Genomic DNA, 49,059 nt, shown 5'->3' with positions numbered 1-49,059 from the left:
TTCTGCGAAATTATTTGGAACTTCCCAATGGGATTCCCTCCCATGATACAATCCAGAGGGTATTTGCGATGGTGCCGTCGGAATTTTTGGAGCAATTCCAGAAAAAATGGAACGAAATGTTGAATCGTGAGGAAGGAGAAAAAATCAGGAAACTGCTTGCCATTGATGGAAAAACCCAAAGGGGAAATGGAAATAAAAACCAGAAAGGGAACCATATTGTCAGTGCTGTGGATGAGAACGGCTTTTGCCTGGGTCAAAAACGGGTAGAGGAAAAGACAAATGAAATCATGGCCATCCCCGAACTGCTGGACAGTCTAACGATAAAAGGATGTATCATTACAACGGACGCCATGGGGACGCAGACGGAAATCGCGAAGAAAATTCGACAGAAACGGGCGGACTATGTACTGGCGTTAAAAGGGAATCAGGGGAGCTTATATGAAGATGTGAGGCTTTATTTCTCAGACCCGGAGCTGCGGGAAAAATGCGCCTATAAAAAGACAGTGGAAAAAGCAAGAGGGAAAGTAGAAAAGAGGGAGTACTGGCAGACAGAAGATATCGGTTGGTTAAGCCAGAAAAAGGCATGGCCCGGACTGAAAAGCATTCTATTGACGCGGAACACGATAAAGGGAGCAGACGGGAAGGAGCAAATAGAGGAAAGATATTTTATAAGCAGCCTGTCAACAGAGATAGAAGACGCCGCGCGAGTCGTAAGGGGTCATTGGAAAGTAGAAAGTTATCATTGGCATTTGGATGTGACGTTCCGAGAGGATGGGAACCATACGCTGGAAAAGCAGGCATCGTATAATCTAAATATCATGAGGAAGTTATCAATAAGTATCTTAAAAATGATAGAGGTAGGGAATAAACCATTAAGCATGAAAAAGAAACGGTATGCAATCGGAACAAACCCCGAAAAACATTTGGAGCAGATCATAAATCTGTAAAATTGGGGATGAAAACGGGGTTTAGTTGAAGAACACATTCATGCGTTTGTCGTGTTTTGTGGTACGTTTTGTCTTGAAAGCCCGAAAAGGATATGGTAATATAGAAAGGATAAAATGGAGCCGCCAGAAGGAGGCGGCCCGGAAACGAAAATCATGAGAGAAAAGAGGAGGACGCCATGATCAACCGTCTGATAAAGAAGATCCAGGAGACGAAGGCGCCGGTGTGCGTGGGCCTGGATCCCATGCTGAGCTACATCCCGGAGCACGTGGTAAAGAAAGCATTTGAGGAGTACGGGGAGACCCTGGAGGGAGCTGCCGAGGCCATCTGGCAGTTCAACAAGGAGATCGTGGACCACACCTGGGATCTGATCCCGGCGGTAAAGCCCCAGATCGCCATGTACGAGCAGTTTGGAATTGAAGGCCTGAAGGTCTACCAGAAAACGGTGGACTACTGCCAGGAGAAAGGCTTGATCGTCATCGGAGACGCCAAGAGAGGGGACATCGGTTCCACCTCCGCCGCCTACGCCACCGCCCACCTGGGAACGGTTCAGGTAGGCACAAAGACCCTGTCCGGATTCCACACCGACATGGTGACGGTGAACCCCTATCTGGGAACGGACGGCGTAAAGCCCTTCGTGGACGTCTGCAAGCAGGAGGACAAGGGCATTTTCGTGCTGGTAAAGACCTCCAATCCCTCCAGCGGCGAGTTCCAGGATCAGCTGGTAAACGGCCGCCCCGTCTATGAGCTGGTGGCGGAGAAGGTTGTGGAGTGGGGCGAAGGCTGCATGGACGGAACCTACAGCAACGTAGGCGCCGTAGTGGGAGCTACCTACCCGGAGATGAGCAAAATTTTAAGAAAGCTTATGCCCAACACCTACTTCCTGGTACCGGGCTACGGCGCTCAGGGCGGCACGGCAGAGGACTTAAAGCACTGCTTTAACGAGGACGGCTTAGGAGCTATTGTAAACTCCTCCAGAGGCATTATCGCCGCTTACAAGAAGGCCCCCTACGACAAGTTCGGAGCGGAGCACTTCGGCGAGGCGTCCAGACAGGCCGTAGTGGACATGGTAGCCGACATCAACCGGGTACTGTGATCAGGAGGCGGAAGATGGCACAGGTAAAGATCGAAGCAGTAGTAAAAAGCCAGGAAATGCTGGCGGACGGCGTGTACAGCATGGTGCTCTCCGCCCCGGAGATCGCCAGACAGGCGAAGGCCGGCCAGTTTGTGTCTGTCTACACCAAGGACAGCTCCAGACTCCTGCCGAGGCCCATCAGCCTCTGCGGCATCGACAAAGAGAAAGGCGAGCTGCGCCTGGTATACCGGGTAGCGGGGGCCGGCACGGAGGAATTTTCCCGCTATGAGGCCGGGGAGAAGGTCCAGGTGATGGGACCTCTGGGAAACGGATTTCCCTTAAAAGAGAAAAAGGCCATCCTCATCGGCGGCGGCATCGGCATCCCGCCCATGCTGGGGCTGATGAAGGCTCTGGATTGTGAGCGGACGGCGGTGCTGGGATACCGGGACAGCCAGCTGTTTTTAAAGGATGAATTTGAGGCCTTCGGGCCGGTATCCGTGGCCACGGAGGACGGCAGCGCCGGCACGAAGGGAAACGTGCTGGACGCCATCCGGGCAAACGGCGTGGAGGGCGCGGTCATTTACGCCTGCGGCCCCACCCCCATGCTCCGGGCCATCAAGGCCTACGCGGCGGAGAACGGCATAGAGTGCTACATTTCCCTGGAGGAGCGGATGGCCTGCGGCATCGGCGCCTGCCTGGCCTGTGTGTGCCAGTCCAAGGAGGTGGACCACCACTCCAACGTGCACAACAAGAGAATCTGCAAGGACGGTCCCGTGTTTGCGGCTGAGGAGGTGGAGATCTGATGGATACGAGAGTGACCATAGCCGGTGTGGAGCTGAAAAACCCGGTGATGACCGCCTCCGGCACCTTTGGCTCCGGAGCGGAGTACGGGGAAATGGTGGATTTAAACCGTCTGGGCGCGGTGGTGACCAAGGGCGTGGCCAATGTGCCCTGGCCCGGCAACCCCACCCCCAGGATCGCGGAGGTGTACGGCGGGATGTTAAACGCCATCGGCCTCCAGAACCCCGGCATCGACGTGTTTGTGGAGCGGGACATCCCGTTTTTGAAACAGTATGACACAAAGATCATTGTAAACGTCTGCGGAAAGACCACGGAGGACTACGTGGAGGTGGTGGAGCGGCTGGGCGATACAGCCGCAGACCTTCTGGAAATCAATATTTCCTGCCCCAACGTGAAAGAGGGCGGCATCGCCTTCGGCCAGGACCCGAAGGCGGTGGAGGCCATCACCAGAGAGGTGAAACGCCACGCCAAACAGCCGGTGATCATGAAACTGAGCCCCAACGTGACGGACATCACCGTGATGGCGAAGGCGGCGGAGGCCGGCGGCGCCGACGCCCTGTCCCTGATCAACACCCTGACAGGCATGAAGATCGACATTCACCGCCGCACCTTTGCCCTGGCCAATAAAACCGGCGGATTTTCCGGCCCGGCGGTGAAACCGGTGGCGGTGCGCATGGTCTACCAGGCCGCGAACGCCGTCCGCCTTCCCATCATCGGCATGGGCGGCATTTCCACGGCGGAGGACGCCATCGAATTCCTGCTGGCAGGGGCCACGGCCGTCTCCGTGGGAACGGCGAACTTTTTCAACCCCTACGCCACCACAGAGATCGTGGACGGCATTGAGGCCTACATGGAGCGGTACGGCGTGGAGGATGTGAAAGAGCTGATCGGCGCGGTAAAATAGAGGAATGGATGATGTGCCCTGCGGCGGAGCCCTCCACAAAATCCAAATAAGGGGTTTTGTGCTCTAAATAAAATAGAGAAGATTAAGAAGAAAGAGACAATTCCACAGAGAGTTTAAGCTTAAAAGGCCTGAATTCTCCGGAATTGTCTCTTTTCTGCATAGAAAGGGGCAAAAATCGGTGTCAACCGCCAGCCCCAGTACCCTCATATACCAGACTGTTGTCATATCTAATAAAAACACATGAATAAATAATCCCGATCTGGTCGAATCATAATTTAAACACATCATACCATAATTTTATCACATTTTAAAACATTAAAATCCCGGATAAAATAAAGATGGAAACAGGACTATGTAGCCGTTCTTAAGATAGAAAATGAAGATGGCGCCAGAAAGCGTCTGGATGCAGAGTACGAGGTGACCGGCCGTCCGACGCGGATTTTATGGAAGAACGGAACAGAAAGGACATGGTTTCAGGACCTGCAGAAGAAACCACGCATCATTCAGATGGTGAGGAAAACTATGTAACTGGAACAAAATCTGAAAAAGGAAGGTGTGTAATATGAAGGTGATTGCATTACCTGGGACTCTGGATACAAAAGGGAAAGAGTTCCGTTATGTGAAAGATCAGATTGAGAAACTGGGAATGAAAGCGCTGGTCATCCATACCGGCGTGTTTGAGCCGACATTTGAGCCGGATGTTTCCAATGAGGATGTAGCGAAAGCTGCCGGATATGACTTAAAGCAGTTGGTGGAAAAGAAAGACCGCGCGCTTGCGACAAAAGCTCTTTCTGAGGGAATGAAGGCGCTGCTGCCGAAACTGTACAAAGAAGGGAAATTTGACGGTGTCCTGTCCTTCGGCGGATCGGGCGGAACTGCGCTGGTCACTCCTGCCATGCGGGAATTACCGTTAGGAGTTCCGAAATTAATGGTGTCCACGATGGCCGGTGGCAATGTTTCTCAGTATGTGGGAACAAGCGATATCATCATGATGCCGTCGATTGTTGATGTATCGGGAATCAACGGGCTTTCCAATATAATCTATAAAAATGCAGTGCTGGCAATGGCTGGCATGGTCGGCTTGAAGGAAACCCTTGGAGCGGAGGAAACCGATACGAAACCGCTGGTGGCGGCAACCATGTTCGGCGTGACGACGCCGTGCGTATCCCGTGCGCAGAGCTATTTGGAAGAACGGGGTTACGAGGTATTGGTATTCCATGCTACGGGAAACGGCGGGAAAACCATGGAGGCGTTAATAAAAGCAGGTTTCTTCAAGGGCGTCCTGGATCTGACGACGACGGAATGGTGCGATGAGGTCGTGGGAGGGAACCTGGCGGCTGGTCCGCACAGAAACGAGGCTGCTGCCCTGGCAGGCGTACCGCAGGTTGTCTCTGTAGGCGCTATGGATATGGTAAACTTCGGTCCCTATGATACGGTTCCGAAACAGTTTTCAGGAAGAAACCTGTACCGGCACAATCCGGATGTAACATTGATGCGGACTACGGAGGAGGAATGCAGGGAAATCGGTGAAAGACTGGCAGAAAAGCTGAATATGGTTTCCGGAAAAACCGTGCTGCTTCTGCCTCTGAAGGGCGTTTCGGAGATCGACATGGAAGGGAAACCCTTTTATGGACCGAGCGAAGACGCCGTATTGTTTGAAACGCTGAAAAAGAATGTGGATCCGTCTAAGGTTAAAATTGAAGAACTGGACTGCAATATCAATGCTCCGGCTTTCGCCGAGTATGCAGCCGCGCTTTTGATTGATCTGATGGAAGGGCGCGGATAAAAAGGAATTTTCGGTGTTTCCGGGAAAATTGCCGGGATGCGCTGAAGGAAATAGATAAAGGAGGATTTAATAATGAACAGAATGACAAGAAGTGAGATCATGGAGAAATTCCGCAGCGAAATTAAAAACGGAAAGATCCTGGTAGGCGTAGGCGCCGGAACCGGAATTACCGCGAAGTGCAGTGAAAAAGGCGGCGCGGATATGCTCATCATATACAACTCCGGACGGTTCCGTATGGCTGGCCGCGGTTCTCTGTCAGGAATCCTTTCTTACGGCGATGCCAACAAAATTGTTCAGGAAATGGGACAGGAAGTTCTTCCGATTGTGAAGAACACGCCGGTACTCGCGGGCGTATGCGGCACGGATCCGTTCCGTATTATGGATCTGTTCCTGAAACAGTTAAAGGATCAGGGGTTCAATGGCGTACAGAACTTCCCGACGGTAGGCCTGATTGACGGCGTATTCCGCGCAAACCTTGAGGAGACCGGTATGGGCTATGACCTTGAAGTGGATATGATCCGCGAAGCACACAAGTTGGATATGTTGACCTGTCCGTATGTATTTGACCCGAAACAGGCGAAAGCAATGGCGGAAGCCGGCGCGGATATTCTGGTTGCCCATATGGGACTGACTACCAAGGGAAGTATTGGTGCGGAGACGGCCCTGACGCTGGATGACTGTTGTGTCAAGATTCGCGAAATCATCAAAGCGGGGCGCGAGGTACGTCCGGACATCCTGGTTATCTGCCATGGTGGCCCAATTGCGGATCCGGAGGATGCCGCTTATGTTATCCAAAATGTGCCTGAGATCGACGGTTTCTTCGGAGCGTCCTCCATCGAGCGTCTGGCATCTGAGAGGGGTATGACTGCGCAGACACAGGCATTCAAGGCAATCACGAAATAAGCATTGCAATGAATATACATTTTGAAGGGGCTGTCATGCCTGGTTTGCAGGACAGTCCCTTTGAAAAAAGAGGAGGTTAATGTATGGGTAAACAAGAAACAGCAGCGGCATCTCTGGGAGGCAATACGAAATTACTGATCCAGTGGTTGATCGCAATCGGTGTTCCGGTTCTGATTTATTTTGGGATTCCTCAGACAGCAGCGGTTTCTCTGGAGATGAGAAAATTCTTCACAATCACGATCTGGGCCATTCTGACCTGGGCCATGAACCTGATGCCGGGATATGTTGCGGGACTTTTGCTGACAATGTTAGGTATTCTCTGGAATGTTGCTCCGTCAAGTGTGATACTAGGGCCCTGGACCGGGTCTGTGGTATGGATGTCACTGGGAGGCCTGACTCTTTCGGCGATTTTCGAAAGTAGTGGTCTGATGGAACGTATCGCTTATTTCTTCATCGTAAAATCCGGCTGCTCCTATAAGGGAATTTGTATTGGCATTGTGCTGTCCGGCATCATCGTGGCACTTATGGTTCCCAATATGACCGGACGTGTAGCGCTTTACTGTGTGCTCTGCTATGGAATTTATAATGCTCTGAAGATTCAGAAAAACAGCAATACCGGCGCAGGCATCATGTTTGCCGGATTTACAGCGGCGATTGCACCTGCATGGCTGTTTCTGTCCGCGAGCGAAAACCTACAGCTGGTAAATTCCTATCTGCAGGAACAGGGCAGTTCCGTTACTTGGATGGAATATTTCATCAGCAACTTCCCAGTCATGCTGATCTGGACGATCGTACTCATAGCTATGACGCTTTTCATGTTCAAGCAGGACATAGAAATTGATGGAAAGGAATATTTCGTTCAAAAACAAAAGGAGCTTGGTCCGTTAAAGCCAAAGGAAATCAAGTTTATGGGCGTTCTGGTGGTGCTCCTGATCGCCATTATGTTTTCGGGGATTGACGCAGGCTGGCTGTTTACCCTTGCAACGATTGTCTGTTTCCTGCCGGGGATTAACGTGGCTGAGGAAAAAGATCTGAAGAAGGTCAATTTCACAATGGTATTCTTCGTTGCGGCAACCATGTCCATAGGAAATATGTCAAATGCCGTTGGCGTTGCTGATCTGGTTGGCTCACTCCTGAAACCGTTTCTGGAGAACGTCGGAAACTTTGGGCTCCTGATTTTCGCATGGCTGGCAGGCGTGATCGCGGATAAGCTTATGACTCCTCTGGCCGGGCAGGCCGCGTTTGTCCCGCTGTTCATTGGAATTGCCCAGAACCTCGGACTGAGCCTTAAGGGCGTCAGCTTTAGTTTCCTGTGGGGTGTTGAGCAGCTTTGTTTCCCTTATGAGTGGGCACTGTTCCTGATCCTTTTCAGCTATGACGTTTTCGATATGAAGAAAGCAATTAAATGGTGCACGGCACGTACAATCCTCAGCCTGATTTTCCTTATGGCGTTGATTTATCCGTACTGGTCCATCACCGGTTTCCTGTCCGTATAACGGAAACAAATGATATAAAGAAATCGTTCGGGCCGCATTGACTGACAGGCGGATGAAAGGAGAAACCTTATGGTAAAGCATGAAATAACAAAAAGCCTGATTACCCGTCAGGCAGAAATGGAAAAAACCTTTTTAAAGCAGTTTCGCGAGGGAAATTATACGGTATCGAATCCCCTTGTTGTGGTAAACCCCTATGAAGTTGCGCCTCTTTCCGCAATGATTCTGTTTCGTACTCCTACATACCAGGAAGTGACCTTAACTGTAAAGGGAAAAGAAACGGCGGGAGACATTACCCATACATTCCCACGGGCAGTGGAGCATATACTTCCGGTTTATGGTCTCTATGCAGATTATGACAATACCGTGGAGCTGGTCTGCTCCGGCGGTGCAAGGGCAAATGTAACGATCCACACGGAGCCGCTGGCACCTGGCGTGCCGGTTCCGACAAAATGCCAGGCAAACAAGGAACACATGGGTGACAATATCATCTTTCTGACCCAGACCTCCAAGGCAAACGCGCTGGGCTGTGATTACCGCGGTGATGTGCGCTGGTATCTGACCATCAATGTGTGTTTCGATATGAAACGTCTTGCCAACGGCCATCTGCTGGTCGGTACGGATCGCCTGATCAAGCTGCCTTATTATGTAAGCGGCGTTTACGAAATGGGTGTTCACGGCAAGATTTACCGTGAATACCGTCTGCCGGGCGGATATCACCACGATACCTTCGAAATGCCGGATGGGAATATTCTCATGTTGACGCAGATCGCTGACCGTGATACGGTAGAGGATGCCCTTGTGCTGGTTGACCGCACAACCGGAGCGATTCTCCGGACCTGGGATTACAAGGAGCTGCTTCCCTATGACGTTGCGTCCACTTACTCCGGAACTGGAACGGCGCACGACTGGTTCCATAATAACGCGGTTTGGTATCATGCAGAAGATAACAGCATCACGCTTTCCGGCCGCCATGAGGATGCTGTCATCAATATTGATTTTGAGACCGGAAAATTGAATTGGATCATCGGCGATCCGCAGGGCTGGCCGCAGGAATATGTAGACAAGTATTTCTTTCAGCCGGTCGGTGAGCCCTTCGAATGGTCTTATGAGCAGCATGGAGCTGTGGTCTGCCCGGATGGCGATGTCATGATGTTCGATAACGGACATTACCGTTCCAAGATCAAGGAACATTACATGAAGGCCAAGGACAGCTATTCCAGAGGTGTCCGTTATCATATTGACAAGGAAAACCGCACCATCCGCCAGGTATGGCAGTACGGAAAGGAGCGCGGCGCAGACTTCTTCTCTCCGTACATCTGCAATGTGGAATACTACGGCGAGGGCCGCTACATGGTGCATTCCGGCGGAATTGCCTATGATAAAGGCGAACCTCTGGAGGGCCTGGGAAGCCAGAACGGCGGGCCGGATACCGTACTGAACGCGATTACCTGCGAAATCGTGGATGATCAGGTGGTTTACGAGCTTCATGTTCCGTCCAATGTATTCCGAGCGGAAAAACTGCCGATGTATTATGCAGGTGAGGATACAGAGCTTGGCGCCGGCAAAATGGTTGGAGCCATGTATCAGACACAGGAATTCGATACAGAGATCCCGGCGGAACCCTGCGGGGAAATGATGCCGGACCATTATGAGGCACTGGTTGAGGAGGAGGAAGACAGGATTCGTTTCAATGCCACCTTTGAGAAAGGCGAACTGGCTATGCTCCTTCTGGAGGATGGAGAAGGCAAGACGCACCGCTATTACATTGACACCTCCGCTCCTTCCAATTACGGGGCAATGTGTGTCGGCACCTTCTTAAAAAACGACCCGCGCAATGTCGATGTGTTTGTAAACAAAGAAGGCCTCCATGGCAATATGAAACTCCGTGTTGTGCTGGGTGATAAAATTTATGAAACAGGAATAACGGTAAATATGAGCGAAACATCCCTTGCCTGATAAGGTTTGGGAGGCGGAATCGTCCGTTTTCGGATCAGGCTGTACAGGAAACCGGCAAAGGAGGTTTTCCGTACAGCCTGGTTTTGTGTGCGCGTGCCCTTTCCACCATCACTACGGCAGCTGTCCGGGCAGAAATCCCGTCTTCCACGTTTTGCCTCTGAGGGATTTGAGTAAATTCATGATGATTATTACAACGGCTACGCCATCGGTCAAAGGCGGGTATTGTGAAACAGGATTCCGGAATGGACTTTATTTGAAAAAGATGATAAAATTTAAGAAGAAAAGGAAAGAAGAAGGCGATGAGCAATCATGGTTACAAGAAATGAGATCTTAAAGCGGCTGTGGGCACAGATCAAGGTAAACGGACATATTATCGGAACAGTTGCCGGATCGGGTATGACGGCAAAATATGCGGTGATGGGCGGCGCCGATTTTCTTTTGGCTTTAAGCGCGGGAATTTGCAGGCTCAGAGGCCGCAGTTCCTTTACCAGTTATCTGTGTTACGGAGACAGCAACGCCATGGTCATGGATATGGGAAAAAATGAATTGCTTCCGATTCTTTCGGATACTCCTGTATTTTTTGGACTGTCTGCCTCCGATCCTAAAATTCACATCTATGACTATCTGCTGGAAATCCAGGAAAACCGTTTTTCCGGCATTGTGAACTATCCGACCGTTTCCCTGATTGACGGAGACTTTGGGATGGCGTTGCGGGAAGAAGGAAATTCTTTTGAAAAAGAGGTGGAGGCAATTCATGTCGCGCACTTTCTGAACCTGTTTACGGTTGCGTTTGTGACGGACGGGGAGCAGGCCAGGCAGATGGCTGCCGCAGGAGCAGATGTGATCTGCGCGCATCTGGGTTTGACGAAAGGAGGTTTCCTTGGCGCAAAAAAGTATATTTCCATCAATGAGGCGCGAAAAATCTCAAATGAAATCTTTGAGGCCTGCGATGAAGTAAACACCCGTATTATCAAGATGATCTATGCGGGCCCCGCAAACACGCCCATTGATATGCAGTATATGTATCAGAATACCAAGTGTCAGGGATATATCGGCGGTTCCACCTTTGACCGGATTCCCACGGAACGGGCAATCCTGAATACGACAAAGGCGTTTAAGAGTTACGGAAACTTTGACGCAGAGAATCCCATGATACACCTTCTCGGTAATAACTGGGGTCAGGGGGAATATGTGGAATTCGTCAAAAAATATATTGAGGAACACTACATGAAGGAAATACGGCTGAAGGATCTGGCAACCGTAGCGCACGTCTCGGAATCCTATTTAAGCGTAAGGTTTAAACATGAGGTCGGCTGCAGCTTTACGGAATACCTGGTCCGTTACCGTATGAACAAGGCGCAGGAGATGTTTGCAGGCCGGTTCAGCTCCTGCAAGGAGGTTGCCATGAACGTCGGATATCCAGATTACGCCCAGTTTTCCAAAATGTTTAAAAAATACACAGGAAATTCTCCAAAGGAATTTATTCAGAAAAAGAGTTGTCAGGAAGGAGACAGTTCTAAACCGGGGCAGATGTGATTCGCGGGAATCCTATCTGCCCCGGTAAAATTTCCCTGAAAAAGCAAATTCCAGTGGAAGACGGAATTTCAGCTGGCGTTCCCTGACAAAATTCCTGTAGGTTTTGCGGCAGTATGCTTTCGCCCTCCCAAACCTTGAAAATCAAATTCCAGTGTGATAATATGGACATACGCAGAAAACGGGAAATACTGACGGAGGAAGGAAGTGCGGAAATAGGACAGAAACATCAATTTTCAGAAGAAGATCTGCGGCGTTTGCGAAAATTTCGATTGATGGATGACGACTTTATGTCCAAATGCTTTGGGGATCATATTGAGTGCACGGAATTGGTTGTCCGGATTGTTCTGGAGCGGGAGGATCTGAAGGTGGAACAGGTTCACACCCAGCATCATATTAAGAATTTGCAGGGGCGTTCCGTGATCTTGGATATTTATGCCATAGACAAACAGGGAAAACGGTACAATATTGAGATTCAGAGAGCGGACAGAGGAGCGGTCGCAAAGAGAGCCAGGTATCACAGCAGCGTGATGGATGCAAACACCATGATGGCTAAGGAAGAATATGAGAAACTTCCGGAAACCTATGTAATTTTTATCACAGAACACGATGTATTAAAGAAGAATCTTCCGATTTATCACATTGACCGTGTGGTGCAGGAGACAGGAGAGTATTTCGGCGATGAATCCCATATTCTATATGTGAACGGAGCCTGTCAGAACGATACTCCGCTGGGAATTTTAATGAGGGATTTTTCCTGCAGCGATCCGGAAGATATGCACTACGCAGTGCTGGCGGAACGGGCGAGGTATTTTAAGGAGAATGAGAAAGGAGTGGCTGTCATGTGTAAGATGATGGAAGATATGCGAAACGAAGCTGCGCAGGCGGAGCGGATCCAGCTGGCGAAAAACCTCATCGACTCTCAAAAGCTGTCCTTTGACGAGATTGCCAGGTATACTACGCTGACGCTGGAAGAAGTGGAAAAACTTGCCCGCGGCGGGGAACGCTGATGGCAGCGGGCCTATACGTTCAGGCGGCGGTGAGACAGAGCTGTCTGCGGAAATCGGTTTTCGCGGGCGGCTCCGTTTTTTTGTGTAGTAGGAAATTACGTCCCCTATGCCGCAAAAGCCTCCGGCGGGAGGCACATTCCGCGCAGAAGAAGATGGCGGCTGACGCAGCCGGCCTCCAGCGCGGCTGCGCGGTGCGGCGCCCACTTTTTAACTGACAGAAAAAGAAGAACAGAAATGAGGAGCAAATGAGGAATGGCTGAGGAATGCCCCAAGGAATGCCAGCGAACCCATTGAAAACACCACCACTTTATGGTAAAATCAAAAAGAAAATCTGGGCGTCAGAGGAATGGGTGAAAGAAAGCCCGCAAGTACAGGAGGTTTTTAGGATATGGAAAGTTATAAGCAGGAATTTATTGAGTTCATGATCGACTGCGAGGTTCTGCGGTTCGGCGATTTCGTGACCAAGAGCGGCAGAAAGACTCCGTTTTTTGTAAACACTGGTTTTTACCGCACGGGAGCGCAGCTGCGCAAGCTGGGCGAGTATTACGCCAAGGCCATTCAGAGCACCTTCGGCACGGAGTTTGACGTGCTGTTCGGACCGGCCTACAAGGGAATCCCGCTGTCTGTGGCGGCCAGCATGGCCCTCAGTGAGCACTACGGCGCGGACATCCGCTACTGCTCCAACCGCAAAGAGGTGAAGGACCACGGCGACAAGGGCATTCTGTTAGGCGGCCCCATCCAGGACGGGGACAAGGTGGTGATCATCGAGGACGTGACCACGGCGGGAACTTCCATCCATGAGACCCTGCCGATCCTCAAAGCCCAGGGCGATGTGGACGTGCTGGGACTGGTGGTGAGCGTGGACCGTATGGAGAGAGGACAGGGCGAAAAGTCCGCTCTGAAGGAGATCGAGGAGCAGTTTGGCTTTAAGACCACCGCCATCGTGACCATGGCCGATGTGGTAGAGCATCTCTACAACCGGGAGTACAAGGGCAGAGTGGTGATTGACGACACCCTGAAGGCGGCCATCGACGCATACTATGAGCAGTACGGCGCAAAATAGGAGTGAGAGTATGGAAAAAGTCTACAAGACGATGCGGAACACGGGCGTGTTAAATATCGTGATCGGCTCCGTCATCCTCACAGCCGGCGTGGCCGTGGGCGTGATGGCGATTGTGAGCGGCGCCGTGCTCTTGAAAAGAAAGTCGGAGATCACCTTTTAGGCAGATCTCTTTTGAGAACGGGGGCGGGTGTATGGTCCGCCCCCTGTTTTGCCCTCTGGGCAGACGCGGGAGAGAAGGCGCTGGTGTTCCAGCGCCTGATTTCCCTGAAAAAAGGACAATCATGTTGGAGTGTGCATATGATTCGGAATACGACAAAAAAGCAGAAATTGGGATGGGTGCTTTTTATTGTCTACATGACCCTGGTCGTCTACTTCATGTTTTTCGCGGAATCCTTTGACCGGCCGGATGTGAGGCAGGAGTATCACTACAATCTTGTTTTATTCAGAGAAATCAAGAGGTTTATCATCTACCGGGAGCAGCTGGGGATGAAGGCGTTTCTTTTAAATATAGTAGGAAATATGGTGGGGTTCATGCCCTTTGGCTTTTTCCTGCCCATTATCAGCAGGCGGAGCCGCAAGTGGTACAACACGGTGCTCTTTGGCTTTTGTTTCAGCCTCTGCATCGAGGTGACCCAGCTGGTGATGCGGGTGGGGAGCTTTGACGTGGACGATATTCTGTTAAATACCATCGGCGGCGCCATGGGCTTTGTGACCTACCGGATCGTGCAGAAATACAGAAGGAGGAGAATGAATGGAAAAAGGACCCACTAAAATCTCCTACATCCGAAAACCCCTGGCGAGGCGGGGGAAAATGGCTCTGATCCTGGCCCTGGGAGCCACGGCTTTCGGCGGCGTAGGCGTGTACCTGGCGGTCCACGGAAATGGGACAGCGGGTTTAAATGTGGGGGCCATCGGCTTTTCCAGCCTGCTGTTTTCCCTGGTGAGCCTGTGGTATGGCTGGCTGGCATTTCTGGAGAGAAACCGGAACTATCTGATGGCCCGGGTGAGCCTGGCGGTGAGCGGGCTCTGGGCGGTGTTCTGGGTGTGCATGGTGATCATTGGGCTGAAGGGATGAAAGGCCGGAAAGGATGGAAGATATGGAACATACGGAAATCGTAAAGGAGAGGTATAGCCTCTCCATGGAGAGGATCCGGGAGATCAGAGAGGAGGAGGCTGTGGCGTCCTCCTTTGCCGGTTATTTCCGGAAAACGGCGGACTTTCTGCTGACGGTGGGGGAGGTCTATGAGGAGCTAAAGGCGGGGCGGGAGCTGTCCCTGGAGGAGTGCCGGGAGAGAAATGAGCGGCTGTACCGTGACATTTTGCCGGAGCATTACGGGGAGAGCTACGGAAATCCTGCCTATGCGGTGAAATGCCTGGGAGAGGATTATGGCCAGCTCCTATCCTTCCTCTACAGCGAGCTGCGGGGGGAGATCGTATACGCCTTTGAGGACCGTCTGGAGGACATGGCCATTCTCCAGGAAACCTTCATCGAAGTGTACAACCTCTTTACCATGGCAAACGCCGACGGGGCGGCCCTGCCTGGGGAGACGGGAGAGGACGGGGCGGAGACGGCCTACCTCCCCTTGGTGGACCAGGTGCGGGACGCGCTCTACTGGTATGTGAGCGATTACTGCGACCGGACGGTGGAGTACCGGGTGCGGGAATGCCTGGATCCGTCCCTGGCTTTCGCAAAAGACATCATCATGAAGGAAGACCTTTCAGACTTACGGTATCTGTACCAGTTCGGGGAGTACATTTCCGAAGGGGAGCTGCGCACCGCCGCCTTTTTAAACGGCCTGCCGGAGGAAACGGTGCAGCTGATGGCGGACACCTACACAGAAGGCTACCGCAAGGGCTTTGAGGTGATGCGCCGGGATCTGTCAAGAAAAAGCACGGTGGTGATCCGCTACGAGCTGGGCTTTGAGCGGATGATCCGTATGGCGGTGGAGAATTTCCGGGCCATGGGCTTAGAGCCCATTATCTACCGGGCGGCGGTTCATTCCGTGAACAAAAGCGCCGGGAGAAAAGCAGGCTATTTTGCCACAAGCCCCAACCGCCAGTACGACTACGACCACCGCTATGACAACGCCCTCTACCTGGACAAGGCCTTCAAGGACCGGAAAACGGCGGTGTTAAAGGTGGCCTACGAGAAATACAAGAAGGAAGCGGCGGCCTACGCCGGTCCGGCGGTGGTAGAGACCTTCGGCCAGGAGGGCTTTGAGCCGGAGAACAAGGCGGAATGTCCGTCCTTAACGGACAAACAGGAGAAACTGGCCAGGGAGGCGGCGGCGGAGGCCGCCCAGATCGCCCAGGCTTACGTGCCGGGGGACGAGACCAGCTTTACCATCATCGCCTTCCCGGTGCCGGAGATCGGGGAGAGGTATGAGGAGATTTTCCAGGAGACCATCCGCATCAACACCCTGGATTACGAGGAGTACAAGACCATGCAGCAGGCCCTCATCGACGTGCTGGACGAGGCGGAGTACGTGGAGGTGACGGGAGGCGAGGGAAATGACACCAGGCTGCGGATCTCCCTCCATCCCCTGAAGGACAGAGAACGGGAGACGAATTTTGAGAACTGCGTGGCGGATGTGAACATCCCCGTGGGCGAGGTGTTTACCTCCCCGGTACTGAACGGAACGGAAGGGCTGCTCCACGTGAGAAATGTATATATCGGTGATTTCCAGTTCCGGGACCTGCGGCTGCGGTTTGAGGACGGGATGGTGACAGACTATTCCTGCGCCAATTTCCCGGATCCGGAGGCGGGCAGGCGACTGGTGCGGCAGGTGATCTTAAAGAATCACGACAGCCTCCCCATGGGAGAGTTTGCCATCGGCACCAACACGGTGGCTTACCGGGCGGCGGAGAGACTGGGCATCACGGAAAAGCTGCCCATCCTCATCGCGGAGAAGATGGGCCCCCATTTCGCCGTGGGGGACACCTGCTACAGCTGGTCGGAGGACAGCCCCGTTTATAACCCCAACGGCAAGGAAATCATCGCCAGGGACAACGAGCGCTCCCTTCTGCGGAAAACGGAGATTTCCAGGGCTTATTTTAACTGCCACACGGACATCACCATCCCCTATAAGGAGCTGGGGGACATCGCGGCAGTGGCGCCGGACGGCACCAGACGGCCGGTGATCCGAGACGGCCGGTTCGCGGTGGCCGGGGCGGAAAAACTGAACGCGCCCCTGGAAGAAAGCGCCTGCTGAACGGAAAAAGCGGAAGTATTCGAAATCCGGGCTGCCGCCCTACTTTCTCATACGGCCCTGCCCGTCTGATGCCGATACATCTGTGCGTGCGAGCACGCCCATCTATATCGCCGCCATCCGGGGCTTTCATAGGAAATGTGAAAGCTCCTATTGACTTCGACGGGAAAACCTAGTATTATTTTTAATAAGTGATGATTGTTTAATTAATCATACTTATAAGAATAGCTAATGAAACAAGCAACATTTTCTGATGAATGAAAAGGAGATACGTGCGATGGCAAAAGTAGGCATTGTAATGGGCAGCGATTCGGATATGCCGGTAATGGCCCAGGCGGCAGCAGTCCTGGAGAAACTGGGAGTGGAGTTTGAGATGACCATCATTTCCGCCCACCGGGAGCCGGATGTATTTTTTGAGTATGCGAAGTCCGCGGAGGCGAGAGGCTATAAGGTGATTATCGCCGGAGCGGGAAAGGCGGCCCATCTGCCTGGGATGTGCGCGGCCCTGTTTTCCATGCCGGTGATCGGCATTCCCATGAAGACGTCGGATCTGGGCGGCGTGGATTCCCTGTATTCCATCGTGCAGATGCCCTCCGGCATCCCGGTGGCCACAGTGGCCATTAACGGCGGAGCCAACGCAGGCATTTTAGCGGCAAAGATCCTGGCTACGTCCGACGGAGAGCTTTTGGGGCGTCTGAAACAGTATTCCGAGGATTTAAAGAACGACGTGGTGAAGAAGGCGGAAAAGCTGGACGAGGTGGGCTACAAGGCGTACCTGGAGGGAATGAAGAAATAAAGAGCCCGCGTGATGCCGGCGGCCGGTTCGAAGGGACAGGCGAGATTCCGGCAGGCGGTGGAATTTTGCAGAGAAATAAGCGCCCCCGGCGACGGGCGGGCGTCTGATGAGAGTACGGAGGATTCAAAATGGATTACAAGAACGCTGGTGTGGATATTGAGGCTGGATACAAAGCAGTGGAGCTGATGAAAAAGCACGTGCAGAGCACGGCCAGGCCGGAGGTGCTTGGAGGAATCGGCGGTTTCTCCGGCGCGTTTTCCGCGAAGGCATTTAAAGATATGGAGGAGCCGGTTCTTCTCTCCGGCACCGACGGGGTGGGGACGAAACTGAAACTGGCATTCCTCATGGACCGTCACGATACGGTGGGCATCGACTGCGTGGCCATGTGTGTAAACGACGTGGCTTGTGCCGGCGGCGAGCCTCTGTTTTTCCTGGATTACATCGCCTGCGGCAAGCAGGTCCCGGAGAAGATCGCGGCCATTGTTTCCGGCGTGGCAGAAGGCTGCCGGCAGGCGGATTCCGCTCTGGTGGGCGGCGAGACGGCGGAGATGCCCGGGTTCTATCCTGTGGACGAGTACGACCTGGCGGGCTTTTCCGTGGGCGTGGTGGACCGGAAGGATCTGGTGACCGGAGAAAACTTGCAGGCCGGGGACGTGCTCATCGGCATGGCCTCCTCCGGCGTCCACAGCAACGGATTTTCCCTGGTGAGAAAGATCTTTGAGAAGGAGCTGACCAAAGAGGGCCTGGAGACCTACTACGAGGAGCTGGGCGACACTCTGGGAAATACCCTGTTAGCCCCCACGAAGATCTATGTGAAAGCCCTGAAGGCGGTGAAGGCGGCAGGGGTGCGGGTGAAGGCCTGCAGCCACATCACCGGCGGCGGATTCTATGAGAACGTGCCCAGAATGTTAAAGGACGGCATCCGGGCGGTGATCCGCAAGGACAGTTATGAAGTGCCCCCCATTTTCTCCATGATGGCGAAGAAGGGCCAGGTGGAGGAGAAGGTGATGTACAACACCTTCAACATGGGCATCGGCATGATCGTGGCCGTGGACCCGGCGGACGTGGAGAAGACCATGGAGGCCATGAAGGCGGCTGGGGAGACTCCCTATGTGATCGGCGAGGTTCAGGCAGGAGAAAAGGGAGTGACCTTATGTTAAGAGTGGGAGTGATGGTTTCCGGAGGCGGCACCAACCTCCAGGCGATTTTAGACGCCATCGACGGCGGCAGCATCACCAACGCCTCCGTCCAGGTAGTCATCAGCAACAATCCCGGCGCCTACGCCCTGGAGCGGGCGAAAAGCCACGGGATCGAGGCCGTCTGCCTTTCCCCCAAGTCCTTCCCGGACCGGGCGGCGTTTAACAAAGCTTTGTTGGAAAAGGTGAACGAGTATCAGCTGGATCTGATTGTGCTGGCGGGCTTTCTGGTGACCATCCCGCCGGAGATGATAAAGGAGTACCGGGGCCGGATCATCAATATCCATCCGTCCCTGATCCCCTCCTTCTGCGGCGTGGGCTACTACGGCCTGAAGGTGCATGAGGCGGCCCTGGCCAGGGGGGTAAAGATCACCGGCGCCACGGTTCACTACGTGGATGAGGGCGTAGATTCCGGCCCCATCCTTTTACAGAAGGCAGTGGAGGTAAAAGAGGGGGATACCCCGGAAGTCCTGCAGAGGCGGGTGATGGAGGAGGCGGAGTGGAAGATTCTGCCGGAGGCCATCAATCGGATCGCGAACGGAGAAAGGAGCGGCTCATGAAAATACTGGTAGTGGGCAGCGGCGGCAGAGAGCACGCCATCGTGTGGAAGATCGCCCAGAGCCCGAAGGTGGATAAAATTTACTGCGCCCCCGGAAACGGCGGCATCGGGGAGTGCGCGGAGTGTGTGGACATCGGCGCCATGGAGTTTGAGCGCCTGGCGGCGTTTGCAAAGGAAAAGGAGATCGACCTGACGGTGATCGGCATGGACGATCCCCTGTGCGGCGGCATTGTGGACGTGTTTGAGCGGGAAGGGCTGCGGGTGTTCGGCCCCAGGAAGAACGCGGCCATTCTGGAGGGCTCCAAGGCCTTTTCCAAAGATCTGATGAAAAAGTACGGCATCCCTACGGCGGCCTACGAGGTGTTTACGGATCCGGAGCAGGCCATGGCCTACCTGGAGACGGCCAAGTTTCCCATCGTGCTGAAGGCGGACGGCCTGGCCCTGGGAAAGGGCGTTCTCATCTGCGGCAGCCTGGAGGAGGCCAAGGCCGGGGTCAAGACCCTGATGCTGGACAAGCAGTTTGGCTCCGCTGGGGACGAGATCGTCATCGAGGAGTTTATGACCGGCAGAGAGGTGTCGGTGCTGTCTTTCGTGGACGGACAGACCATCCGCATCATGACCTCCGCCCAGGATCACAAGCGGGCCAAGGACGGGGATCAGGGCTTAAATACCGGCGGCATGGGCACATTTTCTCCCAGCCCCTTCTATACGGCTGAGGTGGACGCCTACTGCAGGGAGCACATTTATCAGAAGACCGTGGACGCCATGAGGGCAGAGGGGAGAGAATTCAAGGGAATCATCTTCTTCGGCCTGATGCTCACGGCGGACGGCCCCAAGGTGTTAGAGTACAACGCCCGTTTCGGCGATCCGGAGACCCAGGTGGTGCTGCCCAGGATGAAGAACGACATCGTGGAGGTGTTTGAGGCCTGTGTGGACGGGACTCTGGATCAGGTGGAGCTGGAGTTTGAGGACAACGCGGCGGTCTGCGTCGTTCTGGCCTCCGACGGCTATCCGGAGAAATACGAGAAGGGACTTCCCATCTCCGGCCTGGAGCGTTTCGCGGGAAAGACGGACTATTTCGTATTCCACGCCGGGACGAAACGGGACGGCGACGGCCGGATCCTTACAAACGGCGGCCGGGTGTTAGGCGTCACCGCCACGGGAGCGGACTTAAAAGAGGCCAGGAAGAAGGCGTACGAGGCCACGGAGTGGGTGGAATTCGCCAACAAGTATATGCGCCATGATATTGGAAAGGCCATTGATGAGGCGTAAGGGATGAAAAACCCAAAAAATGAGTACAGTCAGACGCCGCAGGCGATCCGGGAGACGGGTGGCCTGCGGCGTTTTTTGTGCTGCGGGAAGTGATATATTCTGCGGTTTTGGAACTCAGGTATGGAAATTGTATGGAAATCGGTTTTCGCCTGTCGGTTGACATTTTCCCGGCGGGCTGATATAGTAAAAACTGATTGTAAACCAAAAACTAAAATATGGTTTACAAATGAGAACGAAAACATCCGCAATCCGCGGAAACAGAGCGGAGGAACGCGGGAGAAACACACAAAACACTGGGAAAACGCACAGGAGGACCGCCTATGAGACAGAGACAATCAGACCCATCGGAAACCATACGGAATCTGGCCCTGGACGGGATATGGACGGCGGTGCTGGTGCTGTTGGGGATGGTGAAACTGCCGTCCCTGGTGCCGGGGGCGGAGTTTCAGCTTTCGGCCCCCTACGCGGTGTGCCTGGCGGCCACAGTGGGGTTTAAACGGTATCTGGGAATCGGCATCTGTTCCAGCGTGATCCAGCTTATGTTTGGCACCCACACCCTCTGGAACGTGGCCACGGCCATGGTGTTCCGTGTGGTGGCGGGAGGCATGGCGGCGGGGCAGGACGGCGTCTCTCCGGGACGGGGGCGGCTGCTCCTTGCAGGCCCGGCGGGAACGGCCTGCGCCAGGCTGATGCTGGCGGCGGTTTTGCAGGTTCCGGCCGCTCCTCTTTTGGCGGCAGCTGTTCCGGGGATGGTGTTTACGGCGGTCTGCGCCAGCTTTTTATATCCGGTATTTCGCCATGCAGCGGCCCAGGGAACGAGGATGGCCTGCCGGCAGCGGACGGGCGGAAAAGGGGAAAATCAGAGAGAACACAGCGGGGGAAAACCATGAGCACAGAGTTATACAGCGTGAAAATGCGGGCCAGCCAGGAGGAAGGCGGGGAGGAACGGCACATTTCCGGGGCGGAGAAGATCGTGGAGCAGGACCGGCTCCAGGCGGTCTGCGCCCAGCTTTTGGAGCGGGCCCTTCACCACTCCAAGGGAGAGGCGGATTTTATCAATATCAAGGTGGAACGGATCGCGGCGGAGGAGGTGAGCCGTCTGGACGCTCTGCCGGTGACCACCTGCCAGGTGGAAACGGCGAAGGAGGGGATTGGGAAACTGAAGGAGCTGATGGAGCGCTCCGGCATCCCCAACGGGGAGGCGATCCTGGAGCAGCTGAAGGATACCTGGGGGATGCGGGGGGCCATGCTCTTAAACGTGGATACGTTGGAGCGCCTGGAGCCGGACCGGAAACGGGGGGTGCGGGCCACCTACATGGATATGGCGGACAGCGGGGACGACCGTTCCCAGAAAAACCATTTCCGGGAGGCCCTGGTGCTGGCCACCAAAGTAGCCAGCCACAAAAACATCGTGGGAGAGCTCTGCATTTCCGATGACCCGGACTATGTCACCGGGTATTTTGCCTCCAAAGAGCTGGGGTATGTGCGGATCACCCGGCTGAAGGAGACGGGCTGTCCCGACGGCGGCCGCATTTTCCTCTTTCGAGGGGAAAACCGGGAGGCGGAGGACTGCGTCCGCTATCTGGAGAGCCAGAAAATGCTGGTGAAAATCTGAGAGGACGCTGGAAAAGGGGCTGGTGGGAGCGGAAAATGGAGAGCCGTCCGGCACCAAGGCGGAAAAATACCTTTCGGCCCCGCAGAAAGGGAAAAGGGAGGAAACGATATGGAGAAATGGGATTGGATGAGAGAGGAGCTGGAACGGCTGAACACAGAGCGCCTGTTCCGGCAGATGACGGTGTTTGACTCCCCCCAGGCGGCCCTGGTGGAGGTGGAGGGACGGAAACAGCACCTGTTTTCCTCCAACAGTTATCTGGATCTCTGCGGCCATCCGGAGATCAAAGCCTATGCCGGTCAGGTGCTTGCGGAGTACGGCGCCGGTTCCGGAGGCTCCCGGCTGACCACGGGGACCACCAGGATCCACATGGAGCTGGAGGAGACCATCGCCCGGTTTAAACACCGGGAGGCAGCTTTAGTGTTTAACACCGGCTATATGGCCAATGTGGGGATTTTACAGGCCCTGGCGGGAAAAGGGGACGTCATCTACAGCGATGAATTAAACCACGCCAGCATCATCGACGGCTGCCGTCTGTCCAGGGCGGACCTGGTGATCTACCGGCACAACGATATGGACGATTTGGAGGAGAAGATCAAGGCCCACCCCGGCCGCAGGGGCGTCATTGTCAGTGACGGGGTGTTCAGCATGGACGGGGATATTGTGAACCTGCCGCGGATGGCGGAGCTGGCGGACCGCTACGGCCTTCTGTCTATGATTGACGAAGCCCATGCCACCGGCGTCATCGGCGCCACTGGCCGGGGGACGGAGGAGTATTACGGGATGGAGGGAGCTGTGGACGTGCTCATGGGGACTCTCAGCAAGGCAGTGGGCGGAGAAGGCGGCTTTGTCTGCGGCTCCCGGGTTCTCATTGACTATCTGATCAATAAGGCCAGGAGCTTTATTTTCTCCACCGCCCTTTCGCCGGTATCCATGGCGGCGGACACTCAGGGCCTGCGGGTGATTATGAACCATCCGGAGCGGGTGAAAAACCTCCAGGAAAACATCCGCTACTGCTGCGGCGCCCTGGAGAGGCGGGGAATCCATGCCCGGTCGGAGACGGCCATCATCCCCATTATCATCGGGGACGAGGGCCGGGCCATGAAGGTGATGGAGCTTTTAAAGGAGCGGGGCTACTACATTTCCGCCATCCGCTACCCCACCGTGGCCAAGGGCAGCGCCAGGCTGCGGCTGGCTCTCATGTCCTCCCACACCCATGAGGAGCTGGACGGGCTGGCGGAAGCCCTGGCGGAGTGTATGAAACTGGCGGGAGCTACGCCGGATCTTCCAGAATCGCGTTAAGTAACGCCTGAATATGCAGTTTTACGGTGTCTAAGACGGGCACCGGCAGGCTGCGGTGTTGAAAGAGCAGAGGCAGTTCGGCGCAGCCTAAAATCAGGGTTTCCGCGCCGTCTTCCTCTGCCATTTTTTCCGCGATTTCCACAAAGCGGCGGACTGTGTCTTCTTTTACAATGCCGAACTCCAGCTCCCGGAGGATGCGGTCCGCGATGTAGATGCGGTCCGTTTCGCAGGGAATTACCACTTCGATCCCAGATTTCTGGAACGGCTCTTTAAAATAGCCGTCTTCCATGGTAGTCATGGTTCCTATCAGCCCCACTTTTTTCCGGTTCTGTCTCTTTGCGGCGGCGCAGGTGGTTTCCACAATGCTGACAAGGGGGATGGGGGAGCGTTGTTCCAGCTGGCCAAATACCATATGTCCCGTGTTGCAGGCCAGGGCGCCCACCTCTGCCCCGGCGGCAGCCAGATTGCGGATTCCTGCCAGAAGGTAGGCGGTCAGGCCCTCCCGGTCGCCCTGGGAACTCATGCGGATCACTTCAAAGGAGCTGAGGCTTTTGATCACCATCGGCGGAAATACCGGCCGGTTCAGCCGTTTCTGAACGCCGTAGACGATTCCGCGGTAATAGGGGATGGTGGATTCCGGGCCCACGCCGCCGATCAATCCTAATTTTTTCACGTTCCTTCCTCCGTTCTTCTCTCAAAAAAGATCTGATCCTCCGGGATCAGCCCCTGCAGCAGGATGGGAGCGGTTCCTGCGAGGCGAAATCCCATTTTTTCGTACAAAGCCGCAGCAGGCCGGTTGCCGGCCCAGGTGTCCAGGCGGACGGCGGTACAGCCGGATTCCCTGGCTGCTTGAAGGGCGAAACGGACCAGCTGGGTGGCCCGCCCTTTCCCGGCCTGTTCCGGGGGAATGCAGAGGGTGTGAATCACCATCACATCCTCGTCTGCGGCGGGATAACGCCAGGAGATCTGGCCGTATTCCGGCGGCTGCTTCTTGTTTAAAATCATGCTGCCGCAGAAGGTTCCGTCTTCCTCCAGGACGTATAAGGTCTGTTCTTCGATGGCGGTTTCCGCGGTGGTTTTTGTCGGGTAGACGCCCAGCACCCAATTTGAGTTTCCGCCCTGTTCTTTTTCATAGGTCAAAAGCCGAAGGTAGCTGCCGGCTACCGTTTCCAGGTCTTTGATCTCTGCTTGTCGAATCATTTTGTTTTGTCCCCTTTCTTTTCCGGTCTGCGGCCTGTGACGGCTGTGGGAGCCGCAGCGGTCTTGTGTTTTCTTTCGTTTCAGTATATACTACCTTTAAATATAAGTAAAATAAATGTTTATGATATGAATATGCAGAAAGGTTATTTTAAAAATGAACAGGTATCTCGCATTTCAAAAGGTGGTGGAGCTGGGCAGCTTTACGAAGGCGGCGGAGGTCCTAGGGTATACGCAGCCTGCCATGAGCCAGATGATCACCTCTCTGGAAAAGGAATTGTCCATAAAGCTGCTGTACCGCTCCCGGTACGGAGTGCGCCTGACGCTGGAGGGTGAGCGGCTGTTTCCCTCCATCCGGCAGATGGTTGCCCAGTATCAGTCCATGCAGGAAATTGCCGGAGAGATCCGGGGGCTGGATACGGGCACGATCCGCATCGGCACCCTTTCCAGCGTTTCCTGCCACTGGCTTCCCCGGCTGATTTTGAAGTTTCAGGAGCAGTACCCCAACGTGGAATTTATCCTGCATCAGGGGGACAATACCTCCATTCCGGAGTGGGTGAGGACGGGGGAGACGGACTTTGGCTTTGTCAATCTGGACGTTTTGTCAGGGGTGGAGGCCAGGTTTATCAAGGAGGGGGAGTACCGGGCGGTGCTGCCGGTTTCCCATCCTCTGGCCGCTGCTCCTTACGTTACGTTGGAGGAACTGGCGGCGGAACCGTTTCTGGTCATAGAGGAGGGAAATTTGAGCAAGCCTTTGGAGGCCTTTCATCAGATAGGGCTGGAGCCCAGGGTGCGTATGCGGGTGCATGACGATTATTCCATCCTTTCCATGGTGGAAACGGGCCTGGGGGTGAGCATTCTGCCGGAGCTGGTTCTGCGGAAAATGGCTTATCAGGTGGCGATCCGCCCCATCCAGCCGGCCATCACCAGAAAGCTGGGGCTGGTGGCGAAGGAGAAAAACGCCCTGCCCCTGGCCAGTAAATATTTTATTGAATTTCTGTTCGCCCACCTGGAGGAGCTGCCGTGACAAATGGGACTCTGGCTCGAGAGAGGGTAAACGGTGAGAAAATTATATAACCTGACATAGGATGTCAAGTTATGTTTGGTACACTTGCGCGCAAGGAGGTGCCGATTATGAAACTGGAATGGAGAAAACAGGAAAAGGCTTTGTACGGGGCGAAAACGCGGCCTGCGCTGATCCATGTGCCCGGGCAGAAGTTTATTATGGTGAAAGGGGTGGGAAATCCCAATCATCCGGATTTTTCTGACAGGGTGTCGGCTCTGTTTTCATTGGCCTACGCCATTAAAATGAATGTGAAAACTGCCGCTCTCCAGGAGGAAACGCCGGGGGAAATCCAGGATTATGCCGTCTATCCCCTGGAGGGAGTCTGGAGGCAAAATGGGGACGGCAAGGGACTTGTAAAGGAAAATCTGGATTATACTATTATGATCCGGCAGCCGGATTTCGTCACGGAGGAAATGGTAAAGGCCGCCCTGGAGCGGGTAAAGGTCAAGGCTCCCAACCCTCTGTATGAGGAGATTGGTTTCCGATGCCTTCAGGGCGGAACCTGCATTGAAATGCTGCATCTGGGTTCCTATGACAGCGAACCGGATTCGTTTGCCAAAATGGATCAATTCGCGAAGGAAAATGGGTGGGAGCGCGTGTCGGACTGTCACAGAGAAATCTATTTAAACAGCGCGGCAAGGACAAAGCCGGATAATCTCAAAACGATTTTGAGGTATAAGGTGAAGGAATCTCTACGCGGCGGCTTTGAGGAAAATACCGTTTTTCGGGGATAAACAGGAATGGAGGAGGGACTGCGATGCTGGATCATATACCAACTGCGGAGGAAATGGAGGCTTTGGTGGGCGCGCCGCTGTATGATGTCTGGAGCGGGCTGTGCGCGTTCATTGATGAAAGGTATGAGATGGAACGGGTGTGGAGCAGGGGAGGCAAAGCGTGGACTTACGAGTACAAGTACCGCCGGGGCGGAAAAACCCTCTGTGCCTTGTATGCCAAGGATCACGGCGTGGGTTTTATGATCATTTTTGGGAAGGATGAGAGGGCGAAGTTTGAGATAGAGCGAAATCTATATTCAAAACAGGTCCAGGCTATCTATGATGAGGCGAAAACCTACCGTGATGGGAAATGGGTGATGTTTGAGCCGGTGGATACGTCTATGTTTCCCGATTTTATAAAATTGCTGGCCATTAAAAGAAAACCTGGCAAAAAGAAAGGAGGAAGTGAAGTTTTGATGGAAAGAAACAGGTAAAATTTTTCGTGGTACAGAGGGCGGAGAGGGTCAGCAGAGGCGCTGTGGACGGAGATATATGCTCTAAGTGACTTTTGAATCGTGGTGGTTGTCATGGTTTGCGAAGGGTTGCTTAGAGCGTTTTTATTTCCGGAGGGACGGCCTGCGAGGCAAAAAGGTTCCTTCACCATGGCAGCGGTGGTTTTTTGCCGGGCTGGTATTCCTTCTTATTCCAGCGGATGGTATGTTCTTGATCTTCCTTATCAGGAATTCCTTTCATGAATGGATTAGATGTGGTATAATAACGAGAAAAATATGGATCGTGCTTGCACGGCCCCATATTTGATAAAATGGTATCATAATAAAAGCCCATCCAGGCGGCAGCCGGGATGGCAGCAGAAGTGACATCATGGAAGCAGGCATAACTGTACTCTTGCAATGAAGAATAAAACGGGCAGCATCTCCGCGCCCTGCGCAGGTCTGTCCCGCTGGCAGGCCTGCGCAGGGCGTTTTTACACGGGTTTGCCGGACAGAGATCAGATAAAAGAGAGGAATCAAAAAACGATGATCCGAGCAATGGAAAATACAGACGCCAGCCAGGCCGCGGACCTTTGGCTGGCGGCCAATACGGAGGCTCACAGCTTTATCCCTGTCAGCTACTGGAGGGAACACTATGAGGCCGTAAAGGAAATGCTCCTGCAGGCGGAGGTGTACGTTTGGGAGGAAAAGGGCCGCGTCCTGGGATTTGTGGGGTTAAACGGCTATCACATCGAAGGGATTTTTGTCGCCGGAGACGCCCGGTCCAGAGGGATTGGGAAAGGTCTGCTGGATTTTGTAAAAGAGAGGAAACGCCCCTTAAGCCTGAATGTATACCGGAAAAATCCACGGGCCATCCGCTTTTATGAGCGGGAGGGCTTTGTCACGGTGGAGGAAGGGCTGGACGAGGGGACGGGAGAACCGGATCTGTTTATGAAGTGGGAGTAAGGGCCGCGCCGGGCGCGGACCTTTTGGCTCAGACAGAGAGAGGAGGAGGGCAGTGTATACCATATATGTACAGAAGAAACGGCCTGGAAGGGGACGGGGAGGAGAGATCGCCCCGGAGGCGATTTCCCTTCCGGAGCGGCCGGAGACGGCGGGCCAGCTGATTGAGTCCCTGGTGCGCCAGCAGGTGAGGGACTATAACGCCAGAAAGGACGCCGGCCAGCTTTTAGGCTGGCTGACGAAGGAGGAGATCGGGGAAAAGGCTCAGGCCGGCAAGGTTTCCTTCGGCCTTCACGGCGGGGAGGACGCCGACGAAAGCCGGGCGGTGGAGAACGCCATCCAGTGCTTTGAGGACGGCCTCTACCACATTTTCGCGGGAAAGACGGAACTGAAGGATTTAGACAGCCAGATCCCCTGGGAGGAGGAGCCAGTGTTTACCCTGGTCCGCCTGGCCATGCTGTCCGGCTGGTAGGAAACAGGGAGGAAAGGAGAACCTATGGAGGGATTTACATACGAAACCAGAAAAAAAATGACGGACCAGTGGCTGGAGCATTTCCGGCGTCTGGGGGCGGGGCTGGAGGAAAACCAGCGAAAACTCCTGCCCTGTCGGGATGAGTATTCCATCCCGCGGGAATCCTGTCAGTGGATGGCAGAGACGGTGGAGCGGGAAAACCAGAGCTTAAGCTGGTTTTACAAAACGAGGTTAGACAAGCTGGTGACCTTATGCACCGGGGAGTATGAGGAAGAATTTTACTACGCCTTAGACCAGATGAACCAGTATCAGATGACCGCCGGGTGGTACCGGAGAAGTGTGAGAGGGAAAAGCTACGCCCCCTTTGCCAGAGCCAGCGTGGCCCTGCTGTGGGGCTATTCCAGGCTGCAGTTTTACGGCTGCGGGCTGGACGAGATTCTCACCGGGAAGGCGGAGGCGGAACTCTACGACCACGCCAGGACGGTCCGGTGGAGGTACTCGGAGATCCTGGCCGCCCAGATCGACCGGGGAAAGGAGGCCACCATCCAGGCGGTGAAAGACATCCTCCTGGGGGAGGGAAACACCGCCATGATCAGCTACGAGCTGATCCGCGGCATTGTGATGAGCCAGAGCCGGGAGCTCTATGAGCTGCTGGGGAAATTTCTGCTGGCGGCCAGACTCCAGGAAGGGGCCAGGCAGGCGGTGTGCGAGACCATGGACGCCGGGCGGCCGGAGGCCTTTCTTCACCTGTTTCAGGTGATTGAGGAAAACAATCTGGTGCGCTATTCGTCGGTGAAACGGGCAGTGAGCACCTGGATCGGGATTTTTGATGAAAACAGCGTGGACCGGATCACGGAAAAGCTGGTGAACCTCATGGGACGGTGCCTGCGGGAGCCGGATTTCTGTGAGGAGCAGCTGGCCTCCAACGATTCCGTGGCCATCAGCTGCGCCCTCTGGGCCAAGGGCTTTTACGACGCCGGGGAGGCGGTGGAAGCGGAGCTGGAGCTGGCACGAAAGGGGAACCGGCACCAGAAGATGACCGCGTCTTATTTTAACCGTTCCCTCCAGGATTCCAGGCTGCGGATGAAGGCGGCAAAAGAGGTGCTTTTAAGGAATCCGGAGGATCTGGAACTGGCGGCCTGTTTCCTGCCGGGGTTTCTCTCCGATCTGCGGGAGATGGGAGTGGCGATCCTGCTGAAAGAGAGGGACCCAAACTTCCGTTGGTTCCGGGCAGATTTCCCGGTGCGGAAACCGGTCTCTCTGCCTCTGGAGCAGTATTTTGACAGCCGGGAGGAGGCGGAGGAGATTTACCGCATTTTAAAGGGATTTCTGGAGCGCCTTCCCCAGAAGGGCCTCTGTCTGTCCCCCTGCATTTTCCCCTGGCATCAGGTGACCATGACCCGCTCCCAGTTAGCCGGGCGGCTGTGTCTGATGGCGTTTATGCTGGGAGATGAGAAGATGTTGGAGGAGGCGGCCCAGTGGGTGCCTGTGGTGGGACAGGGAGAGTACAGCGGCCTTCCCCGTTCCTGGGCAGCCAGGATCCTGCTGTACCGGCCGAAATCCGCGGCTGTGAAACAGGTGCTCTTTGGCCTTCTTCACAATCCCGATCAGGACGCGGTTCTGACGGCAAAGGCGCTGATCGAGGATATGGGGCCTGGGGAGGAGGATTTCCGGGAGATTGAGAAAAACCTGAAATACAAGACGGGGCGGCCGGAAACCCTGGCCCTTTTGGAAAAACAGAGGACGAGAGAGCTCTGCGGCAGCGCCCGACGCCTGTTGGCGTCCAAATCCCAGGAGTGCCACATGGGCGCTCTGGAGCTGGCCCTCCGGGTAAAGAAACGGGATCCTGAAGGCTTTCAGGAAATGCTGCCGGTGCTGGCCATTCTGGAACATCCCACGGGGCAGGAGCAGGTGCTTTTGGAGGAGCTGACCGGAAAGGACAGCCAGGCCCAGGACATTTTGCAGAAACCGGGATATGGCCTCTATGATCCGGAAACCCCCTGGAAGATCCCGGAGGTGACGGTGGATAAAAAGGAGGCATCGCGGCTGTTTTCCTGGGGGGATGCTCAGTGCATCCGCGTTTTAAAGGCCCTGGACCGGCTGATTTCCGACCATCAGGATCTGGAATATAAGCTGGCGTGGGGGGATGAAACCACCCTGGGAGCGAAACTGGAGCGCATCCGTTTCGTCACCCCGAACGAAAAAGTGGAGCCTTTAGACAAATACCCCTTTAGAGAGCTGTGGGCCGGGTTTTATGAGCGGGAGATCGGCACACCGGACCGTATGGCCGAGCTGTACCTCTACCGGTGCTGCCGGCTGAAATGGGATTTGTACCGGCAGTTTGAACCGCTTTACAAGCGGGTGTTTGGCTCCGGGCTTTTGAAACGGCCTCCCTTCCGGGAGAAAGTGGAAGGATTGTCCTTTTCTCCCCAGGTGTTCCGGGTGGTGGAGATCCTGTTTTTGCAGTACGTTCCTAACGAATGCCGCGTGAGCTGGGGGGTGCGTGGCACGGCCGGGCTGCTGGCGATGTTAAAAGAGCTGCCGGCGGATGAACGGTACTACACCGTGAAGGAAAAACGGTGGAACGGGGATGTGGAGGTGACGGCCAGGGTGACCGGCCTGCCTCTCTTTGGGGAGCTGTGCCAGTGGCTGTCCGGCACCGGGGCGGACTGGAAACCGTCCTTTGCCCTCCGGATTGGTTTGGATGAGCTGTACCTGGAGCGGAAGGGGAAGGAGAAAGAAATCCGGCTGGTGGGCTATGTGACCGTCCGGGATCTGGTCCGCTGCGTCACGGAAGGCCTGTGGGATCTGGATCTGTTTTTAAAGGCGGTGTTCCGGTACGGATTTATGGGTACAGTGATAGGCGCGGTGAGCAGCGTGGAACAGAAAGGGAGCCTGTCCTTCCGCCAGGTCAATGTGCGGGCGGTGCGGGAGTTTTTTGGAGTGGACGCGGCCCAGCCGGTGGACGGGAAATTCCGGTTTGACCGGGAGGAGGACAACACCCCGGAGATGGAGCTGGCCCACAGGCTGTACCGCCTGCTGGTTCCCACCTTTTTGCAGGTGGAGTTAAGACGGGGGGAGAGCCCCACGCCCTTTTCCGACTATGTGACGGAAATTCGGGTGGTTTATGGCATTCCGGCCATGATCCAGGTGCTGACGGCCATGGGCCAGGACGTGCTGCTGCGGGGATATGACTACCGGTATTCCAGAAGTGTGGACAGGAGAACGGTACTCAGCCACATCCTAAAAGTGAGCCAGCCGGCGCCGGGAGAGGGCCCGGAGGATTTAAAAAAGGCCCTGAAGGGAAAGGACATTGACAAAAAACGGCTGGTGGAGCTGGCCATGTACGCGCCTCAGTGGATTGCCCTGCTGGAAGAATATCTGAAAATGCCGGGTTTAAAGAGCGGCTGCTACTATTTCATGGCCCACACCAGTGAGCATATGGACGATTTCGTCACCTCCATGGTGGCAAAGTACACCCCTCTGTCCCCGGAGGAGCTGCAAGGGGGCGCCTTTGACGTTAACTGGTTTTTTGAGGCCTACGGCGCCCTGGGGGAGAAACAGTTCAAGCTGCTCTACGACGCGGCCAAATACTCCTCCTCCGGCACGGCCCACACCCGCGCCAGGAAATACGCCGACGCGGCCCTGGGAAAGGTGGAGGAGAAAGCCTTAAAGGAGACCATCCGGGAGAAACGGAACCGGGACCTGCTCATGAGCCTGGGACTTCTGCCTTTGCCTAAAGAGCGGGAGGCCAGGGAACACGAGCTTTTGGAGCGCTATCAATTTATTGAGGCCTTCCGGAAGGAGAGCCGGAAGTTTGGGGCGCAGCGGCGGGCCAGCGAGGGAAGGGCCGCTGACCTGGCGCTTAGAAACTTAAGCGTAAAGGCTGGATTTTCCGATCCCTCCCGCCTGACCCTGCGGATGGAGACCAGGCTTTCCAAAGAGGCAGGGAAATATTTTGACTGGCTGGAGCTGGATCCGGAGACCAGGATCCGGGCAGAGGTGGACGGGACGGGAAAGGCCGCCCTGGTCTGCGAAAAGTCAGGAAAGCCCTTAAAATCCCTGCCTTCCAAGTGGAAGAAAGACCAGCGGGCGGTAGACTATCAGGCGGCGGTAAAAGGGCTGAAGGAGCAGTACAGCCGCACCCGGCTGATGATGGAGCAGGCCATGGAGGACCGGACGGTCTTTGAGGCCTGGGAGATCCGGGAGCTGATGGAAAGCCCGGTGGTGCGCCCCATCCTGGAATCCCTGGTATTTGGCCTGATGGAAGGTCTGGACGGAGCAGGGACGGCGGGGGAGAGCCGGCCTGTGGCCATGGGCTTTTTTGAGGGCAAAAACCTGGTGGACGCCGTGGGCACTGTCACCGCCCTGGAGGAAACTTCCCCGCTGATTCTGGTCCATCCTTACGACCTCTACGCGGCAGGCTGCTGGCATGAATTCCAGAAATGCCTGTTTGAGCGGCAGATTTCCCAACCCTTTAAGCAGGTGTTCCGGGAGCTGTACGTGAAACTGAAGGAGGAGACGGAGAAAGGGGAGTCCCGGATGTTTGCCGGGAACCAGATCCAGCCGCGAAAGACGGTGGGAGTTCTGAGAAACCGCCGCTGGGTGGCAGATTACGAGGACGGCCTGCAAAAGGTGTACTATAAGGAAAATATTGTGGCGCGGATTTACGCCATGGCGGACTGGTTTTCCCCCAGCGACATCGAGGCTCCCACCCTGGAATACGTGGCCTTCGGCGATCGGAAAACATTCCGGCCCATAAAGATCGGGGACGTGCCGGACATCATTTACAGCGAGGTGATGCGGGATGTGGATCTGGCAGTGAGCGTGGCCCACGCGGGAGGCGTGGATCCGGAGACCAGCCATTCCACTGTGGAGATGCGGCGGGCGATTGTGGCCTGCACCCTGGAGCTTTTTGGCCTGGAGAACGTCCGACTGGAAAACAGCCACGCCTACATCGAAGGACGGCTTGGAAGGTATACGGTCCATCTGGGAAGCGGTGTGGTCCATCAGACGGGAAATGCCATGCTCTTTGTGGTTCCCGTCCACTCTCAGCAGCGGGGACGGATGTTTTTACCGTTCTTAGATGACGATCCCAAGACGGCGGAAATCCTGTCCAAGGTGCTGATGTTTGCCGAGGACTGGAAGATCCGGGATCCGAAGATTTTGGAGCAGATTCGGTAGGAGGAAATGGATGAGGCGGTGGAGGAGATGGGATGTGAGCCGCCGTCCCACAAAGAAACCGCCAAAGACAAGGAGGACCAACTATGGAACTGTTAGAACAGTGCCGGATATGGCATGATCAGGACGAGTTTGAGAAAATTATAGACGCGCTGGAGCGGATTCCGGAACAGGAGCGGACACCGGAGCTGGACAGCGAGCTGGCGCGGGCGTACAATAACCTGGCGGACGGAGAAACCCCAAAAGGGCGGGCCATGCTCCGCCGGGCCATTGCCCTGCTGACGCCTCATGAGGCATATTTGAGGGAGGACCACTGCTGGAATTTCCGCATGGGATACGCCTATTTTTACCTGAATCAGGAAGGGCGGGCACTGCCGTATTTTCAACAGGCCCTAACGTGCCGTCCCGGCGATGAGGACACCCAGGAATTTATCCGGGAGTGCCGGTTTCATCTGTCCCTGCCCCGGTTCCGGGAAACCTTCCGGGAGCGGACGAGACAGGCATGGGCGGCCTTTGCCGCGGGCGAGGAGGAGCTGCGCCGCATGATGGATGAGGACAGGGATCACCGGCGCGGTGAGGAACTGATTGCGAAGTGCAGTGAGTACCTGGAATTGGCCTTTGACCAGGTTTCTTTTGAGATCGGCAGCAGCGGCGGCCGCTATGAGCTGATTCTCACTCCAGAAGGTGACCGGCTGAAATTTTTTCAGCTGATGTATTTTAAACGCCACGCTCCCGCCTCGGTGCTGGAGCACTGGAACATTCTGGTGGGCCGTCAGCCCACGGAGCATATCGGCCTGCGCTCCGGAGACTGGGAAATCACCGGCGAAGACGTCCAGGTGTGGCCGGAGAAACAGGAGGACGGCGGCGTAGACCTGACCCTGTACTGCGAACGGCTGGCCCCGGCCCTGAAGGAGCAAGAAAACAGGGTGTGGTGGATGCTGACCACCCTGACGGATCAGGTTTTGGGAGAAATTCCCTGCATGAGGGCCATTGGTGGCCGGTTTGAGGTGGCGGAGAGGCCGAAAGAGGGGGCGTCTGTCCTTCTTTCAGAGCTGCCGGCGGTTCTGGAGGAAATGGGAATCGACCTTTCCACCGACCCGGAAACCTATCTGGAGAGCTACACCGGATACCGGCAGACTCCGAGCGAGGATCCGGAGGCGGACTGGAGGATGGACGTGATCGCCGGTTCTACCAGCTGCTTGCCTCTGGTCAACGGCTATTTAAGGGGAGAGGCGGATGGTGTCAACGACCTCCACGATGACGGGGCGGCAGCCGGGTTTTTCTGCTATCCCCTGGACTCTTTTTCCGGGGAGGACCGCAGTCAGCAGATTTTCCAGTTCCGGGACGGGCTGGAGGCGGTTCTGGAGGAAAGGGCGGGGGCGGAGGCCATCACCCTGGTGGGCGGAGCCACCGGCATTTTCTACGGATATGTGGATGTGATCGCTTGGGATCTGCCGGCTGTTCTGGACGCGGCAAAAGAATTTTTTGAGTGCACCAGCCTGCCCTGGGCCGGGTTCCATGTGTTTCGCCGGGACGCGGACATGGTGACGGTTATGAGCGGGGAGGAGGAACCGGGAGAGAGCTCCGGCGGAGCCGGTACCGGAGGGAGGGAATGTTTCGGAGACGCCGAGCCTTCCCCGCTGGCGGAGGCTATGATGGATTATCTGGACTGCGGTGTCACCTATTTTCCTCCCATGAAGGACGACGCTCCCATCATGGCGGCTTTCCACAGCGAGAAACAGCGGGGAGCCCAGGAGGGCTTTGTGCCCGTGCTCGTTCCGGTGGACGAGATCCTGTGGGAGTCTTTGGTGATGAATTCCCGGTGCGGGGACGGGAGTTCGTCTGAGGATGAGGAGCTGGATATGACCCCGGAGGAGGCGGCAGACTACCGCCGGAGGATGTTGGAACTTCCGGTGAAAAACGGCGGGCTGGTTCTTCAGGGCATGGTCAATGCCTGCAGGGAGAACGCTGAGAGCTATGATTTGGACTGGGAGAAGGACGTAATGGGAGAGATGGAAGGCGGCGAGGCGAACCGCCGGTTTTCCGGCTACTGGGACCTGCTGACGGGCATGACCCAGCCCCTTTTGCTGGCCAGGATCCCGGTGGAACATCCCTGGGAGGTCTTTGCCTATCTGCCTTTTGGCGGCTGGAATGAATGCCCCGGCACGGTGGATTTGATGGCGGCGGCAAAATACTGGTTTGAGCAGTATGGCGCCGTGCCGGCGGTGATTGCCCACGATGTGCTGGAATTTGACCTTCCTGTCCCGGTGCCGGAGGAGCGGGCCATGGAGCTGGCGGCGGAGCAGTACGGATTTTGCCCCGACATCGTGGATCAGGGGCCGGAGGGCGCCACTGTCGGCTGGCTGGCGGACAGCCTGCGCCAGTCGGACAAGTGGTATTTCTGGTGGGACTGACGGAGAACATAGAGGTGATCCGTTTCGGTGGAAAAGGAGCGGAGGTGACGTTTGATTGAGTAAAAAGGAGACAGAGCGTATGAGCAGTGAAGTGTTTCAACAGGATTTGAGCGAAACTCCTCCCAGGCCAGGGGGACCGTTTATCATCCAGATGCTGTTTCGGGAGCCGGTGGCCCTGCCGGAGCGGGAGGAGATGACGGAGGTGATGAAACGCCATGTGGGCGGGGTAGAGTGTTTCTGCCACGATGAAAAGACGGCCGGCTTTGCCGCCACAGACCATATGGCGGAGTTTCAGGACGGAAAGGTTCCGGTGCAGCTGATGGTGATGGGCTGTGCTACGTTTGAGGGAGAAGGCTTTGATCCGTTTCACATGAGCCAGATGTGGGACTGCATGGAGGACCGGGAGCGGATTTTCCGGGAGTGCCGCTATCAGGTGGTGGCCACCGATATGCTGGCGGCGGCCCTGCCGGAGGTGGAGCGGGCTAATCTGGACATGGATTTTCTGGACGCCCTGGCGGAGTTGTACCCCGCCTGCGAGGCGTTTTATTTCCCGAACTGCGGAAAGCTGTTTCTGGGGACGGCGGTGCGGGAGCACACCATCACCGGGCCGGACCGTTTCATCCGGTTTGGGGTCAACGTGCGGTTTTTCAACATCCAGGGCACGGAGGATATGCTCATCGACACCGTGGGCATGAGCACCCTGTTTCTGCCGGACCTCCAGTACCATTTCCACGGCATGGATCCCAACTGGCTGGTGAACCACGCCTACAACATGGCCGCCTATATCCTGGAAAACAGCAACCCCATCCAGGACGGGGAGACGGTGGACGGGGTTCTGGACGGCCATATGAGCCGGGAGGTCCAGTGGAAATGCCAGTGCGAGGACGCCCTGATCCAGCCGCCCAGGATGGTATTGGACATTCACACGGGAGAATGGGCGTCGGGGCGGAGAGATGGGGAGAAGGAGTGAGCGGGCAGCGTTTGGGAGCACGTAAAGGTGGAGACGGCCGGCCGCCGGAACCTGGCACGGACCGCTCATTTCTAAACACGTGGTTTTGCGGGGGAATGGAAGGAGAGGAAACCGCTGTTTCCGACCGCCGTCCGTTTTCCCCGCGGGTACGCAAAGAAACGCTGGTTTTCCGGCCTGCGGCGATGCTTTTATGATCCCGGCGGGATTTGAATCCGGCGTTCCTGCCGTGAAAGGGCGGTGTCTTAGGCCGCTTGATTAAGGGACTGCTGGGCGGATACGCGCCGCGGCGCATCCCTTGGGAAATGAATGAGGCTATGATAAAAATACCGCCTGCCCCTTACGGAACAGGCGGTACAGGATCTCATTTCAGCTGCGGGCCGCGCCCCTAACAAAGGGCTGACGGGCCGGAATGCAGGTTCAATCTGCCGGTTTCAGAGGACATCAAAAGAGCACGCGGTTTGCGGTCGCGTTTCGTTTCGGTTTCTTTCTGGCAGACGGCATAAGCAAACACTGCGTTCATCATCGGTTCCTCCTGGGTGCTTTCTTACGGCCACAGTATAGCGAAGATCCTGCGGTCCGTAAAGCTACTGCTGGTATATTTTTCCTTTTTTTTAGTCGTTCGTAGATTTAGGAAAAACGTCCCGGTCATTTCGTGGCGAATTCCTTCATAAAAAATTCCGTAAACGCCGCCAGTTCCTCCGCCTGGGACACGTAGACGTAGAGTTTTTCGTCATCCAGCCAGTCGTAGGCGTTGATGCCAATGTAGCTTTTTTTGTCTGGGTAAATGATGAAGGCGTCGGTAGGGTATTTGTTCCGGTAGGCCTTCAGGATCTCCGGGCGGCGGTAATAGGTGGGCTCGCCGCAGCCGGACAGATCCGGGACGGTGGGAACGACCGCGATGGTCTGACGCTCCCGGTTCCAGCCCACGATCAGATTTCCGATCTTGGATTTGCTGCCGTGGACGAATCCGTAGTTAAAGCGGCTCACGTCTTCCGTATAGCCGAAAATCAGGCGGTAATCCTCTCCGTTTTCCACGGCCTGGTTGAACAGGGTCCGCATTTTCGCCGCATTGGCATTGCTCTTTTCCATGTCGGGCTCCGGCCCTTTAAACAGTTTGCTGAAAAATCCCATATTCGTTTCCTCCTAAGATAAATGATTTTATGTGAAAACCAAGGGCCGCGGCGGCCCTGATTTCCATTTGCAGGTTGAAAAATTTGCATAAGTATAGAAATAAAAACTAATCTTTATATTTATCTTTATTTGGTGCAAAAAAATTTACGGAAATCGGATGCGGAAACCATCTCAGGTCAGTTTGTGCTCCCGCGGCGGATGGAATGGCTCCGTCCGCCGCTTGGTAAAGGGTTAAACCGGCGTTTCCTTCGGCCTTAAAGATTCCAGGTAATCGGCGATGGCGCGGGTCTGAAATTCCACTGCCTCATCAATGGCCTCCGGCACCAGAAAAGGCAGAGAGTCGGGAACGGCCTTGCGGATGATCAGGACAGAAAGAACCAGGTTCGTGAGCAGCTGAATGTGCTGCCGTTCTGCCGCGATGCCGAAACAGTCCAGGAGCTGCTCAAAGAGCCAGGTTTGCCGCTGGCGGAAGATCCTGTCATTTTTCGCGGACAGATGGCGGAAAATGCGCTGCTGGTCTTCAAGGCTCAAGGTGGCGATGCCGCTTTTCTCTCCGTAGAAACAGGAATGGAGAAACCGTTCCACTGCCTCCCGCCAGCTTAAAGCCGGATCCGCCATCAGGCTCCGGGCGTATTCGATGATCCGAGGCTGCTGCAGATACAGGGTTTCCACGATCAGATCCTCCTTGGAGGAGAAGAACGTGTAGAAAAACGTGCGGGAAATCCCTACCTTCCGGTAAATCTGTTCCACAGTGGTGCGCTGCACTCCCTGTTTTGATATGAGCTCCAGCCCGGCATCAATCAGCCTGGCCCGGATCTGCTCCCGTTCTTCTTCAGAATAAGCGACTTTTGGCATGGTGTTCTCCTAAAATAAAGATAAAATAGATAAATTGTTTTTATTTTACCATGGCAATAGGGAAAACACAAGAGAAAATGAGAGGGAAGAACCGCCGTTTGCTGTTTGTTCAGAAAATACCGGATTGCAAACTCAGACAAAAAATGATATACTCCACACACGGAGTACCCATGACAGGGTGGCAGCCTCCCGAACCAGTGGAAACCGGTTTTCCGGAATACATAGGAGGGGAGGTGGTGTGTATGACGGCGTATGAGATCATTATGATTTTCCTGGGGATCATCGGTCTGCTGATATCCTTCGGAGGCCTGCTCATTACACTGCTTGCCTTTCTCGATCAAAAAGATAAGCGAGATTAAGAAAAATGCCCACCCCGTCTGCCAACGGGATGGGCGGCGCTCAATGAGAGCGAAGTAACACCTGTTTCGGGAGCATCCACTTTGGAGTGGGTACTCTGCCTATATTTATTATATACAGGTATTTCTTTTTTGGCAAGTAAAATTGCAGCGGCACAAGAGAGCAAATTGCAGCGGCACAAAAGAGCAAGACGATAAAAATGTGATAAGGCTGCCACGGTCAAATGCCTCAAAACGCTCCTATCCAATCCGATCCCACACCCCAAACCAGTTGATTTTTTCACCCCGCTCAAGGTATACTAAAGATACGAATCATTTTGCAGCAGAAGGGAAAACGACATGAAAGAGCTGACTCCAAGACAGAAAAAGACCAACGAGATGAAACGCCGCATCTACGACGTATTCTGCCGCCTGACGGTGGAAAATGAGGGGGATGTGACGGTGAAGGATATTTGTGACGGGGCGGGGATCTCCGTGGGTTCCTTTTATCATCTGTTTGACAGCAAAGAGGCGGTCACAGAGGAACTGTATCAGTATCAGAGCGAAGATATGGCCAGCCGTGTTTATCCGGAAGACCCGGATGAAAAAATCCGGGCCGTACTGGAGGATGTGCTGCGGTTGTCCATGGATAAGGGCGTCTATTTTATGAAAATGGCCACGGTCTATGAAACGCAGCATTCCTCCTCCATCGCTCAGGTCAGCGGTGAAGGCCCGGTGTTTGATTCCGCCACGGCCAGACTTCTCACCGAGGCCCTGGAGGCGGGCAGCGCCCAGGGGCGCTACACCCTCACAAAGCCCGCCTGGTACTATGCGGATATGATGATTTTTTTGTTTCGCAGCGTGCTGCTGTTCTGGCAGGTGAGCGACGGAAATTTCGACGCTCTCCAGGCTATGAAAAATTATACGGAGACGATTCTGGATATGCTCCGCAGATAAACGGTCGATTAAGAATTCCCGGCAAGGGCGTTTAAAGCCTCTACGGCAAATTGGGCGTGGAGGGCGGAACCGATGAAAAGGGCTTCGTCTCCCACCTGGAAATGCTCGTTGTGGCCGGGACCGCAGCCGTCGGTGCCGAGGAATACGTAGGCGGCCGGTGCGTACCGGGAATAGGCGCCGAAGTCGTCTCCGGCGTTCATGGGCGGAAACTGCCGTTTGTGGGTCTCCAGATCCAGAAATTTCCCCGCCGCTTTCCACACCAGATCCAGCACCCGGTTGTCGTTGACCACCACGTCAGTGAACACGTCAAAGGTCACCGCGGCGCTGCCGCCGTAAGCCTCCGCGATATGGGAGGAAATGCGCTCCATATGATCCTTCAGAAAGGTTTTTAACGCCGGGTTCAGAAAACGGCAGGTTCCGGTGATGACGGCGTGGTCGGAAATGATGTTGAAGGCATTTCCGGAGTGGAAGGAGCCCACGCTCAGCACGCAGGTGTCAAAGGGGCTTACCTGGCGGCTGATGATGTTCTGAAGGTTGGTGACAATCTCGCAGCCGATCACTGTAGCGTCCACGCTCTGTTCCGGCGTGGCTCCGTGGGCGGAAGTCCCGTACACATCGATCTGGAATTTGGCGGAAGCGGCCATGGCTCCGCCGGGGCAGTAGTTAATGGTGCCGGAGGGCTCTAAGGGGCTTACGTGCTGCCCGAAGAACAGATCCACGTCCTGGGCCGCTCCCTGACGGATGATGTGTTCCGCTCCGCCGCCCCCTTCTTCCGCCGGTTGGAAAATGCAGCGGACCGTCCCGTTTAACAGCACCCGGTTGGCGGCCAAAAGGCGGACGGCTCCCATCAGCATCGCCGTGTGGCAGTCGTGGCCGCAGGCGTGCATGACGCCGGGAACCACCGACTCATAGGGCAGTCCCGTGGCCTCCTGGATGGGCAGGGCGTCCATATCCGCCCGCAGGGCTACCCGTTTTCCCGTGGGACGTCCCTGGATCTCCACCATCAGTCCGGTGGGGTCAAATTTCCGATAAGGAAGGCCCAGTTTTTTCACTTCTTCCTCGATTTTTTCTGTGGTTCTTTTTTCTTCAAAGCCCAGTTCCGGATACCGGTGCAGGTCGTGACGAAAGTCCACGATAAAGGGTTCCAATTCCTTTGCTTGTTCCAATATGGTTTTCAAATCAGACACCTCCTGGTTTTCTCAAAATACAAATTCATTTCCGTGGCTCCAGACACAGGATGTCAAAACTTCGTTTCGGCGCTGCTTAGTAGAGAGCCGCCAAAAACGGCGCGATCACATTGGCTAAGGCGACGGATACGAAGGTCACGCTGGTGAAACCGCCCACCAGCATTTTCGGCAACATATGGCTGGAGATGACGGCCCGTTTCTCCTCGTCGGATACGACGGCCTCGATGGCTTCTTTGGTCAGGGCCACGTTTACGGGGAACCCATGGTAACAGGTGAAACAGATTCCCATACACATATCAAAAGTAAATTCCCCGCCAAAAATCTTGCTGCAAATCAAGGCGGCAATGGCCATTCCCAGGGTGACGATCACCGCCAGGATCAGGATTTTCACAAAGTAGGTCACAAATAAGGACGGGGTCACGGCGGAGAACAGGGAGAATAAGTAGGCGAGCAGGAAGGTGAAACAGAATCCGTCGCATTTGGCTTTCGCCAGGATATTGGGTTCCAGAAAGCCGCACAGAGAGCCGAGAAATCCTAAAATCAGGGCAAAGATCAGCCCGGAAATGGCTCCGCCGGTGAGCTCCGACAGCCAGCCGGAGAGCAGGGTGACAATCCCCAGCTTAAAGAGCAGGACGGCGGGAGAGCTAAACTGTTGGAACCAGACGAAGGGTTTCCAGCCGTAGTCGTTTTCCTTGGCAGCCTCCAGAAGGCTTAATTTTCCCGAATCGCAGAGCATTTCCATGCGGCGGGCCTCCCGGCGCAGCACCACTCCGGTGAGAGGATAGCCGATCAGGGTCTGCACATTGCCGCAGATCAGGGCCATGATCACGATTTCCTCAGCCCCGATCCGCTGGGACACCTCCTGAATCACCATCAAAGCTCCGCTGCCTCCCGCGAAACCGGAGATGGTGGAAAAGACCAGGAGCTTTCCGAAGATCAGGATGCCCACCGTCAGCCCTAGGGCACAGATGCCCGCTACGGCCATGACGGCGACGATGATGGTTTTCCACTGCCGTTTCATTTCCGCCAGGGGGATGCTGGTGGCCATATTGGCGATGAGGAAGTAGGAGCAGATGTTGTAGACCCCGGTGGAAATGCCGCTGGTGGTGATCAAATCCCCTGGGAGAATCGTCCAGTAGCCGATGACAAAGCACAGAACGATGACAAGGGCAGAGGGGAGTTTCCCCTTGGAGACCTTGGACAGAATGTCGCCCAAGGCCATGATGAGCAGGATGATTGCCAATGCTTCCCATTGTGACATAGTGATTCCCTCCTTAAAGTAGAATTTAAACTAGAATTCGTTCTAATTTAATTCTTACTTTAAAGCGATAAAGAGGAAATGTCAAGGTTTTGTGGGAGATTGGGAAAAAAATCGGCATAAAAAGGAGACTACGGTAGCTTTTATTACAGAAAAACGCAAATGCCTGGCACTTTGAAGAAAAACGAAAAAACGGAGAGATCCACTTTCTAAAAAAACGGAAAATCACCATCTTAAAAAACACACTGGATACAAAACCGGCTGCGGAGGAGTTCCAGATCGGGTACACGCCGGTGCAGTGACGGGAAACAGATAAAACGGGATCAAACAGGATAAGAACGGAGCAAAACGTCATAAAAATCAGGTGGAGAAACCAGAAATCCAGACCGCTGGACGCCGCCGCCAAACCGTGGTATGATTTCTATATTTGAAGATTGGAAAAATCGGAGGCGGAAATATGGACAGGAAAAGGACGGAAATCACGAAAATCCAGGTTCGCGGCGCGCGGGTGCACAACCTAAAAGGGGTGGATGTGGACATTCCCCTGCATCAAATCGTGGGTGTGGCCGGAGTGTCCGGCTCCGGGAAATCCTCTCTGGCGTTGGGCGTAGTGTACGCGGAAGGCTCCAGGCGGTATCTGGAGGCCCTGTCCACCTACACCAGGAGACGGATGACCCAGGCCGCAAAGGCGCAGGTGGACGAGGTGCTCCATGTGCCCGCTGCCCTGGCCCTTCACCAGCGGCCGGGAGTTCCCGGCATCCGCAGCACCTTCGGCACGGGGACGGAGCTGTTGAACAGCCTGCGGCTGATGTTTTCCAGGCTGGCGAACCACCGCTGCCCGAAGGGCCATGAACTGGCCCCCACCCTGGCGGTGGCGGCGGGAAAGGAGCTGGTTTGTCCGCGGTGCGGGGAGCATTTTTACGCCCCGTCGGCGGAGGAACTGGCCTTCAACAGCCAGGGAGCCTGCCGCACCTGCGGGGGAACAGGGATCGTGCGCGCCGTGGATCTGGACACTCTGGTGCCGGATGAATCCCTCACCATCGACGAAGGGGCGGTGGCTCCCTGGAATTCCCTGATGTGGTCCCTGATGACGGACGTCTGCCGGGCCATGGGCGTCCGCACGGACGTGCCCTTTCGGGAGCTGACAGAGGAGGAGCGGGAGATCGTATTTCACGGCCCGGCGGAGAAAAAACACATCCTCTACAAGGCTAAAAGCTCCAATCAGGCGGGAGAGCTGGACTTTACCTATTTTAATGCCGTTTACACCGTGGAAAATGCCCTGGCGAAGGTAAAGGACGAGAAGGGGATGAAACGGGTGGAGAAATTTTTAAAGGAGGAGATCTGTCCGGACTGCGGCGGCACCCGGCTGTCTCAGGCGGCGAGAGCCCCGAGACTGCGGGGAATTTCCCTGGATCAGGCCTGCGCCATGAGCCTTTCTGACCTGGTGAAGTGGGTGGAAGGAGTGCCCGCCTCCCTGCCGGAGGAGATGGTGCCCATGGCGGAGAGCATCTGCCAGTCCTTCCAGTCGGCGGCCAGGCGGCTCATGGAGCTGGGACTGGGGTATCTGAGCCTGGACCGGGCCGCCTCCACCCTTTCCACGGGGGAGCGGCAGCGGATGCAGCTGGCCCGCGCCGTGCGAAACCGCACCACCGGCGTGCTGTACGTGCTGGACGAGCCGTCCATCGGCCTTCACCCCTCCAATATCGAGGGGCTCATCGGGGTAATGCGGGATCTGGTGGACGACGGAAACTCCGTCCTTCTGGTGGATCACGACACTCGGGTGCTGAAGGAGGCGGACTGGATCATTGAGATGGGACCGGGAGCCGGGGCAGCGGGGGGCCGCGTCCTGGCGGAAGGGACGGTGGAGGAGCTGGCGGAAAAGAAGGACTCCTTAATCGGCCCGTTTTTGCGGACGGGGGAGGAAGGGCCTGCTGGGCTTTTCGGGAAACCGGGGGAGGACAACGCTTCGGAATCTCTTTTTTCGGACGGCCGCATTCATCTTTCCACCTCCGCCATCCACACGGTGAAACCTCTGGAAGTGGACATTCCCAAGGGCAAGCTGACGGTGGTCACCGGCGTCTCCGGTTCTGGAAAGACAACCCTGATTTTAGAGAGCCTGGTGCCGGCTCTGGAATCGTCCATCGCCGGGCGGAAACTGCCGTCCCACGTTCTGGGAGTGGAGGCGGAGGGAATCCGCCAGGTCAAGCTGATCGACGCCACTCCCATCGGCATCAACGTCCGCTCCACCGTGGCCACCTACGCGAATGTCCACGACGAGCTGCGGAAGATCTTTGCCAGGACGGAGGACGCCAAAAAACGGGGATACAAGGCCGGTGATTTCTCCTACAATACGGGAAAGCTGCGGTGCCCGCTGTGTGACGGCACGGGGCAGATCAGTCTGGACGTGCAGTTTCTGCCGGACGTGGATGTGCCCTGCCCCCAGTGCCGCGGGTCCCGCTATGGAAAAGAGGCAGGAAATATCCGCTACAAAACAAAAACCGGCGGGGAGTACTCCCTGCCGGAATTGATGGCTATGGACGTTTGCGCCGCCCAGGAGGCCTGCCGGGATCTGAAGGTGATTTCCCAGAGGCTGGAGGTGTTAAACCGCCTGGGACTGGGCTACCTCACCCTGGGGGAGGAGACGCCCAGCCTGTCCGGCGGGGAGGCCCAGCGTCTGAAACTGGCCAGTGAGATGGGCCGGGGACAGTCAGACTCCGTGTTTATTTTTGACGAGCCCACCATCGGCCTCCATCCCCTGGATGTGCGGACCCTTCTGGGGGTATTTGACGCCCTCATGGAAAACGGTGCCACGGTGATCGTGATTGAGCACGACCTGGACGTGATCCGCAGTGCCAACTACGTCATTGACATGGGGCCAGGAGGCGGAGAGGAAGGCGGCCGCGTCGTGGCAGCGGGAACGCCGGAGAGGATCCGGAACACTCCGGAAAGCCGGACGGGCCGTTACCTGTGACCGTTTAGTAGTGAACCACCTCGTCCGCCCTGCGGATGCGCTCCAGCACGGGAGCGGCCTCCTGGCTCTGGAAATAGGCCAGGGTGGTGGGGGGAACCAGGGCCGCCAGCTCCTCCATCCGCCCTTCTTTCAGGCACTGGCGGACGGTGGAGGCGCTGATGGGAGCGCCCTCTGCCTCCCGCCTGGGAAGGATATGGCATTGGATTCCCGCTTTGGGTAGCTCCTCCGCCATGATGCGGTTGTAGATTCCCGTTACCTGGCTGGCCGGTTCCTCCCCCACGAACCGGCAGGAGATGGAGAGGGCGGAGGCGATCCGTTTGAAAATTTCCAGATCCAGCCTGGCGTGGCTCTCGATCACCTCCTCCTGGTCCCGCAGGAAATAGCTGGGAAAGGTAGCGTTGCTGATGATGTAGGGGCCGCTGTCGTGGCAGATCACGTTGGGCAGGTGGGAAACGCCCTCTAAAATCAGCCGTTTCCGCACGGAAAAGGGAACCAGGCTGGCGTCCTCGCTGACCACAAAGAGGTGGAGGTGATCGCACTGGGCGGCGGCCGTTTCCACCAGGTACTGATGTCCCAGGGTAAAGGGGTTGGCGTTCATCACGATGGCCCCGCTTGTCCCAGGGGCTTTTGTTTTTTCCAGGCTTTCTAAGTAGGAGGAAAAGCCCTGGCGGCGGTTTTCCATAAAGACCAGCCGGTCCTGGATCCTGGCAATCTCGTAAAAGCCCAGGTCCCGGAAGAACTGGGCGGTGTTTATTTTTGTGTAGAGAAACAGGTGGGTATTTCCCCGCTCGTACTGCACCTCCATCAGGTGGGTGATCACCTGGTTTAACAGGCCCTCCCCCTGGTGGGCGTGGCTCACCGCGAAACACCGCAGGGTGTTGCCAAAGCAGCTTCCGGTGGCGATGATGCGGTAGTCCTCGTCGTACATGGCGCAGATATAGTCTAAATTGGCGTCCCGGCGGATTCCCTCGGCGGTTAAGAGCTCGTCGATCTGCCGCAGGGCGCGGCGGTCAGTGGGATAGACCTGGGAAATGGTGTATTCGGACATGGCAGGTTATTCCTCTCTTTCTAAAAAGTACAGCAGATAGCAGATGGCCAGCAGGTCGGCGCTGCCGCCGGGGGAGAGATGGTCCTCCGTAAACTCCCGGTCTAAGCGGCGCAGGGTCTCCCCGTCGGGAAATGGCTGGCTCTCCAGCAGGCCGCGGATTCTGGAAACGGTCTGTTTCTGGGTTTCCAGGCTGCTGCGGGCGATGAGATTCGTGTCGGTGGCCGCTGTCATCAGGGCCAGCAAGGCAGCGCAACCGGCGTCATTGAGGCTTAGTCCCGCGGACAGGCCTTTTTTTAATGTGGGAAGGCCGGCCTGGCTCACGGCGGGAAAGCCCGCCTCCACCTGGCCACGGATTCCGGTGATGCCATGGCGCAGGTACAGCTTTTGCCCCACGGTGCAGGCATTTTCCTCCGTCAGTCCCCCGAAGTCTTGTTCCACCAGGCCATGGGCCATGGCGGCGCATTCTTTTAAAAGGCGGTCAGAGGAGCGCCAAAAGGAGCGGGGGAGGCGGCCCATGGCGGCGCAGAGGATCCCCAGGGAGAAAATAGCCCCCTTGTGGGTGTTCACCCCGCCGGTGGCGGCCAGCATATCCGCCTCCGCCTGCCGTCCCGCCGGCCGGATCCGGCGGAAGGTCTCCGGCGCCGGATCGTCTGCCGTCTCCCGTCCAATGCGGGCGCAGGTCTCAAAATAGGGCCAGAGGGCGCTGGAGCTGGAGAAAAAGGTGAAAATATCCATGTCCCGGTGGCTGCCGCTGTTTTCCCGGTCCACCAGGCCAGGTTTTGGGGTTGTGCCCACCTCGTAGAGCAGGGCCTGGCAGGCCAGGCGGGCGGCGTCCTTTGCATCCGCGGCGCAGACCCCTTCCCGCAGCCGTCTGTCAGTCTCTGTTTGCAGTTCCGCTACAGTGTGGGTGCGGCTGCGGGCGCATTCCCTGGCAGGGCCGCCGCAGATTAAGCAGGGGCGGGGGCCGAGGCCCAGCTCGGACCGGTCCGCCTTCCTTCCGTCCACGGCGATGACATCCATATCAAAGAGCCGTCCCAGGCTGGAGCCGTCCTCTAAGTCGCAGGTGATTTCCTTGATGCGAAGAAGGGGGGCGTCCAGCACGTAGAAGGCCTCGTTTCCCGCGGCGGCGCGGATTTCCTCAAAGTGGAGAACGGGGATTTTGGCGGCCGCCAGCCGTTTGCGCAGCAGGCGCAGCCCCAGCTCGAACCCTTCGCGGATGAGGGGGCTGTCCTTCACCGGCCCGGCGATATTCATAGTAAAGGAGATCAGGGGGGCGCGGTGGGCGGCCAGCAGCTCCTGCTGGCGGAAGGCCCGCCGTTCCCTCGCCTCAAGCATTTCTTGTAATGTGACTTGGTGTTCCATGGTAACCTCCCTGGTGATATTGTTTTAGAAGTTTAATAAAGGCTTGCACCTGTGGCAGGGCCTTGGCCTCCTGTTGGCAGAACATATAGGTGCGTCGGGTAAAGGGTTCCCCGTTTTGGAAGGTGCAGGGCCGGATGCAACCCTCAAACCCTTCCAGAGCGATCTCCGGCAGCAGCGCCCAGCCCAGCCCCCGCCGGACCATTTCCATGCAGGTGGTGATGTTGTCCACGCAGAGGCCGTCGGCTCTGGGGCCGATTCCCTGTTCGTGGAGCCAGCGGGTGATCATGGCGGTTTGGGCGGTATCCGTTTTATGGCTGATATAGAGGTAGTCAGAGAGGGGTGTGTCCCGGTATTCCTCCTTGCAGATCAGACAGATGTGCTCCTGTGACAGGAGAAACTGGATCCCGTCCCAGGGGTATTCCCCCCGCAGCACCGCCACGTCCAGGGAGCCGTCCTGCATCTGCCGGTAGAGGTTCCGGCTCTGCCCGGTGGTAATGTGCAGGTGCACTTTTGGATAGCGGCTGTGAAAATCCGCCAGGATGTCCGGCAGCCGGTATTTAGCGAAGTTGACAGAAATTCCGGCGTTTAAGGTGCCGCACACCTCACCTTGCATAGAGTCTAACAGGCGGCGCATTTTTTCCATTTCCTCCGCAGCCGCTGTGCAGTGAGCCAGGACGGCCTCACCCGCCGGTGTAAACCGGATCCCCTGGCGGGATCGAAGCAGGAGCTTGATGTCCAGCTCCTTTTCAATGGCTTTGATTCGCTTGGATAAGGCGGACTGGGTCATATAGAGCTGTTCTGACGCGCGGGTGATGTTGCGGGTGGCGTTTAAGATGCTCAACATTTCAAAATCTTTTTCATCCATTTTCTCATCCCTTTCTCAAACCAATCATTCCTTTTATTCATCATATACGAAAATCCCGTTGTTGAAAAGAGGGAAGAACACAGAAAACACGACAAACGCACGAATGAACAAATTATGAACATCCGTCTTTTTTCTGGTATACTAAAAGAAAAAAGGATGGGATGTTATGAAAGAAGTGTTAGATTTTGTAAGTACGGTGACGGAT

Annotated in this window: 42 protein-coding genes; 32 read left to right on the top strand and 10 right to left on the bottom strand. The window is 55.7% G+C overall.

The window, feature by feature from the left end:
* From B5E84_RS15310 to bioF, 22 genes are all read left to right on the top strand, one after another.
* A partial coding sequence (locus B5E84_RS15310) for an ISAs1 family transposase (protein WP_143469253.1) occupies window positions 1–947 on the top strand: 947 nt, incomplete at its 5' end.
* Between the two features lie 176 nt (window positions 948–1,123).
* Window positions 1,124–2,041: an orotidine-5'-phosphate decarboxylase gene (gene pyrF, locus B5E84_RS15305; protein WP_087224303.1), complete on the top strand. Its 918-nt coding sequence runs from the start codon at window positions 1,124–1,126 to the stop codon at window positions 2,039–2,041.
* A 14-nt stretch (window positions 2,042–2,055) separates the two neighbouring features.
* A complete protein-coding gene (locus tag B5E84_RS15300) occupies window positions 2,056–2,823 on the top strand; it encodes a dihydroorotate dehydrogenase electron transfer subunit (RefSeq protein WP_087224301.1) in 768 nt (255 codons plus the stop codon).
* Window positions 2,823–3,725: a dihydroorotate dehydrogenase gene (locus B5E84_RS15295; protein WP_087224299.1), complete on the top strand. Its 903-nt coding sequence runs from the start codon at window positions 2,823–2,825 to the stop codon at window positions 3,723–3,725. The genes B5E84_RS15300 and B5E84_RS15295 overlap by 1 nt, the downstream gene beginning before the upstream one ends.
* Before the next feature lie 562 nt (window positions 3,726–4,287).
* Window positions 4,288–5,511, top strand: coding sequence for a Tm-1-like ATP-binding domain-containing protein (locus tag B5E84_RS15290; protein ID WP_087224297.1), 1,224 nt, complete (start codon window positions 4,288–4,290; stop codon window positions 5,509–5,511).
* Window positions 5,512–5,610: 99 nt separating this feature from the next.
* Window positions 5,611–6,414, top strand: coding sequence for a phosphoenolpyruvate hydrolase family protein (locus B5E84_RS15285; protein ID WP_330374273.1), 804 nt, complete (start codon window positions 5,611–5,613; stop codon window positions 6,412–6,414).
* An 83-nt stretch (window positions 6,415–6,497) separates the two neighbouring features.
* Window positions 6,498–7,910 carry an SLC13 family permease gene (locus B5E84_RS15280; protein WP_087224293.1) on the top strand — a complete coding sequence of 471 codons (1,413 nt, stop codon included), beginning with the start codon at window positions 6,498–6,500 and terminating at the stop codon, window positions 7,908–7,910.
* Between the two features lie 69 nt (window positions 7,911–7,979).
* Window positions 7,980–9,866 (top strand): aryl-sulfate sulfotransferase, encoded by a 1,887-nt coding sequence (locus B5E84_RS15275; RefSeq protein ID WP_087224291.1) that lies wholly within the window; start codon window positions 7,980–7,982, stop codon window positions 9,864–9,866.
* Window positions 9,867–10,175: 309 nt separating this feature from the next.
* The gene (locus B5E84_RS15270; protein WP_087224289.1) at window positions 10,176–11,402 is read left to right on the top strand and encodes a phosphoenolpyruvate hydrolase family protein; all 1,227 of its coding nucleotides are present in this window, start codon (window positions 10,176–10,178) and stop codon (window positions 11,400–11,402) included.
* Between the two features lie 161 nt (window positions 11,403–11,563).
* The gene (locus B5E84_RS15265; protein WP_087224287.1) at window positions 11,564–12,409 is read left to right on the top strand and encodes a PD-(D/E)XK nuclease family transposase; all 846 of its coding nucleotides are present in this window, start codon (window positions 11,564–11,566) and stop codon (window positions 12,407–12,409) included.
* Window positions 12,410–12,797: 388 nt separating this feature from the next.
* Window positions 12,798–13,472 (top strand): orotate phosphoribosyltransferase, encoded by a 675-nt coding sequence (gene pyrE / locus B5E84_RS15260; protein WP_087224285.1) that lies wholly within the window; start codon window positions 12,798–12,800, stop codon window positions 13,470–13,472.
* Window positions 13,473–13,482: 10 nt separating this feature from the next.
* Complete coding sequence (locus tag B5E84_RS20870; RefSeq protein ID WP_204248599.1) at window positions 13,483–13,632, top strand: hypothetical protein; 150 nt, start codon at window positions 13,483–13,485, stop codon at window positions 13,630–13,632.
* A 137-nt stretch (window positions 13,633–13,769) separates the two neighbouring features.
* Complete coding sequence (locus B5E84_RS15255) at window positions 13,770–14,243, top strand: VanZ family protein (RefSeq protein ID WP_087224309.1); 474 nt, start codon at window positions 13,770–13,772, stop codon at window positions 14,241–14,243.
* The gene (locus B5E84_RS15250; RefSeq protein ID WP_087224283.1) at window positions 14,224–14,547 is read left to right on the top strand and encodes a hypothetical protein; all 324 of its coding nucleotides are present in this window, start codon (window positions 14,224–14,226) and stop codon (window positions 14,545–14,547) included. Before B5E84_RS15255 ends, B5E84_RS15250 begins: the two co-directional genes overlap by 20 nt.
* A 22-nt stretch (window positions 14,548–14,569) precedes the next feature.
* Window positions 14,570–16,684, top strand: a complete 2,115-nt coding sequence (locus B5E84_RS15245) for an aminopeptidase (RefSeq protein WP_242963404.1) — start codon at window positions 14,570–14,572, stop codon at window positions 16,682–16,684.
* A gap of 274 nt (window positions 16,685–16,958) precedes the next feature.
* The gene (gene purE, locus B5E84_RS15240) at window positions 16,959–17,477 is read left to right on the top strand and encodes a 5-(carboxyamino)imidazole ribonucleotide mutase (protein ID WP_087224279.1); all 519 of its coding nucleotides are present in this window, start codon (window positions 16,959–16,961) and stop codon (window positions 17,475–17,477) included.
* Window positions 17,478–17,605: 128 nt separating this feature from the next.
* Window positions 17,606–18,637, top strand: a complete 1,032-nt coding sequence (purM, locus tag B5E84_RS15235; protein ID WP_087224277.1) for a phosphoribosylformylglycinamidine cyclo-ligase — start codon at window positions 17,606–17,608, stop codon at window positions 18,635–18,637.
* Window positions 18,631–19,233, top strand: coding sequence for a phosphoribosylglycinamide formyltransferase (gene purN, locus B5E84_RS15230; protein ID WP_087224275.1), 603 nt, complete (start codon window positions 18,631–18,633; stop codon window positions 19,231–19,233). The genes purM and purN overlap by 7 nt, the downstream gene beginning before the upstream one ends.
* Window positions 19,230–20,504 carry a phosphoribosylamine--glycine ligase gene (gene purD, locus B5E84_RS15225; RefSeq protein ID WP_087224273.1) on the top strand — a complete coding sequence of 425 codons (1,275 nt, stop codon included), beginning with the start codon at window positions 19,230–19,232 and terminating at the stop codon, window positions 20,502–20,504. Before purN ends, purD begins: the two co-directional genes overlap by 4 nt.
* Before the next feature lie 320 nt (window positions 20,505–20,824).
* Window positions 20,825–21,394, top strand: a complete 570-nt coding sequence (locus B5E84_RS15220) for a hypothetical protein (protein WP_087224271.1) — start codon at window positions 20,825–20,827, stop codon at window positions 21,392–21,394.
* Window positions 21,391–22,119, top strand: coding sequence for a 6-carboxyhexanoate--CoA ligase (locus tag B5E84_RS21115; RefSeq protein WP_242963403.1), 729 nt, complete (start codon window positions 21,391–21,393; stop codon window positions 22,117–22,119). Before B5E84_RS15220 ends, B5E84_RS21115 begins: the two co-directional genes overlap by 4 nt.
* 108 nt (window positions 22,120–22,227) lie before the next feature.
* The gene (gene bioF, locus B5E84_RS21110; RefSeq protein ID WP_242963402.1) at window positions 22,228–23,418 is read left to right on the top strand and encodes an 8-amino-7-oxononanoate synthase; all 1,191 of its coding nucleotides are present in this window, start codon (window positions 22,228–22,230) and stop codon (window positions 23,416–23,418) included.
* On the opposite strand, the gene B5E84_RS15210 is transcribed toward bioF, so the two are convergent.
* Together B5E84_RS15210 and B5E84_RS15205 are read right to left on the bottom strand one after the other, a co-directional pair.
* Window positions 23,390–24,091 carry an aspartate/glutamate racemase family protein gene (locus B5E84_RS15210; RefSeq protein WP_087224268.1) on the bottom strand — a complete coding sequence of 234 codons (702 nt, stop codon included), beginning with the start codon at window positions 24,089–24,091 and terminating at the stop codon, window positions 23,390–23,392. The two genes, bioF and B5E84_RS15210, sit on opposite strands and share 29 nt — an antisense overlap.
* A complete protein-coding gene (locus tag B5E84_RS15205) occupies window positions 24,088–24,618 on the bottom strand; it encodes a GNAT family N-acetyltransferase (RefSeq protein WP_087224266.1) in 531 nt (176 codons plus the stop codon). Before B5E84_RS15205 ends, B5E84_RS15210 begins: the two co-directional genes overlap by 4 nt.
* Before the next feature lie 154 nt (window positions 24,619–24,772).
* Between B5E84_RS15205 and B5E84_RS15200 the strand changes: the two genes are divergently transcribed.
* The 8 genes from B5E84_RS15200 (at window position 24,773) to B5E84_RS15165 (ending at window position 36,885) form a co-directional block, all read left to right on the top strand.
* Window positions 24,773–25,642, top strand: coding sequence for a LysR family transcriptional regulator (locus tag B5E84_RS15200; protein ID WP_087224264.1), 870 nt, complete (start codon window positions 24,773–24,775; stop codon window positions 25,640–25,642).
* A gap of 107 nt (window positions 25,643–25,749) precedes the next feature.
* Window positions 25,750–26,415: a GyrI-like domain-containing protein gene (locus B5E84_RS15195; RefSeq protein WP_087224262.1), complete on the top strand. Its 666-nt coding sequence runs from the start codon at window positions 25,750–25,752 to the stop codon at window positions 26,413–26,415.
* Between the two features lie 23 nt (window positions 26,416–26,438).
* Entirely contained in the window at window positions 26,439–26,888 is a 450-nt protein-coding gene (locus B5E84_RS15190; RefSeq protein ID WP_087224260.1) for a DUF3788 domain-containing protein, read from the top strand.
* Window positions 26,889–27,431: 543 nt separating this feature from the next.
* A complete protein-coding gene (locus B5E84_RS15185) occupies window positions 27,432–27,851 on the top strand; it encodes a GNAT family N-acetyltransferase (RefSeq protein ID WP_087224307.1) in 420 nt (139 codons plus the stop codon).
* A 52-nt stretch (window positions 27,852–27,903) separates the two neighbouring features.
* Window positions 27,904–28,320, top strand: coding sequence for a hypothetical protein (locus B5E84_RS15180; RefSeq protein ID WP_087224258.1), 417 nt, complete (start codon window positions 27,904–27,906; stop codon window positions 28,318–28,320).
* Window positions 28,321–28,344: 24 nt separating this feature from the next.
* Window positions 28,345–33,504 (top strand): DUF4132 domain-containing protein, encoded by a 5,160-nt coding sequence (locus tag B5E84_RS15175; RefSeq protein ID WP_087224256.1) that lies wholly within the window; start codon window positions 28,345–28,347, stop codon window positions 33,502–33,504.
* 83 nt (window positions 33,505–33,587) lie between these two features.
* The gene (locus B5E84_RS15170; RefSeq protein ID WP_087224254.1) at window positions 33,588–35,915 is read left to right on the top strand and encodes a DUF4253 domain-containing protein; all 2,328 of its coding nucleotides are present in this window, start codon (window positions 33,588–33,590) and stop codon (window positions 35,913–35,915) included.
* A gap of 79 nt (window positions 35,916–35,994) precedes the next feature.
* On the top strand, window positions 35,995–36,885 hold the full coding sequence (locus tag B5E84_RS15165; protein WP_087224252.1) for a DUF4261 domain-containing protein: 891 nt from the start codon (window positions 35,995–35,997) through the stop codon (window positions 36,883–36,885).
* A gap of 385 nt (window positions 36,886–37,270) precedes the next feature.
* Here B5E84_RS15165 and B5E84_RS20655 read toward each other — a convergent pair whose 3' ends face one another.
* The 3 genes from B5E84_RS20655 to B5E84_RS15155 all read right to left on the bottom strand — a co-directional run bounded on the left by B5E84_RS20655 (window position 37,271) and on the right by B5E84_RS15155 (window position 38,871).
* A complete protein-coding gene (locus B5E84_RS20655; RefSeq protein ID WP_162612874.1) occupies window positions 37,271–37,408 on the bottom strand; it encodes a hypothetical protein in 138 nt (45 codons plus the stop codon).
* Between the two features lie 122 nt (window positions 37,409–37,530).
* Window positions 37,531–38,016, bottom strand: coding sequence for a hypothetical protein (locus B5E84_RS15160; protein ID WP_087224250.1), 486 nt, complete (start codon window positions 38,014–38,016; stop codon window positions 37,531–37,533).
* Window positions 38,017–38,247: 231 nt separating this feature from the next.
* Window positions 38,248–38,871, bottom strand: coding sequence for a TetR/AcrR family transcriptional regulator (locus B5E84_RS15155; protein ID WP_087224248.1), 624 nt, complete (start codon window positions 38,869–38,871; stop codon window positions 38,248–38,250).
* Between the two features lie 695 nt (window positions 38,872–39,566).
* Between B5E84_RS15155 and B5E84_RS15150 the strand changes: the two genes are divergently transcribed.
* Window positions 39,567–40,163: a TetR/AcrR family transcriptional regulator gene (locus tag B5E84_RS15150; RefSeq protein WP_087224247.1), complete on the top strand. Its 597-nt coding sequence runs from the start codon at window positions 39,567–39,569 to the stop codon at window positions 40,161–40,163.
* 8 nt (window positions 40,164–40,171) lie between these two features.
* Here the strand turns inward: B5E84_RS15150 and B5E84_RS15145 are convergent, their stop codons facing one another.
* Window positions 40,172–41,341 carry a M20 metallopeptidase family protein gene (locus tag B5E84_RS15145; RefSeq protein ID WP_162612873.1) on the bottom strand — a complete coding sequence of 390 codons (1,170 nt, stop codon included), beginning with the start codon at window positions 41,339–41,341 and terminating at the stop codon, window positions 40,172–40,174.
* Window positions 41,342–41,426: 85 nt separating this feature from the next.
* Window positions 41,427–42,611 (bottom strand): hypothetical protein, encoded by a 1,185-nt coding sequence (locus B5E84_RS15140; protein WP_143469252.1) that lies wholly within the window; start codon window positions 42,609–42,611, stop codon window positions 41,427–41,429.
* Window positions 42,612–43,065: 454 nt separating this feature from the next.
* Here B5E84_RS15140 and B5E84_RS15135 point away from each other — a divergent pair, with 454 nt between their 5' ends.
* Window positions 43,066–45,579 carry an excinuclease ABC subunit UvrA gene (locus B5E84_RS15135; RefSeq protein ID WP_087224241.1) on the top strand — a complete coding sequence of 838 codons (2,514 nt, stop codon included), beginning with the start codon at window positions 43,066–43,068 and terminating at the stop codon, window positions 45,577–45,579.
* Window positions 45,580–45,583: 4 nt separating this feature from the next.
* On the opposite strand, the gene citC is transcribed toward B5E84_RS15135, so the two are convergent.
* From citC to B5E84_RS15120, 3 genes are read right to left on the bottom strand one after another with little or no spacing between them, the layout of a single operon-like run.
* Window positions 45,584–46,627: a [citrate (pro-3S)-lyase] ligase gene (gene citC / locus B5E84_RS15130; protein ID WP_087224239.1), complete on the bottom strand. Its 1,044-nt coding sequence runs from the start codon at window positions 46,625–46,627 to the stop codon at window positions 45,584–45,586.
* A 6-nt stretch (window positions 46,628–46,633) separates the two neighbouring features.
* Entirely contained in the window at window positions 46,634–47,989 is a 1,356-nt protein-coding gene (gene citG, locus B5E84_RS15125) for a triphosphoribosyl-dephospho-CoA synthase CitG (RefSeq protein ID WP_087224237.1), read from the bottom strand.
* Window positions 47,955–48,854 carry a LysR family transcriptional regulator gene (locus B5E84_RS15120; RefSeq protein ID WP_087224235.1) on the bottom strand — a complete coding sequence of 300 codons (900 nt, stop codon included), beginning with the start codon at window positions 48,852–48,854 and terminating at the stop codon, window positions 47,955–47,957. Before B5E84_RS15120 ends, citG begins: the two co-directional genes overlap by 35 nt.
* Window positions 48,855–49,059: the final 205 nt, after the last annotated feature.

The organism is Lachnoclostridium sp. An14, assembly GCF_002160755.1.
GTDB lineage: Bacteria > Bacillota > Clostridia > Lachnospirales > Lachnospiraceae > Lachnoclostridium_A.
Note: the sequence above shows the minus strand (reverse complement) of the source record. Positions and strands in the feature narration are given on the sequence as shown.

Excerpts from the sequence above, each read along its gene's own strand:
- B5E84_RS15135 (WP_087224241.1), top strand. The coding sequence starts at position 43,066 with ATGGACAGGAAAAGGACGGAAATCACGAAAATCCAGGTTCGCGGCGCG.
- B5E84_RS15245 (WP_242963404.1), top strand. The coding sequence starts at position 14,570 with ATGGAACATACGGAAATCGTAAAGGAGAGGTATAGCCTCTCCATGGAG.
- B5E84_RS15160 (WP_087224250.1), bottom strand. The coding sequence starts at position 38,016 with ATGGGATTTTTCAGCAAACTGTTTAAAGGGCCGGAGCCCGACATGGAA.
- B5E84_RS15220 (WP_087224271.1), top strand. The coding sequence starts at position 20,825 with ATGAGACAGAGACAATCAGACCCATCGGAAACCATACGGAATCTGGCC.
- B5E84_RS15285 (WP_330374273.1), top strand. The coding sequence starts at position 5,611 with ATGGAGAAATTCCGCAGCGAAATTAAAAACGGAAAGATCCTGGTAGGC.
- B5E84_RS15155 (WP_087224248.1), bottom strand. The coding sequence starts at position 38,871 with ATGCCAAAAGTCGCTTATTCTGAAGAAGAACGGGAGCAGATCCGGGCC.
- pyrE (WP_087224285.1), top strand. The coding sequence starts at position 12,798 with ATGGAAAGTTATAAGCAGGAATTTATTGAGTTCATGATCGACTGCGAG.
- B5E84_RS15250 (WP_087224283.1), top strand. The coding sequence starts at position 14,224 with ATGGAAAAAGGACCCACTAAAATCTCCTACATCCGAAAACCCCTGGCG.
- purE (WP_087224279.1), top strand. The coding sequence starts at position 16,959 with ATGGCAAAAGTAGGCATTGTAATGGGCAGCGATTCGGATATGCCGGTA.
- B5E84_RS15270 (WP_087224289.1), top strand. The coding sequence starts at position 10,176 with ATGGTTACAAGAAATGAGATCTTAAAGCGGCTGTGGGCACAGATCAAG.
- B5E84_RS15300 (WP_087224301.1), top strand. The coding sequence starts at position 2,056 with ATGGCACAGGTAAAGATCGAAGCAGTAGTAAAAAGCCAGGAAATGCTG.
- B5E84_RS15200 (WP_087224264.1), top strand. The coding sequence starts at position 24,773 with ATGAACAGGTATCTCGCATTTCAAAAGGTGGTGGAGCTGGGCAGCTTT.
- B5E84_RS15190 (WP_087224260.1), top strand. The coding sequence starts at position 26,439 with ATGCTGGATCATATACCAACTGCGGAGGAAATGGAGGCTTTGGTGGGC.
- purM (WP_087224277.1), top strand. The coding sequence starts at position 17,606 with ATGGATTACAAGAACGCTGGTGTGGATATTGAGGCTGGATACAAAGCA.
- B5E84_RS15120 (WP_087224235.1), bottom strand. The coding sequence starts at position 48,854 with ATGGATGAAAAAGATTTTGAAATGTTGAGCATCTTAAACGCCACCCGC.
- B5E84_RS15170 (WP_087224254.1), top strand. The coding sequence starts at position 33,588 with ATGGAACTGTTAGAACAGTGCCGGATATGGCATGATCAGGACGAGTTT.
- B5E84_RS21115 (WP_242963403.1), top strand. The coding sequence starts at position 21,391 with ATGAGCACAGAGTTATACAGCGTGAAAATGCGGGCCAGCCAGGAGGAA.
- B5E84_RS20655 (WP_162612874.1), bottom strand. The coding sequence starts at position 37,408 with ATGATGAACGCAGTGTTTGCTTATGCCGTCTGCCAGAAAGAAACCGAA.
- B5E84_RS15175 (WP_087224256.1), top strand. The coding sequence starts at position 28,345 with ATGGAGGGATTTACATACGAAACCAGAAAAAAAATGACGGACCAGTGG.
- purN (WP_087224275.1), top strand. The coding sequence starts at position 18,631 with ATGTTAAGAGTGGGAGTGATGGTTTCCGGAGGCGGCACCAACCTCCAG.
- B5E84_RS15295 (WP_087224299.1), top strand. The coding sequence starts at position 2,823 with ATGGATACGAGAGTGACCATAGCCGGTGTGGAGCTGAAAAACCCGGTG.
- B5E84_RS15185 (WP_087224307.1), top strand. The coding sequence starts at position 27,432 with ATGATCCGAGCAATGGAAAATACAGACGCCAGCCAGGCCGCGGACCTT.
- B5E84_RS15150 (WP_087224247.1), top strand. The coding sequence starts at position 39,567 with ATGAAAGAGCTGACTCCAAGACAGAAAAAGACCAACGAGATGAAACGC.
- citG (WP_087224237.1), bottom strand. The coding sequence starts at position 47,989 with ATGGAACACCAAGTCACATTACAAGAAATGCTTGAGGCGAGGGAACGG.
- B5E84_RS15140 (WP_143469252.1), bottom strand. The coding sequence starts at position 42,611 with ATGTCACAATGGGAAGCATTGGCAATCATCCTGCTCATCATGGCCTTG.
- bioF (WP_242963402.1), top strand. The coding sequence starts at position 22,228 with ATGGAGAAATGGGATTGGATGAGAGAGGAGCTGGAACGGCTGAACACA.
- B5E84_RS15165 (WP_087224252.1), top strand. The coding sequence starts at position 35,995 with ATGAGCAGTGAAGTGTTTCAACAGGATTTGAGCGAAACTCCTCCCAGG.
- B5E84_RS15195 (WP_087224262.1), top strand. The coding sequence starts at position 25,750 with ATGAAACTGGAATGGAGAAAACAGGAAAAGGCTTTGTACGGGGCGAAA.
- pyrF (WP_087224303.1), top strand. The coding sequence starts at position 1,124 with ATGATCAACCGTCTGATAAAGAAGATCCAGGAGACGAAGGCGCCGGTG.
- purD (WP_087224273.1), top strand. The coding sequence starts at position 19,230 with ATGAAAATACTGGTAGTGGGCAGCGGCGGCAGAGAGCACGCCATCGTG.
- B5E84_RS20870 (WP_204248599.1), top strand. The coding sequence starts at position 13,483 with ATGGAAAAAGTCTACAAGACGATGCGGAACACGGGCGTGTTAAATATC.
- B5E84_RS15275 (WP_087224291.1), top strand. The coding sequence starts at position 7,980 with ATGGTAAAGCATGAAATAACAAAAAGCCTGATTACCCGTCAGGCAGAA.
- B5E84_RS15280 (WP_087224293.1), top strand. The coding sequence starts at position 6,498 with ATGGGTAAACAAGAAACAGCAGCGGCATCTCTGGGAGGCAATACGAAA.
- B5E84_RS15255 (WP_087224309.1), top strand. The coding sequence starts at position 13,770 with ATGATTCGGAATACGACAAAAAAGCAGAAATTGGGATGGGTGCTTTTT.
- B5E84_RS15205 (WP_087224266.1), bottom strand. The coding sequence starts at position 24,618 with ATGATTCGACAAGCAGAGATCAAAGACCTGGAAACGGTAGCCGGCAGC.
- B5E84_RS15290 (WP_087224297.1), top strand. The coding sequence starts at position 4,288 with ATGAAGGTGATTGCATTACCTGGGACTCTGGATACAAAAGGGAAAGAG.
- citC (WP_087224239.1), bottom strand. The coding sequence starts at position 46,627 with ATGTCCGAATACACCATTTCCCAGGTCTATCCCACTGACCGCCGCGCC.
- B5E84_RS15265 (WP_087224287.1), top strand. The coding sequence starts at position 11,564 with ATGGACATACGCAGAAAACGGGAAATACTGACGGAGGAAGGAAGTGCG.